Annotated in this window: 38 protein-coding genes, 3 tRNA genes and 1 riboswitch; of the genes, 19 read left to right on the forward strand and 22 right to left on the reverse strand. The window is 68.1% G+C overall.

All coding sequences use genetic code 11. The features are described from left to right. Window positions 1-166: 166 nt before the first annotated feature. Complete coding sequence (locus ACYVJ3_RS15780) at window positions 167-1,768, reverse strand: copper resistance CopC/CopD family protein (RefSeq protein WP_460854031.1); 1,602 nt, start codon at window positions 1,766-1,768, stop codon at window positions 167-169. A gap of 101 nt (window positions 1,769-1,869) precedes the next feature. Here ACYVJ3_RS15780 and ACYVJ3_RS15785 point away from each other — a divergent pair, with 101 nt between their 5' ends. After that, window positions 1,870-2,535, forward strand: coding sequence for a YcnI family copper-binding membrane protein (locus ACYVJ3_RS15785; RefSeq protein ID WP_460854032.1), 666 nt, complete (start codon window positions 1,870-1,872; stop codon window positions 2,533-2,535). 10 nt (window positions 2,536-2,545) lie between these two features. Here the strand turns inward: ACYVJ3_RS15785 and ACYVJ3_RS15790 are convergent, their stop codons facing one another. The 5 genes from ACYVJ3_RS15790 to ACYVJ3_RS15810 all read right to left on the reverse strand — a co-directional run bounded on the left by ACYVJ3_RS15790 (window position 2,546) and on the right by ACYVJ3_RS15810 (window position 9,908). Continuing rightward, window positions 2,546-3,511: a hypothetical protein gene (locus tag ACYVJ3_RS15790; RefSeq protein ID WP_460854033.1), complete on the reverse strand. Its 966-nt coding sequence runs from the start codon at window positions 3,509-3,511 to the stop codon at window positions 2,546-2,548. 94 nt (window positions 3,512-3,605) lie between these two features. Continuing rightward, window positions 3,606-4,754 carry a zinc-binding dehydrogenase gene (locus ACYVJ3_RS15795; protein WP_460854034.1) on the reverse strand — a complete coding sequence of 383 codons (1,149 nt, stop codon included), beginning with the start codon at window positions 4,752-4,754 and terminating at the stop codon, window positions 3,606-3,608. A gap of 120 nt (window positions 4,755-4,874) precedes the next feature. Continuing rightward, entirely contained in the window at window positions 4,875-6,221 is a 1,347-nt protein-coding gene (locus ACYVJ3_RS15800; protein WP_460854035.1) for an MFS transporter, read from the reverse strand. An 88-nt stretch (window positions 6,222-6,309) separates the two neighbouring features. Next, window positions 6,310-8,133: a phosphoenolpyruvate carboxykinase (GTP) gene (locus ACYVJ3_RS15805; RefSeq protein ID WP_460854036.1), complete on the reverse strand. Its 1,824-nt coding sequence runs from the start codon at window positions 8,131-8,133 to the stop codon at window positions 6,310-6,312. A gap of 329 nt (window positions 8,134-8,462) precedes the next feature. Further along, window positions 8,463-9,908, reverse strand: coding sequence for a gamma-aminobutyraldehyde dehydrogenase (locus ACYVJ3_RS15810; protein WP_460854037.1), 1,446 nt, complete (start codon window positions 9,906-9,908; stop codon window positions 8,463-8,465). 72 nt (window positions 9,909-9,980) lie between these two features. Here ACYVJ3_RS15810 and ACYVJ3_RS15815 point away from each other — a divergent pair, with 72 nt between their 5' ends. Together ACYVJ3_RS15815 and ACYVJ3_RS15820 are read left to right on the forward strand one after the other, a co-directional pair. After that, window positions 9,981-11,375: an aspartate aminotransferase family protein gene (locus ACYVJ3_RS15815; protein WP_460854038.1), complete on the forward strand. Its 1,395-nt coding sequence runs from the start codon at window positions 9,981-9,983 to the stop codon at window positions 11,373-11,375. 250 nt (window positions 11,376-11,625) lie between these two features. Further along, a complete protein-coding gene (locus tag ACYVJ3_RS15820) occupies window positions 11,626-12,159 on the forward strand; it encodes a gamma carbonic anhydrase family protein (RefSeq protein WP_460854039.1) in 534 nt (177 codons plus the stop codon). Window position 12,160: 1 nt separating this feature from the next. Here the strand turns inward: ACYVJ3_RS15820 and ACYVJ3_RS15825 are convergent, their stop codons facing one another. The 4 genes from ACYVJ3_RS15825 to ACYVJ3_RS15840 all read right to left on the reverse strand — a co-directional run bounded on the left by ACYVJ3_RS15825 (window position 12,161) and on the right by ACYVJ3_RS15840 (window position 16,648). Further along, entirely contained in the window at window positions 12,161-12,352 is a 192-nt protein-coding gene (locus tag ACYVJ3_RS15825; RefSeq protein WP_460854040.1) for a hypothetical protein, read from the reverse strand. A gap of 67 nt (window positions 12,353-12,419) precedes the next feature. Beyond that, window positions 12,420-13,466 carry a type IV toxin-antitoxin system AbiEi family antitoxin domain-containing protein gene (locus ACYVJ3_RS15830; RefSeq protein ID WP_460854041.1) on the reverse strand — a complete coding sequence of 349 codons (1,047 nt, stop codon included), beginning with the start codon at window positions 13,464-13,466 and terminating at the stop codon, window positions 12,420-12,422. A 26-nt stretch (window positions 13,467-13,492) separates the two neighbouring features. Then, window positions 13,493-15,526 carry an SDR family oxidoreductase gene (locus ACYVJ3_RS15835; RefSeq protein ID WP_460854042.1) on the reverse strand — a complete coding sequence of 678 codons (2,034 nt, stop codon included), beginning with the start codon at window positions 15,524-15,526 and terminating at the stop codon, window positions 13,493-13,495. Between the two features lie 57 nt (window positions 15,527-15,583). Then, window positions 15,584-16,648, reverse strand: a complete 1,065-nt coding sequence (locus ACYVJ3_RS15840; protein ID WP_460854043.1) for an LLM class F420-dependent oxidoreductase — start codon at window positions 16,646-16,648, stop codon at window positions 15,584-15,586. 96 nt (window positions 16,649-16,744) lie between these two features. On the opposite strand from ACYVJ3_RS15840, the gene ACYVJ3_RS15845 reads away from it, so the two are divergent. The 7 genes from ACYVJ3_RS15845 to ACYVJ3_RS15875 all read left to right on the forward strand — a co-directional run bounded on the left by ACYVJ3_RS15845 (window position 16,745) and on the right by ACYVJ3_RS15875 (window position 25,556). After that, a tRNA-Arg gene (locus ACYVJ3_RS15845) sits at window positions 16,745-16,817 on the forward strand. Window positions 16,818-16,961: 144 nt separating this feature from the next. Beyond that, complete coding sequence (locus ACYVJ3_RS15850) at window positions 16,962-17,726, forward strand: DUF3800 domain-containing protein (protein WP_460854044.1); 765 nt, start codon at window positions 16,962-16,964, stop codon at window positions 17,724-17,726. Between the two features lie 258 nt (window positions 17,727-17,984). Continuing rightward, window positions 17,985-19,466 carry a class I SAM-dependent DNA methyltransferase gene (locus ACYVJ3_RS15855; protein WP_460854045.1) on the forward strand — a complete coding sequence of 494 codons (1,482 nt, stop codon included), beginning with the start codon at window positions 17,985-17,987 and terminating at the stop codon, window positions 19,464-19,466. Next, complete coding sequence (locus ACYVJ3_RS15860) at window positions 19,463-20,617, forward strand: restriction endonuclease subunit S (RefSeq protein WP_460854046.1); 1,155 nt, start codon at window positions 19,463-19,465, stop codon at window positions 20,615-20,617. The genes ACYVJ3_RS15855 and ACYVJ3_RS15860 overlap by 4 nt, the downstream gene beginning before the upstream one ends. Further along, window positions 20,617-21,438, forward strand: a complete 822-nt coding sequence (locus tag ACYVJ3_RS15865) for a hypothetical protein (protein WP_460854047.1) — start codon at window positions 20,617-20,619, stop codon at window positions 21,436-21,438. The genes ACYVJ3_RS15860 and ACYVJ3_RS15865 overlap by 1 nt, the downstream gene beginning before the upstream one ends. After that, on the forward strand, window positions 21,435-24,803 hold the full coding sequence (locus ACYVJ3_RS15870; RefSeq protein ID WP_460854048.1) for a DEAD/DEAH box helicase family protein: 3,369 nt from the start codon (window positions 21,435-21,437) through the stop codon (window positions 24,801-24,803). The genes ACYVJ3_RS15865 and ACYVJ3_RS15870 overlap by 4 nt, the downstream gene beginning before the upstream one ends. Window positions 24,804-24,871: 68 nt before the next feature. Beyond that, window positions 24,872-24,988: riboswitch (SAM riboswitch) on the forward strand. A 25-nt stretch (window positions 24,989-25,013) separates the two neighbouring features. Continuing rightward, complete coding sequence (locus tag ACYVJ3_RS15875) at window positions 25,014-25,556, forward strand: TY-Chap domain-containing protein (protein ID WP_460854049.1); 543 nt, start codon at window positions 25,014-25,016, stop codon at window positions 25,554-25,556. On the opposite strand, the gene ACYVJ3_RS15880 is transcribed toward ACYVJ3_RS15875, so the two are convergent. Then, window positions 25,465-25,707: a helix-turn-helix domain-containing protein gene (locus ACYVJ3_RS15880; protein WP_460854050.1), complete on the reverse strand. Its 243-nt coding sequence runs from the start codon at window positions 25,705-25,707 to the stop codon at window positions 25,465-25,467. The genes ACYVJ3_RS15875 and ACYVJ3_RS15880 overlap by 92 nt on opposite strands. Before the next feature lie 96 nt (window positions 25,708-25,803). Here ACYVJ3_RS15880 and ACYVJ3_RS15885 point away from each other — a divergent pair, with 96 nt between their 5' ends. Next, a complete protein-coding gene (locus tag ACYVJ3_RS15885; protein WP_460854051.1) occupies window positions 25,804-26,253 on the forward strand; it encodes an SHOCT domain-containing protein in 450 nt (149 codons plus the stop codon). A gap of 450 nt (window positions 26,254-26,703) precedes the next feature. On the opposite strand, the gene ACYVJ3_RS15890 is transcribed toward ACYVJ3_RS15885, so the two are convergent. From ACYVJ3_RS15890 to ACYVJ3_RS15910, 5 genes are all read right to left on the reverse strand, one after another. After that, a complete protein-coding gene (locus ACYVJ3_RS15890; RefSeq protein ID WP_460854052.1) occupies window positions 26,704-27,972 on the reverse strand; it encodes a DNA sulfur modification protein DndB in 1,269 nt (422 codons plus the stop codon). A 251-nt stretch (window positions 27,973-28,223) separates the two neighbouring features. Further along, on the reverse strand, window positions 28,224-29,405 hold the full coding sequence (locus ACYVJ3_RS15895; RefSeq protein WP_460854053.1) for a tyrosine-type recombinase/integrase: 1,182 nt from the start codon (window positions 29,403-29,405) through the stop codon (window positions 28,224-28,226). Window positions 29,406-30,178: 773 nt separating this feature from the next. Then, a complete protein-coding gene (locus tag ACYVJ3_RS15900; protein WP_460854054.1) occupies window positions 30,179-31,492 on the reverse strand; it encodes an AAA family ATPase in 1,314 nt (437 codons plus the stop codon). Further along, window positions 31,489-31,725, reverse strand: a complete 237-nt coding sequence (locus ACYVJ3_RS15905) for a hypothetical protein (RefSeq protein ID WP_460854055.1) — start codon at window positions 31,723-31,725, stop codon at window positions 31,489-31,491. The genes ACYVJ3_RS15900 and ACYVJ3_RS15905 overlap by 4 nt, the downstream gene beginning before the upstream one ends. Next, window positions 31,725-31,964: a helix-turn-helix domain-containing protein gene (locus ACYVJ3_RS15910; RefSeq protein WP_460854056.1), complete on the reverse strand. Its 240-nt coding sequence runs from the start codon at window positions 31,962-31,964 to the stop codon at window positions 31,725-31,727. The genes ACYVJ3_RS15905 and ACYVJ3_RS15910 overlap by 1 nt, the downstream gene beginning before the upstream one ends. A 448-nt stretch (window positions 31,965-32,412) precedes the next feature. On the opposite strand from ACYVJ3_RS15910, the gene ACYVJ3_RS15915 reads away from it, so the two are divergent. The 4 genes from ACYVJ3_RS15915 (at window position 32,413) to ACYVJ3_RS15930 (ending at window position 37,815) form a co-directional block, all read left to right on the forward strand. Continuing rightward, window positions 32,413-32,895: a DUF4365 domain-containing protein gene (locus ACYVJ3_RS15915; RefSeq protein WP_460854057.1), complete on the forward strand. Its 483-nt coding sequence runs from the start codon at window positions 32,413-32,415 to the stop codon at window positions 32,893-32,895. Beyond that, window positions 32,892-34,025, forward strand: a complete 1,134-nt coding sequence (locus ACYVJ3_RS15920) for a hypothetical protein (protein WP_460854058.1) — start codon at window positions 32,892-32,894, stop codon at window positions 34,023-34,025. The genes ACYVJ3_RS15915 and ACYVJ3_RS15920 overlap by 4 nt, the downstream gene beginning before the upstream one ends. Window positions 34,026-34,321: 296 nt before the next feature. After that, on the forward strand, window positions 34,322-36,385 hold the full coding sequence (locus ACYVJ3_RS15925; protein ID WP_460854059.1) for a hypothetical protein: 2,064 nt from the start codon (window positions 34,322-34,324) through the stop codon (window positions 36,383-36,385). Between the two features lie 431 nt (window positions 36,386-36,816). Then, window positions 36,817-37,815, forward strand: coding sequence for a LuxR family transcriptional regulator (locus ACYVJ3_RS15930; RefSeq protein WP_460854060.1), 999 nt, complete (start codon window positions 36,817-36,819; stop codon window positions 37,813-37,815). A 3-nt stretch (window positions 37,816-37,818) separates the two neighbouring features. Here the strand turns inward: ACYVJ3_RS15930 and ACYVJ3_RS15935 are convergent, their stop codons facing one another. From ACYVJ3_RS15935 to ACYVJ3_RS15950, 4 genes are all read right to left on the reverse strand, one after another. Next, window positions 37,819-37,953 (reverse strand): hypothetical protein, encoded by a 135-nt coding sequence (locus tag ACYVJ3_RS15935; RefSeq protein ID WP_460854061.1) that lies wholly within the window; start codon window positions 37,951-37,953, stop codon window positions 37,819-37,821. Window positions 37,954-38,122: 169 nt separating this feature from the next. Next, window positions 38,123-38,212 (reverse strand) — tRNA-Ser (locus tag ACYVJ3_RS15940). Between the two features lie 54 nt (window positions 38,213-38,266). After that, window positions 38,267-38,698: a hypothetical protein gene (locus ACYVJ3_RS15945; RefSeq protein WP_460854062.1), complete on the reverse strand. Its 432-nt coding sequence runs from the start codon at window positions 38,696-38,698 to the stop codon at window positions 38,267-38,269. Window positions 38,699-38,718: 20 nt separating this feature from the next. Continuing rightward, window positions 38,719-38,803 (reverse strand) — tRNA-Ser (locus ACYVJ3_RS15950). An 84-nt stretch (window positions 38,804-38,887) separates the two neighbouring features. On the opposite strand from ACYVJ3_RS15950, the gene ACYVJ3_RS15955 reads away from it, so the two are divergent. Then, the gene (locus ACYVJ3_RS15955) at window positions 38,888-40,207 is read left to right on the forward strand and encodes a lipase family protein (protein WP_460854063.1); all 1,320 of its coding nucleotides are present in this window, start codon (window positions 38,888-38,890) and stop codon (window positions 40,205-40,207) included. A gap of 16 nt (window positions 40,208-40,223) precedes the next feature. Here ACYVJ3_RS15955 and ACYVJ3_RS15960 read toward each other — a convergent pair whose 3' ends face one another. Further along, on the reverse strand, window positions 40,224-41,198 hold the full coding sequence (locus ACYVJ3_RS15960) for a hypothetical protein (RefSeq protein ID WP_460854064.1): 975 nt from the start codon (window positions 41,196-41,198) through the stop codon (window positions 40,224-40,226). A gap of 23 nt (window positions 41,199-41,221) precedes the next feature. Then, the gene (locus ACYVJ3_RS15965) at window positions 41,222-41,998 is read right to left on the reverse strand and encodes a carbon-nitrogen hydrolase family protein (RefSeq protein ID WP_460854065.1); all 777 of its coding nucleotides are present in this window, start codon (window positions 41,996-41,998) and stop codon (window positions 41,222-41,224) included. Between the two features lie 46 nt (window positions 41,999-42,044). Between ACYVJ3_RS15965 and mobA the strand changes: the two genes are divergently transcribed. From mobA to ACYVJ3_RS15980, 3 genes are read left to right on the forward strand one after another with little or no spacing between them, the layout of a single operon-like run. Next, complete coding sequence (mobA, locus tag ACYVJ3_RS15970) at window positions 42,045-42,638, forward strand: molybdenum cofactor guanylyltransferase (protein WP_460854066.1); 594 nt, start codon at window positions 42,045-42,047, stop codon at window positions 42,636-42,638. Window positions 42,639-42,678: 40 nt separating this feature from the next. After that, on the forward strand, window positions 42,679-42,993 hold the full coding sequence (locus tag ACYVJ3_RS15975; RefSeq protein ID WP_460854067.1) for a DUF6457 domain-containing protein: 315 nt from the start codon (window positions 42,679-42,681) through the stop codon (window positions 42,991-42,993). Between the two features lie 26 nt (window positions 42,994-43,019). Beyond that, entirely contained in the window at window positions 43,020-43,988 is a 969-nt protein-coding gene (locus ACYVJ3_RS15980; protein ID WP_460854068.1) for an NAD(P)H-quinone oxidoreductase, read from the forward strand. The last annotated feature ends 244 nt before the right edge of the window (window positions 43,989-44,232 follow it).

The following is a 44,232-nucleotide window of genomic DNA, read 5'->3' on the forward strand; positions in this document are numbered from 1 at the left end:
CGCCCACGCAAACGCCTTGACTACGCTGCACCCTCAGAGCTGATCAACGGACTGTTGTTGCGATGACCCTGCGAGCCCGCCCAGGGAAACCTGCACTCCCCAAGCGTTGCAACGCGTGGGAAGTGCAGGTTCGGGTGCATACCTTGGGAAACCTGCGCCCCGCCCGTCAGCGAATCGGAAGATCCGTGGTGGCGGTGTGCTCGTCGATCGCGGAGGTGCGTACGTCGACGGCAAGGGTCCACGTGCCCACGACAGGTACGGCGACGCTGCCGACCAGGTGACCCCGGGCCACGCGGTGCATCGAGACGGGCAGCGGGCCGAGGCTCCTGCCCGGCAGCGAGACGGTGACGTCGACCTCGGGTGGGTCGGTCGGTCGGCGATCGGCGTCGAGCAACCGCAGGTCGAGGTCGAGCATCCGGTCACCGGTCGGCACGGCGGAGACCTCGACGACGTCGGTCCCGGTGGTCAGCCGCGCGGTCGTCGACGGGTGGTAGGCCACGGCCGCGGGCATCGTCGTCGCGATCACCGTCGTCACGCCGATGATCGCCATGCCGAGGACCAGCTCCCGCTCGACCGCGCGCAGCGGCCCGGCGTCGCCGTGGCGTGCCCGGCGTACCCAGCGCCGTGAGAACGCCGCGGCGACCAGCGTCAGCACTACCAGCGCGAGCTTGACCAGCAGCTCGCGGCCGTACGTCGTCGCGGTCAGCGCCGCCCGCGCCCCCACCTGCTTCCAGGCCTGGTAGGTGCCGGTCACCACCAGCGCCACGACGCACGCCAGCGCGATGGTGGAGAACCGGGTGACCAGCTCGCGGGGGTCGCCCTTGCCCGGCAGGACCAGCAGTGCCAGCACCGCGAGCCCGCCGATCCAGATCGATGCGACCGCGACGTGGATCGACGTCGAGACGAACTCCAGCGGTCCGGCCACCCCGTGCCCGGTCATCGCGAACGACACCACCAGCACCAGGCCGGCCAGGGCCGCCAGCGCGACGCGCGCCCTCCCGCCGACCAGGACCAGCGCCGCGGCGAACACGAGCGCGGCGGCGATGCGCAGCAGCAGCCCGTGCCCGAACGTCGTGGACAGCACGGCCCCCACGAGCGACGGCCGCCCGATCGCGGACCAGCCGAGGCCGGCGTCGTACGCACCCTGTACGCCGAGAGCGACGACCGCGCTGCCGACCAGGCACGCCACACCCCCGCCGAGCAGCCGCCGCCGGCCGCGCGCGGTGCCGGCGGCGCCGGTGCGGGCCAGGGCGAGCAGCAGCGAGCCCCCGAGGAGCAGTGCCGAGCCGGCGTACCCGATGCCCCTGGCAACACCCAGCAGGGTGCCGAGACCGGTGTCGGAGGTGACCTGCGGGGCGCTCGGGGCCATCGACCGCCGGCCGACGGAGAAGGTGAAGGCCCCCGAGATCGGGTGCGAGTCGGCCGAGACGACGCGCCAGGAGACGAGATAGGTCCCCTTCGCGCCCGAGCCGATCGCGACGTCGATGGTGTTGCCCCTGCCGCCGGGCCGCACCAGCGCCCCGTGGTCGACCCGCTCTCCGTCGGGTCCGTAGACCCGCAGCGAGTCGGGGACCGTGGTGACGGCCTCGTCGAAGGTGATCGCGACGGAGCTCGGTGCGGTCCGAAGCAGGCTGCCGGGCGCGGGAGTGCTCGAGACGACCATCGCGTGCGCCGATGCCGGCGACGAGCCGAGGAGCACCCCGAGCACACAGGCAGCGACGACGACTGCGCCGAGGCAGGCGCGCCTGAGGACCCGAGAGCGTGACACGTGGACACATCCTTGTGAGACCGGACGAGGAACCGGAATCATCGTAGGACCGATCCGGTCGCCACTCGGGGCGACGGACGGGAGTCTCGGAAGGCCGACCCATGTCTCGCTCCCTGCTGCGCACCCTCGCCGGAACCGCGACCCTGGCCCTGGTCACCATCGGCAGCCCCGCGCTCGCCCATGTGACCGTCAACCCCGACACCGCCGAGGGCGGCGGCTACGACAAGCTCACGTTCCGCGTGCCGACCGAGTCCGCGACCGCGTCGACGACCAAGGTCCAGGTCTTCCTTCCGGCCGACCATCCGTTCGGGTCGGTGAGCGTCCAGCCGGTGGCCGGCTGGACCTACAAGGTGGCAGAGAAGAAGCTCGCGACCCCCCTCACCACCGACGACGGCCAGGTCACCCAGGCGGTCTCGCAGATCACCTGGACAGCCGCGTCGAAGGCGTCGGCCATCAAGCCCGGCCAGTTCCAGGAGTTCGGCCTCTCGCTCGGCCCGCTGCCCGACTCGGGGTCGCTGATCTTCAAGGCCCTGCAGACCTACTCCGACGGCAAGGTCGTCCGCTGGATCGAACCGCAGGTCGAGGGCGCCGCCGAGCCCGAGCACCCCGCGCCGACGCTGACGATCACCTCCGGCGCCGACGGCAGCGGTACGTCGACCGCCGACTCCGGCGGCGACAGCCGGTCGGGCTGGGCGCTCGGCCTGTCCGGCCTCGCCGTCGTCATCGCTGCCGGCGGGACCGCGCTGGGACTGCGCCGCAAGCCCTGATCGGCACCGGCTACATGCCGGAGCGCGGCCAGGTGCCGAGGTTGACCGGCGACGAGGTGGTGTCGCGGTAGCACGACTGCGCGAGGACGGTGAGTGCCCGACGCTGCAGCCGGCTCAGGCTCGCGCACATCGGCGAGTCCTGCATGCCAAGCACCTGGCGCCACCTGCCGGAGACCTTCGCCCAGATGGCCAGGTACCCGCCGCAGGAACCGACGTCGCCCATGGCGAAGCCGTGGTGGCTGTAGCGCTCGAGCGCCACCCACGGGGTGTTGTCGCAGCCGTACTTCGTCGCCGCCGCCTGCTCCTTGTTCCACACGTGATCGCCGAAGGCGCGCAGGTCGGTCGGCGCCGGTGCGAAGGCCCAGGAGCCCTGGTTCGGCCCGGTGATCGTCCCGCGGTCGGTGTCGTCGTTCGTGACGATGAGCGGTCCGGCGTACCTCCAGGTGCGGTGGCCCGCGGCGATCCCGAGCGTGCCGCGGTGGACGCTGTGCATGAAGCAGCAGCCGTCGTACCCGTCGAAGAGGAAGCGCACCTTGCCGTCGACGAACGCCAGCTTCCGGGTGGCCTCGTTCTCCTGCGCGGCGGGCACCGAGGAGAGGTCCTTCCAGACCAGCAGGTGCGCGTGAGCGCCGTACAAGAGGACGATCTGCGGCAGGCCGACACCACCGGCGTTGCAGTCCATCGGCACGGCGGTGACCCAGCCGGAGTGACCCGTGACGTGCCCGTGGATGGCGCGTCCGATCCGCAGCCTCGCGGAGCCGTTCATCCCCCAGTCCTGCTGGTAGCCGTCGAGGTGCGCGGCGGGGTGCCCGCAGGAGGCAGGGATCTCCGCGTTCCGCAGGGCCTGCTGGTACGGCGCCAGGGTCCGCTGCGCCGGCGTACGGACCGCGCCGGAGGCCGGCGCCAGCGCGAACGCCGCGAGGACGACCAGGAGGGCGAGAAGAACAGCGAGGCTGCGCGAGGCCGGCTTGAGCATGGGGAGATCATCACGGCTGCACGCCGCTGCCGCAGCGGGTCGAGCGAGCACCCCACCAAACATCGGCCGACCCGGGCGAACACCGCCGGCCGGTCTAGACCGTCGGATCCACCAGGATCTTCGCGTGCCGCTCGGGGTCGGCGAGGTCGGTGAAGGCCTGGGCGACGCCGTCCAGGCCCACGGTCCCGGTGATGAGCGGGGTGACGTCGACCTTGCCCTTGGCGATCCACTGCAGGGTCTGGTGGAACTCGCTGGGGTCGTAGGCGAACGCGAAGCGCAGCTCGACCTCCTTGTTGATCGCCATCGACGGCCGGAAGGAGTCCGCGTTCATGCACACGCCGACCACGACGATGCGCGAGAGCAGCGGCGCGTGGGTGATCGCGTGCTCGATCATGCCGGGCACGCCGACGCACTCGAAGACGACCGGCCCGCGCGGCGTCGCGCCGGCCTTCTCGGCGGCCCGCATGACGTGCGCCCACGGCAGCAGAGGTACGGCGGTCAGCTTGTCCATCGCGTCGATGCCCATCTTGGCCAGGGCGATCGGGTCGGTCAGGTAACGCTTGGAGTCGGCGAAGGAGGTCCACGGCGAGTCGACCGCGGGGTCGACGACGACATCGGCGCCGCACCGCTCGGCGAGCGCGCGACGGCCCGCGGAGAAGTCGCTCGCGATCACGTGGCGGACCCCCGTGGCCTTGAGCATGAGGATCACCGCCAGCCCGATCGGTCCGCAGCCCAGCACGACCGCCGTGTCCCTGGCACCGACCCGGCCCTTGCGCACGGCATGGAGCGCGACCGCCATCGGCTCGACCAGCGCCGCCGACTCGGTCGACACCTCGTCCGGCACGCGCATCGCCATCGACTGCGTGACGAGCACCTGCTCGGCGTACCCACCGGATGCCTTCTCCGAGAGGCCGGTGAGCTGGACGCCTCCGTCCTGCTGAAGCACCGGCAGCGCCACGAGCCGGGTCCCGACCGGCCACGTCTTGCGCGTCCGCGGCCCATGGTTGACGACCGTGCCGACGAACTCGTGGCCCATCACGACGTGCTGGTCGGAGCGCATGAAGTCGTCGTAGCCGAGCTCGGCGACGTCCTGCGCCGTCGCGTCGCCGTGGGTGCGGGCGTGCAGGTCGGAGCCGCAGATCCCGCAGCGCTGCACGTCCAGGAGCACCTGCCCCTCGCCCGGGACGAGGTCGGGGACCTCTTGGACCGACAGCTCGGACTGGTGGCAGACGACCGCGCGCATGGCTCGGAGAGTACGCCGTTGCAGGTTTCCCAAGGGATGCACCCGAACCTGCACTCCCCAAGCGCTACAACCATGGGGAGGTGCAGGTTTCCCTGCATCCCTTGGGAAACCCGCAGGACCTCAGACGCCGATCTCGCCGCCGAGCCCCAGGTGCACGACGTGCTCGCCGCCGCGCATCCGCTCGATCGCGCCGGGGTGCTCGCGACGGAGGTGGGCCACCGCGCGGCGGCGGTAGCGCAGGATCTGCACGACGCCGAGGGCCCAGAAGAGGTACTGCACGCAGAGCGCCACCCGGAAGTCGTCGAGCGTGTACGTCGACGCGCCACCCGGCGCCCGCTGGTCGAGCACCACGCCCACCAGCGCCATCGTGATCAGGCTGGCCAGGAAGCCGCCGATGTTGACCAGCCCGTTGGCGCGCCCGATCGCGGTCACCGGCGCGAAGATCCGCGCCAGGTCGAAGCCGACCATCGACGCCGGGCCGCCGGTCGCGATGACGAAGGCGAGCGCGACGATCAGCCACACCGGCGCGCGCTCGTCGTACGACAGCACGACCGACCACATCACCACGATCGCGAGCACGATGCCGACCACGACGTAGCTGCGGTAGTAGGGCCAGCGCGCCGTCACCCAGCTCAGCACCAGCCCGCTGACGATCACCCAGCCGGTCATCGCCATCAGCAGCGTCGAGGCGTCCACGGTGCTCCAGCCCTCGCCGCGCACCAGGAAGGGGAAGCCCCACAGCATCGCGAAGACCGTGGTCGAGAACTGCGAGGTGAAGTGCGTCCACATGCCCAGCCGCGTCCCCGGGTGCGCCCACACCTGCCGCAGCGAGCGGGCGAGCACCTCGAGCTTGACCCGCTCCGCCTCGCGCCGGGCGTACGGCGAGTCCCGCACCAGCGCGAGCACCGCGACGATGACCAGCGCACCGAGGCCCGAGGCGATCAGGAACGCGGGCGTCCAGCCGAGGTGGTGCAGCGCGAGCGTCAGCGGCGTGGCCGCGGCCAGCGCGCCGAGCTGGCCGAGCTGACCGGTGAGCTGGCTGACCAGCGGCGTGCGCCGGGCCAGGAACCACAGCGTCACCAGCCGGATCACGCTCACGAAGATCATGGCGTCGCCGGCGCCGACCAGTGCTCGCGCACCCAGCGCCGCCGGGAAGCTCCCCGCGAACGCGAAGGCGAGCTGCCCGGCACTCATCATCAGCACGCCCGCGAGGATCAGCCGCTTCGAGCCGAAGCGATCGAGCAGCACACCCACGGGGATCTGCAGGCCGGCGTACAGGATCAGCTGGAGCACCGTGAACAGCGACAGCTGTGTGGCGCTGATCCCGAACCTGTCCTCGGCCATCAGCCCGGCGACACCGAGCGAGGAGCGGTGGAAGATCGCCAGGACGTACGCCGCGAGCGCGGTCAGCCAGATCGCGTACGCGCGCCGTCCGCCGATGTCGTGCAGCTGATCACCCGCGGTCACCCCGCCATCTTGGCAGCGCCGGGAAACGCGGAAGGCCCGCACCCCCTGCGGGGAACGGGCCTTCCGGTTCAGCTGTGGTGCAGGGAGCTCAGCTCTCCTCGAGCGCCTTCGCCACCCGGCGGTGGGCCTCCCAGATCGCCTCGGGCAGGCCGTCGAACTGGTGGAGGTGCTTCTCGCGGTGACCCATCTCCTGGATCCAGCGCTCCTTGTCGATGGTGAGCACGGTGTCGAGGTCGGCGAGCGTCTGCTCGTCGAGCCCGTCGAGGTTGAGCTCCTCGCGGGTCGGGATGACGCCGACCGCGGTGCGGTTGCCCTCGACCTCGCCGTTGCGGTACTGCATCAGCCACAGCAGCGGGCGGAGGTTCTCGCGGTAGCCGGGCCACAGGAAGCGGCCGTCCTCGCCGCGCTGGAACCAGTTGACGTGCGCGAAGATCGGGTTGTTCGTGGCCTTGCCGACGACGTCGAGCCAGTGCTGGCCGTAGTCCGCCTCGGGGTAGGACATGAACGGGCGCATCGACATCGGGTCGTAGCGGAGCACGCCCTCGAGACCGTCGGCCGCGAAGGTCGCCTCGGCGCCGAGCGTCAGGCCGTCGTACACGCCCTCGGCCAGGTCGTCGATCGCACGGACCAGCGGCTCGCGGTCGCGGGTGCGACCGCCGAAGATGATGCCGTGGATCTCGACGCCGGCCGCGTCGTCGTAGTCAGCCGCGACGTTCGGGACGTTCGCGAGCGTCGTGGTGAAGCGGGAGTTCGGGTGCGCCCAGGCGTCGTCGGCCTGCTCGGGGGTCCGGTCGGCGATCTTCTCGCCCTTCCAGTCCAGCCAGCCGTCGAGGTCGGCGGGCTTCTCGGACTTGCCCTCCCACCAGACCTCCTGCGTCTTCTCGTTGTAGGCGACGTTGGTGTAGATGACGCCCAGGCCCGGCTTGATCGACTCGATCGCGGTCGGGTTGGTCTTCTCGTTGGTGTCCTTGGCGACGCCGAAGACACCGTTCTCCGGGTTGAAGCCACGGAGCACGCCGTTCTCGTCGACCCAGATCCAGGCGATGTCGTCGCCGTAGAACTCGACGTGGTAGCGGTCACCGAGCGCGTCGGGGGCCAGCGTCATGGCGAGGTTGGTCTTGCCGGAGGCCGACGGGAAGCCGCCGCAGATGTTGTACTTCGTGCCGGCGACCTTGTCGGTGATGCCGAGCAGCATGAACTGCTCCACGAGGAAGCCGTTCTTCCAGCCGTCGTAGGAGCCCTGGCGCAGGCCGTGGGCGATCTTGCCCAGGAGCGCGTTGCCGCCGTAGGACGAGCCGAAGTGCAGGATCGTGCGCTCGTCGGCGACGGTCACGAAGTAGCGCTGGTCGTCGGGGGTGCCCTGGCCGAGGTTCGGCAGGTCGCCGGTGACGTGCACGGCGCGGACGAAGTCGTTGCCGAGGTGGTTGATGTAGTCCACGCCGACGCGGGCCATGCGGATCATCTGCAGCACGACGCCGACGTTGTCGGTGAGCTCGACGCCCGCGGCGAACTTGTCCAGCGGACCGCCGGCCGGAGCCATCAGGTAGGGGATGACGTACATCGTCTTGCCCTGGGAGGCGCCGGTCATCAGCTCGACGAGCTTCGGCTTCATCTCCGAGGCGGGACGCCAGTTGTTGTAGGTGCCCTTGTCGGACTCGTCCGAGGTCGCGACGATGGTGCGCTCCTCGGCCCGCGCGGTGTCCTTGAAGTAGGACCGCGAGTAGTAGGAGCCGTCGCCGGCGGGGAGCAGCTCACCCGCGTCGAGCGCGACCTGGATCAGACGGGCGTCGTCGGACGCCGAGACGACCTCGACGTTGTCGGCGCCGGTGATACCGGCCCAGTGTGCGACGTACTCCCGAACCTGGGAGTTCGTGAGGCCGCCCTCGTCGAGCGCCTTCTCCACATCCACCATCTGCCTTGCCAGCCTTTCGGTCCTGTTCAGGGTGAGCCGACGCTACCCCAGGAATGGGGCTGCTGGTCGACCCGTTGCAGCACGGAGCTGCCTGATCGTTGGACGCCGTCGTCCGCATCGCCACCATCTCACCTGCTGGGACGGGTCCGCACACCAGGGTGGATCTTCGTGGCTCATTCCCGCGGCTCGGGACGCAGGCGATGGATCCGCATGGCCTGGCGCGGGAGACTTGGGTTGCCGCTCAGCATACGGGAGGTCGGGCGCCTGGCCAGCGTGTGAGACGCCACCTCCGGCGTTACCTCGACCACCAGGCGGACGCCGTACGCCGCTCAGTCGCCGGTGTAGCTCATGACGTGCTTGATCCGCGTGTAGTCCTCGAGGCCGTAGAGCGAGAGGTCCTTGCCGTAGCCGGAGTGCTTGAAGCCGCCGTGCGGCATCTCGGCGACGAGCGGGATGTGGGTGTTGATCCAGACGCAGCCGAAGTCGAGCTTGTTGCTCATCCGCAGGGCACGGCCGTGGTCGCGGGTCCAGACCGACGAGGCCAGGCCGTACGGCACGCCGTTCGCCAGCCGCAGCGCCTCGGCGTCGCCGGAGAACCGCTGGACGGTGATGACGGGCCCGAAGATCTCCTCGCGGATCACCTCGTCGTCCTGTCGTACGCCGGTCAGCACGGTGGGTTCGTAGAAGTACCCGCCATCGCCGCCGACCACGACGGCATGACGGCCGCCGGCGGCCACGGTGACGTGGCCGGGGACGCGATCGACCAGCCCGCTCACCCGCTCGAGCTGGGAGGCGTTGTTGAGGGCGCCGTAGAGGACGTCCTCGTCATCGGGCATGCCGGTCCGGGTGGCGCGCGCCTGCTCGACCAGGGCGGCGACGAGCTCGTCGTGCACCGCGTCCGCGACCAGCACCCGCGTGGCCGCCGTGCAGTCCTGCCCGGCGTTGAACCAGCCGGCGACGGCGATCCCCTCGGCCGCCCTGGCGATGTCGGCGTCCTCGAAGACCACCACCGGCGCCTTGCCGCCGAGCTCGAGGTGGACCCGCTTCACGTCCGCCGCGGCGGAGCCCGCGACCTCGCGGCCGGCTCGCACGGAGCCGGTGATCGCGACCATCTGCGGGGTCGGGTGCTCGACCAGCAGCCGGCCGGTGTCGCGATCGCCGCAGACGACGTTGAGCACGCCGGGCGGCAGGTGCTCCTGGCAGAGCTCGGCCAGCAACGTCGAGCTCGCGGGCGTGGTGTCGCTGGGCTTGAGCACGACGGTGTTGCCCGCCGCCAGCGCCGGCGCGATCTTCCAGATCATCATCATCAGCGGGTAGTTCCACGGGGTCACCTGGCCGACGACACCGACCGGCTCACGCCGGATCCAGCTGGTGTGATCGGGCATGTACTCCCCCGCCGACCGACCCTCCAGCAACCGCGCAGCACCGGCGAAGAACCGCACCTGGTCGATCGCCGGCGGCAGCTCCTCCTCCATGGTGAGCTGGAACGGCTTGCCGGTGTCCTTCACCTCGACCCCGCACAGCTCCTCGGCCCGCGCCTCGATCGAGTCCGCGATCCGCAGCAGCGCCCGCTGGCGCTCCTTCGGGGTGATCGCGGCCCAGGCGTCGAAGGCGGTCGCCGCGGCGGCGTACGCCTGGTCGACATCGGCGGCGCCCGAGAGCGGCGCCTTCGCATAGACGCTGCCCGAGGTCGGGTCGAGGACGTCGTACGTCGCCCCGTCAGCCGCCTCGCGGGGCTTGCCGTCGATGACATTGCGGAAGATCTGCTCAGCCATGCCTCGACGCTACTCCGAAAATCTCCGCCCGCGGGAGGACCGAGCCGCAGAATCTTCTGCCACGATGAGGACATGGACGATGCAGAGCTGCAACGGTCCGCGAAGGACAACCTCTGGATGCACTTCACCCAGCACGGCAGGTACGCCGCCGAGGGTGCTGCTCACGACGTACCCGTGATGGTGCGCGGCGAGGGCGCGTACCTCTACGACAGTCATGGCAAGCGCTACCTCGACGGGCTGGCGGGCCTCTTCGTCTCCCAGCTCGGCCACGGCCGGCACGAGCTCGCCGAGGCGGGCGCGGCGCAGGCCAAGGAGCTGGCGTTCATGCCGCTGTGGTCCTACGCGCACCCGAAGGCGATCGAGCTGGCCGCGCGCCTGGCGGCGCTGGCGCCCGGCGACCTGGACCGGGTGTTCTTCACCTCCGGCGGCGGCGAGGCCGTCGAGTCGGCGTGGAAGCTGGCCAAGAACTACTTCAAGCTCACCGGCAAGCCGATGAAGCACAAGGTGATCAGCCGGTCGATCGCCTACCACGGCACCACCCACGGCGCCCTCTCGATCACCGGCCTGCCCGGCCTCAAGCAGCAGTTCGAGCCGCTGGTCCCCTCGACGTTCCGTGTCCCGAACACCAACCTCTACCGCGCCTCCGAGATCACCGGCGGGCTCTTGAACGGCTCCGACCCCGAGGCGTTCGGCCGCTGGGCCGCCGACCAGATCGCGGTCGCCATCGAGGACGAGGGGCCCGACACGATCGCCGCGGTCTTCCTCGAGCCGGTGCAGAACGCGGGTGGCTGCTTCCCGCCGCCGCCAGGCTACTGGCAGCGCGTGCGGGAGATCTGCGACGAGCACGACGTGCTCCTCGTCTCCGACGAGGTGATCTGCGCCTTCGGGCGGCTCGGCACGATGTTCGGTGCCGAGAAGTTCGACTACGTCCCCGACATCATCACCTGCGCGAAGGGCCTCACCTCGGGCTACGCGCCCCTCGGCGCGATGATCGCCTCCGCCCGGCTCTTCGAGCCCTTCGCGAGCGGCGACGCGATGTTCGCGCACGGCTACACCTTCGGCGGCCACCCCGTGTCGACCGCCGTCGGCCTGCGCAACCTGGAGCTCTTCGAGTCCGAGCAGGTCCTGCAGCGGGTCGAGGAGAACGCCCCGGTCTTCCGCGCGACGCTGGAGAAGCTGCTCGACCTGCCCATCGTGGGCGACGTACGCGGTGAGGGGTTCTTCTACGGGATCGAGCTGGTCAAGGACAAGGCCACCAAGGAGTCCTTCACCCACGCCGAGTGCGAGCGCATCCTCTACGGCACCGTCTCCAAGGGCCTGTACGACGCCGGCCTGTACTGCCGCGCCGACGACCGCGGCGACCCGGTCATCCAGCTCTCGCCGCCACTGATCTGCACCGCCGAGCACTTCGACGAGATGGAGCAGATCATCCGGGGCGTCCTGGAGAAGGCCTGGACCGAGGTCTGAGGCATCCGTCGGAGCCGGCGCAAATGTCTAGCCCACCGGGCGCGCGGGCGCGACATGTCACCGGGCTCCCGCTCCGTTACATCGAGCTGAAAACTTTCTGGAAAAAACTTCCCCGGAAACGTGACACGCCGTCCCGGACTCTGGCAGCATTCACCTCGCCGCCGCAGACGACCCGAGACGTTTGCGGCGGCGCTTAGTTTTTCCGGCGCGAGCGCGTCGCCGCAGGACCGGCCTGCCCTAACCTGCCGTTGTGTTCATCTACGAGTTCGAGGGCAAGCGCCCGCAGGTCCACCCGGACGCCTTCGTCGCGCCGACGGCCACGCTGATCGGCGACGTGACGGTCGAGGCGGGCGCGAGCATCTGGTACGGCGTCGTGCTGCGAGCCGACATCTGCACGATCGTCGTGCGTGAGGGCGCGAACATCCAGGACAACTCCGTCGTCCACGGCGGGCCCGAGGCGGTCGTCGAGATCGGGCCGCACTCGACGGTCGCGCACAGCTGCGTCATGCACGGCAAGCGCCTGGGCGAGAAGTCGATCCTCGCCAACAACTCCGTCATGCTCGACGACTCCGTCGTCGGCGACGGCACGATGGTGGCCGCCGGCTCGATGGTCACGCCGGGCGGCGAGATCCCGGCCGGCGTACTCGCTGCCGGCGCGCCCGCCCAGGTCAAGAAGCCGATCGCGGGCACCCCGTCGGAGTTCTGGGTCCAGGTCAACGGCGACTACTACGCCGACCTCGCGCGCCGTCACAAGGCGAGCATCACGCCGGTCGAGCAGGCCTGAGCTACTTCCCCCGGCGTACGACGACGAAGCCGAGGGCCACACCGAGGCCGGCCAGTCCCCCGCCGATGTTCGCCCACCACTTGCTGGTGTCGCCGGACGCGCCGATCAGGCCCATCCCGCCGAGCCACAGGAAACCCCCGATGCCGAGCAGCACCAGGGCGATGACGAGGCCGACGACTCTTCCGGAGATCACGCCCTCAGCGTAGGGCGAACATCGTGTGGATCTGCGGCCACCTCATGGCCACAGATCCACACGATGTTCAGCCGCACGCCGGGCAGCGGGTCGCCGTGCCCGTCCAGCCACGGATCTGGAGCACCGCAGCGACCCGCACGGCGGTTGCGCACGCGCGCTCGGTCTGCCCCCATCCGAGTCGCAGCGTGAGCAAGCCGCCGACCGCGGCATCGAGGTCGCGATCGAGATCCCTGTCGCGATCGCCCGCACGGGTGTGGTGGAGCCGGCCGTCGAGCTCCACGACCGTCCTGAACCGTTGGTAGACCACGTCACGGTAGATCGTGCCCTTCGCCGCGGCACGCACCTGTCGGTCCGCACTCGGCAGCCCGTGGGCTCGCTCGACGCGCTGGAGGTAGCGCTGCTCGAGCACCGAGCACGCACCGTCGCGAGCATCGGCCAGCACGGCAGCGATGAACGCACGCCGGCGGCTGCGGGTCCGCCGGGCGAGGGCCGCCAGCGCCTCGTCGGGCCGCAGCCGCTGCGCGCCCACGGCGTCGGCGATGCTGGCGATCGCGTCGATCTCCCGCGGCGCCTCATCGGCGAGGTCGAGCACCCAGTCGGTCGTGTGCTGGCGCGGCGGGAGCGCGGTCATGTCGACCTGCTGGTCGAACGATCGCGATCTGCGGACGACGACGCCGGCAGGAGGCCGCAGGCTGCGGCTCGCGGGGACCATCAGCTCGATCGGGCGGCCGTCGTCGGGGCCCGTCATCAGGCGCAGGCTGGACGCCCGTTGGGCGGACTCGGCGCGCAGCGCCGCCGGCCAGCATGCGAGCACGGCCGCCCAGGCCCGCTGCTCCCAGGTCGGCGTACCGGTGTGGTTGATGAGCACGCCAGGATGGAGGGGCACGAGGTCACGGTGGCGGACCATCCGACGTACGTCGTGAGGGGCGAAGCCGAGCTCCAGCAGCTGCGCCCGGCGTACGACGCCCGACTGGCGGTTGAGCAGCGCGCCGAGCATGCCGATGCGTCGGTCCGGCAGGTCCATCGCACGAGCGTGCGTCGTCGCGGCCAGCCGCTCAAGGGCGAGCTCGCACCCTGTGGAGAACGAGACCGTGTGGATCTGTGGCCACCCCATGACCACAGATCCACACGATCACAGGCTCAGCGCCAGCTGAGGCCCTTGACCAGCCGCTTGACCATCTCGACCTGCGACTTCGGCTCGGCGTCGGCCGGAGCGGCCTCGGTGCCCTCGGCGTGGGCGCGGGCGGCGGCGGAGTCGGGGAAGGCCTGGTAGGCCAGGCTCATCACGCGGTGGGCGGTCTTGGGGGCGGCGGTGTGCAGCGCGGCACCCATCTGGCCGGACAGCGTGTTGATCGCCTCGGGCTTGTCGACCATCGCCTTGATGACGATGTCGCCGGCCTGGCCGGGCGAGATGGTCGGGAACTTCTCATACATCTTGGTCGGCGCGATCATCGGCGTGCGCACCAGCGGCATCCGGATCGCGGTGAACGAGATGCCGTCCGCGTGCAGCTCGGAGGCGACCACGTTCGACCAGGAGTCGAGGGCGGCCTTGGAGGCGGCGTACGCCGAGAACCGCGGGATCTTCGTGAGCACCGCGATGGAGGACAGGTTGACCACGTGTCCGCCGCCGGTCTCCGACATCTTCGGGATCAGGCCCATGACGAGCCGGATCGCACCGAAGTAGTTGAGCTGCATGGTGCGCTCGAAGTCGTGGAAGCGGTCGAGCGAGAGCTTGATCGAGCGGCGGATCGACCGGCCGGCGTTGTTGACGATGAAGTCGACCCGCGGCAGCTCCTCGCTGATCCGCGCGCACAGTGCGTCGATCGCCTCGAGGTCGGAGAGGTCGCACGGGAAGACGTACGCCGTACCGCCGCGCGACTCGATGGTCCGCTTGAGCACCTCGAGCTTCTCGGCGCCGCGGGCCACCAGGACCGGGATGCCACCGACCGCGGCCACCTTCTTCGCGGTCACCTCACCGATGCCGGACGAGGCGCCGGTGATGACGACGTACTTGCCCGACAGCGCCTTGCGCGCCTTCTTGTCGCGCGCGGTCGTGTCGTCGAGGTTCTCCTCCCAGTAGTTCCACAGGAGCTCGGCGTACGACGAGAGCGGCGGGACCGTGATGCCCGAGCCGGCCAGCAGCTCCTGGGCGTTCGTGGAGTCGAAGGTCGCGGTGAAGTTCACGTGGCCGAGGACCTCGGCCGGGATGCCGGTGACGCCGGACGTCGAGCCGAGCAGCAGCTGCGCGGGCTTGGAGCGCACCGCGGCGCCAAGCAGCGAGGCCGGGCGCAGGGCCTCGGGCAGCGCCTTGATCGGGCCCGCCTCGGAGATGCGGCGGTCGACCGGCGTCGCGAACTTCGGCGCCCGCGCGGCCTTGCAGAACGCGTTGATCATCTCGATCACGCCCTGCGGCTCGGGGTTGGTCAGGAAGAACGCCTCGCCGTCGTGGCCGGGCACGTGCGCGATGTGGTCCATCGCCTTGGCGATGTAGTCGACCGGCACGATGTTGGTGTCGCGCAGGTCGATGCCGATCAGCGGGATCCAGCCGGGGAGCACGTCGCGCATCCGCTTGATCATCGGGAAGAAGTAGTAGGGACCGTCGATCTTGTCCATCGCGCCGGTCTCGGAGTCGCCGACCACGATCGCGGGGCGGTAGACCCGCCACGGCACGGGCGACTCCTCCCGCACGATCTTCTCGGACTCGAACTTCGTCCGGTGGTACGCCGACGGGAGCGGCTGTCCCTCGTCGAACATGTCCTCGGTGAAGACGCCCTTGTAGTCGCCGGCGGCCGCGACGGAGGAGACCTGGTGGAACGTGCCGGCCTCGAGCGCGCCCGCGAGCTCCAGGGCGTTGCGCGTGCCGTCGATGTTCATCGCGTCGTTCATCGCCTCGCTGGCGGTCATGTCGTAGATCGCCGCGAGGTGGAAGAAGTGCGTGATGTCGCCCTTGTGCTCGGCGATCCAGTCGGCATCGACGCCGAGCGCGGGCGCGGAGAGGTCGCCGATGACCGGCTTGACCCGGTCGGATCCCCATTCCTGGATCAGCCGCTCGAGGCGGTCCAGCGACCCCGCACGGCACAGGACGTGGATGTCGCCCTCGCGGTTGGCGAGGAGCTCACGGATCAGGAAGCGCCCGATGAAGCCAGTGGCGCCGGTCACGAAGTAGGAACCCATGACCGGAAAGTTATCGCCGATCTGCGATCACGTCTCTAGCGGGACGAGATGTCTCGCTCAGCGCCTCTCCGCGAGGAGGCCCGCGAGGATCCTCATGTGCGCGACCTTGTCGTGGTCATCGGGCGCGACGGGGCTGGTCAGCAGGGTGCGCACGCCGCCGGCGTACAGGGCGTCGAGCTTCTTCCGCAGGACGTCCTCGTCGCCGAAGAGGGTGATCGCGTCGACCAGGTCGTCCGGTACGGCGGCCGCCGCCTCGGCCTTCTTGCCGTCGAGGTAGAGGTCCTGGATCTCCGTGGCCTCGGCCTCGTAGCCGTAGCGGCACGCGAGCTGGTTGTAGAAGTTCTTGCCGCGGGCGCCCATGCCCCCGATGTACAGCGCGAGCTGGTTGCGGGCCGCGGCGAGCGCCTCGGGCGCGGGCTCCCCGACGCAGAACGCGATCTGCAGCTGTACGTCGAGCTCGCCGAGGCTCGGGTCGCGCTTGGCCAGGCCCTCCTCCAGCGCGCCGCCCCACGCCTGGAACGACTTGCCGGGGTGGAAGAAGAGCGGCTGCCAGCCCTCGGCGATCTCGGCGACGAGGGCGACGTTCTGCTCGCCGAGCGCGGCGATGGAGACGGGGATGTCGCTGCGGACCGGGTGGTTGATGATCTTCAGCGGCTTGCCGAGGCCGGTGCCGCCGTCGTCCTTGGTCAGCGGCGCCTTGTAGTACTTGCCCGAGTGGTCGAGGACCTCACGGCGCCACACCTTGCGACAGATCTCGACGACCTCGCGCTGACGGGCCACCGGGGCGTCGTACTTGATGCCGTGGAAGCCCTCGACGACCTGCGGGCCCGACGCACCGATGCCGAGGGTGAAGCGGCCGTTGGAGACGTAGTCCAGGCCGGCGGCCGTCATCGCGAGCAGCGCGGGGGTGCGCGAGTAGATCTGCAGGATCGCGCTCATGATCTCGAGCCGCTCGGTCTTGGCGGCGACGTAGCCGAGCTGGCTGACCCCGTCGAAGGAGTACGCCTCCGGGATCGCGACGAGCTCGAGCCCGTTGCGCTCGTAGTCCTGGAGCAGCTCGACCGTCTCGCCGAACTCTCCGGCGTAGTTGATGATCATGCCCAGCTTCATCGGTGCGCTCATGATTCGTGAGCATAGGGCGTTCCCGCGACCTCGATTCGGCACCAGCCCGAGCCCTCCGCTATTCTCGACCGGTCGCAAGGCAACGCCGCGCGACATGCGCCTGTAGCTCAACGGATAGAGCATCTGACTACGGATCAGAAGGTTTGGGGTTCGAATCCCTACAGGCGCGCAAGACACGAACCGGCCCTGATCAGCGGAAACGCTGGCGGGGCCGTTTCGCATTTGTGTGCCGCCGGACCGCGTCTCTCACAAGGCCCTCACGGATCTGCCCGAGTCCCGCCGCGCTGTCGGGTGCGCATGCCAGGGTGGTTGGGTGCTGATCGCGTACATCGATGAGTCTGGTGACACCGGAGATCCCGCCCTGCAGGGCTCCTCCGGCTGCTTCGTGCTGGGCTGCGTGCTGATTGACTCAGCGGATTGGGCGACGGCGTTCGATCACCTGGTCGGATTCCGGCGTCAGATCAAGTCCACCTTCGGTCCGCTCATGCGCCAGGAGCTCAAGGCGAACCACCTGATCCGCAACGCAGGCGGGCTGCGGCCGCTTGGCCTTTCGCCCGGACAACGCCAGCTGATCTACGCCTACCACCTAAACCAGCTGTCCAGCATGAAGGCGCGTGCCTTCGCCGTGGTTGTCGACAAGGCGGCCACCGGAGCCGTCGGCTCGCAATGTCTCGACATGGCATGGGGGACGCTGCTGCAGCGGCTGGAACGCACCACGCACTACGAGAACACCGACATGCTCATCGTTCACGACGAGGGCGAGGACGCAACGATTCGCAAGTTCGTACGCAAGTCGCGGAGGCACATGACCTCTGGGAGCTACTTCGGCGGTACCACCTTCAACAATCCCTTCCGACGTCTGATTGAAGACCCGAGCTCGAGGGCGTCACACGAGTCGTACTTCTTGCAACTTGCCGATCTTGTGGCATATGCCGGGTGGCGAACCTATGTGCCGCCAGGGCCCGGTCCAGCCAAGGTCGTCCCGGCGACGATGTGGGCGCAGCTTGGGCCAGCTGCGCACTCAAAGGTCAATGGGCTGTCGCGGATCGGTGCGCCGGGCGTCGTCATCAGAAAGTAAGAAGCCCCCGCCGAAGCGGGGGCAGGAAGCGCCTACCCCGACCACAGGGTCGGATCAGCACTTGGCAGCAGGCTAGCGCGCAGCGCCTACAAAGCGGGGATCTTGAGCAACGGCGGGCTGGGCAAAGCAACCGGGCCCCCCGGATTGGGATGTGTCGGAAGGTTTCGAGAGCCTGCCCGGCTGCACCGGAAGGACCGGTCAGCAGGAGGTCCGCCAATGCCCAGCCAGCCATCACCCGCGCCTCATAAGGTGGGCACCGTGATCACGGGAGAGCTGAAGAGCAAGATCGACGGCGTCTGGAACGCCTTCTGGTCCGGCGGCATCGCCAACCCGCTCGAGGTCATCGAGCAGATCACCTACCTGCTCTTCCTCCGCCGTCTCGACGACCTGCAGGCGATCGCCGAGAAGAAGGCGCGCATCACCGGCGGCGTGATCGAGGACGCCAAGTTCCTGCCCGGACAGGAGCACCTGCGCTGGAGCCGGTTCAAGAATCTCGACGCCGACGTCATGTACAAGACGGTCCAGAGTGAAGTCTTCCCGTTCCTGCAGGGGTACGGCGCTCAGGTCGGCGGCGACGACGCGACGTACGTCGATCACATGAAGGACGCCCGCTTCACCATCCCAACGCCGGCGCTGCTGTCGAAGGTCGTCGACATGCTCGACACCATTCCGATGGACAACCGCGACACCAACGGCGATCTCTACGAGTACATGCTCTCCAAAATCGCCAGTGCCGGGCAGAACGGGCAGTTCCGCACACCCCGCCACATCATCCAGCTGATGGTCGACATGATGGCGCCGCAGCCCGACGACGAGATCTGTGACCCGGCGTGCGGTACGGCCGGCTTCCTGGTCGCGGCCAGTGAGTACGTCCGCACCCAGCACCCGACGGCGCTGACCGACGCCACCCAGCGGGCGCACTTCCACAAGTCGATGTTCCATGGATATGACTTCGACAACGTCATGCTGCGGATCGGCTCCATGAACATGCTGCTGCATGGCATCGAGTCGCCCGATATCCGCTACCGCGACTCGCTATCCGAGGGTGCGGCCGGCGATGCCGACAAGTACACGCTGATCCTCGCTAACCCGCCGTTCGCCGGATCGCTGGACTACGAGTCGACCGCGAAGAGCCTTCTGCAGGTCGCGAAGACCAAGAAGACCGAGCTGCTTTTCATGGCGCTCTTTCTCAAGCTGCTCAAGCCCGGGGGTCGAGCGGCGGTCATTGTGCCCGATGGCGTGCTCTTCGGCTCCTCGACGGCCCACAAGGCGCTCAGGAAGACGATCGTCGAGGACCAGAAGCTCGACGCTGTCGTGAAGCTGCCGAGTGGTGTCTTCAAGCCGTACGCCGGTGTCTCCACCGCCATCCTGTTCTTCACGCGCACTGACTCCGGCGGCACCGACGACGTGTGGTTCTACGACGTCCGCGCCGACGGGTTCTCCCTGGACGACAAGCGCAACCCGGTAGAGGCCAACGACCTCCCCGACGTGCTCCGAAGGTGGTCGAGCCTGTCGAGACCCGACTCGGACGAGAGGGACCGGGCCCGCACCGAGCAGTCGTTCCTCGTCCCCAAGGCCGACATCGTCGCCCAGGGCTACGACCTGTCGCTGAACCGCTACAAGGAGATCGAGTACGACGAGGTCGAGCACCGTGCCCCGCTCGACATCATCGCCGACATCGAGGCGCTCGACGAGGAGATCGCGAAGGGCCTGGCCGAGCTGAAGGCGATGCTCTCGTGAAGACGGTCCCTCTTGGCGAGCTCACGGCCGCGGCAGGCAAGCGAGCCGGCGCCGACAACGAACTCCCGGTGTATTCCGTTACCAAGCACTCGGGTTTCGTGCCGAGCCTGGAGTACTTCAAGAAGCAGGTCTTTAGCCGAGATGTTGCCGGCTACAAGCTTGTCGAACCGGGCGACTTCGCCTACGCCACCATCCACCTGGACGAGGGGTCCATTGGGATCGCGCCTGAGAGGTCCCTCATCAGTCCGATGTACACAGTCTTTCGAGCGGACGAGTCGCGGGTCGAGCCTCGCTATCTCATCCGGTTCCTGAAGAGTCCCCGTGCACTCGCCAGCTACGAACAACTCGGACGCGGGGCGATCCATCGACGAAAGGCGATCTCCCTCGCGACCCTCGGGACCCTCGCCGTGCCACTCCCGCGCCTGTCCGAGCAGCGCCGCATCGCCGCGATCCTCGACCAGGCCGACGCCCTCCGCGCCAAGCGCCGCCAGGTCCTCGCCCACCTCGACTCTCTGCCGCAGTCGATCTTCCACGAAATGTTCGGCGATCCCGTCACGAATCCCCATCAGTGGCGGTCGTCCACGTTAGGGGACGCGGCAGCCTGGATGCAGTACGGTCCGCGCTTTCATAACGAGTCCTATTCTGCAGGCGGAATCAGGATCGTCAGGATCACTGACCTCGACCAACAAGGGCGACTCGACTTCGGCACCATGCCGCGGATGGCCGTTACCACCGAGGATCGCGAGAAGTACGGGCTGGCCGCCGGTGACCTCGTGTTCGCGCGCACAGGGGCGACGGTCGGCAAACTCGCGGTCATCAGGGACGCCGACCCGCCCTGCATTGCCGGTGCGTACTTCATCCGCATCAGGCTCGCCGAAGGAGTGCTTCCCGACTACGCGGCAACAGCGATTCGGACGAAAGGTCTGCAATCCATCATCTGGACTAAGTCCCATCAATCCGCACAGCAGAACTTCAGTGGCCCGGGCCTTCGGGCACTGCCTTTGCCCGTCCCACCCGTTGACCTCCAGCGCGACTTCGCCGCCCGTGTCGCGCAGATCGACGTTCAGCGCGCGGTCATACAGCGCGGTCTGGCCGGTAACGACGGGCTCTTTGCGGCGCTTCAATCCCAGGCCTTCCGAGGGGAGCTCTGATGGAAGCCCACGCGCTCGATGGCCTCGACCACACTGAAGCGTTCGGTGCCACTGCAGTCGCTCGAGCGCTGGGTGCCCGAGCTGTAGCCCACGACGACGGTTCACGCCCGCGCATGCACGACGTCTGGCTCGCTTACGAGGATGGGCGCCGAGCCGCTCTGGAGATCACCAGCCACAGCGGTCCGGGTATTCGCCAACGCGACGCCCTCATCGCGGCTGACAACCATCAGTGGCAAGCACCGGGGAACGGGACGTGGACGATCAATGTGCCGACACCTGGGGTGATTCCAGAACTACGTGCGAAGTTTCAGAGCATCATCCGCTGGTGCGAGGAGCACGGGCTCACCAGCACCGCCTACCTCGACGAGTTCTCGGTGCAGCTACCCGTGGACGTGCGATGGGCGGTTCGCTCGGGATGCCACTTCTGGGGCTACTTCCTACCGGAGGCGGGCGACCACGAAGCGATCGTCTACGTGTTGCCCGCAGCCACGGGCGGCGCGGTTGATGAGAGGCTCGAGGGACTCAGCGAGGCGTTGTCGGCAGTGCTTGCAGAGTCGAACCAGAGGGACCACATCGCAAAGGTGATCGATTCCGGTGCAGCCGAGACCCACCTGTTCATCGCGTTCGGGGAAGGTGGCCTCCCGTTCGAGCAAGCCGCGGGACTGCACGGCCGGGTTGAGGCGATCGACTGCGAGCCGCCCCTCCTGCCCGCGGGTCTGGCTGGTCTCTGGTTCGTGGGGTCCTTCTCGCACACGCTCGTCGGCGTGGTCGATGCCCGGTGGCAGCTTCACCAGCTGAGGGACGGCGAGGACGCAGCATGAGCAACTTCGCGTTCGCTCGAGCGTCGCTGCCGGCGGCGCATGCCGATTGTGTGAAGGCGGAGTCGTACCTGTCGAACGACCCAGCGGCAGCCTGCTTCTACAGCCGGCGCGCGATCGAGCAGCTGGTCGGGCACCTGTACGACGTGATGGGGCTGCCGGAGCCGTACCAGAGCGACTTGGCAGCACGGATCAACTCCGCCGCCTTCAAGGCCAAGGTCGGCGTTGGGATCGCGCAGAAGCTCAACGTGATCCGGCGGGTCGGCAACACTGCAGCTCACGAGGGCAAGCCGATCCAGCCGCAGACTGCGTTGAACGTCCTGCGCGAGCTCTTCCACGTCGTGGTGTTCGCGGCGTACCGGTACTCGGCGGACCCGCAGAGCGTTCCAACGAAGGCGCAGTTCGATCCGGCCTTGGCCGCGAAGCTGGCCCCGCTGGCGCGTCAGGACCTGGTGAAGCTCGCCGCGAAGTTCAAGGCGCAGGACGACGCCCACCAGAAGGAGCTCGCCGAGCGCGACGACCTGGCAGCCGCGAAGGACGCCGAGATCGCGGCGCTCAAGGCTCAGATCGCCGCAGCGCAGGCGACGAACAACAAGCCCGACGATCACGACTACTCTGAGGCAGAGACCAGGCAGCTGATCATCGACGTGCTGCTGGCGGAGTCGGGCTGGCAGCTCGATCAGAAGCGTGACCGCGAGTACCCCGTCACTGGCATGCCCAACAGCGAGGGCAGCGGCTTCGTTGACTACGTCCTCTGGGGCGCAGACGGGCTGCCCCTCGCGGTCATCGAGGCCAAGCGGACGGCCAAGAGCCCGCAGGTGGGCCAGCAACAGTCCAAGCTCTATGCTGACTGCCTCCAGGCCGAATTCGGGCGCCGGCCGGTCGTCTTCTATAGCAACGGCTACCAGCACTGGATCTGGGATGACGCGGCTTTCGGTGACTCGGGCTACGCGCCGCGAGACGTGCAGGGCTTCTACAACCGCGACGAGCTCGAGCTGATGATCCAGCGTCGGGAGACCCGGCTCTCGCTCGCCGGCGCCACCGTCGACGCCACGATCGTTGAGCGCTACTACCAGACCCGTGCGATCAAGGCAGTCGGCGCAGCCTTCGACAAGCGCGAGCGCGAGGCACTGCTGGTCATGGCCACCGGCTCCGGCAAGACGCGCACGGTCATCGCTCTGGTTGATCAGCTGATGAAGGCCAACTGGGTCAAGCGTGTGCTCTTCCTGGCCGACCGCACCGCGCTCGTCAACCAGGCAGTCAACGCCTTCAAGACCCACCTTCCCGGCGTCACGACCGTCAACCTGGTGACCGAGAAGGCGATCGACGGGCGGGTGTACGCGTCGACGTACCCGAAGATCATGAACCTGATCAACGACGTCGATGAGGGCAACCGCCGGTTCGGGCCTGGCTATTTCGACCTCATCGTGATCGACGAGGCACACCGCTCCGTCTACCAGAAGTACGGCGCCATCTTCGAGTGGTTCGACGCGCACCTCGTCGGCCTGACGGCGACCCCCAAGGACGAGGTCGACCACAACACCTACCGGCTGTTCCACCTCGAAGACGGAGTCCCCACCGACGCCTACGGTCTCGACGAGGCCGTCGGCGACGGCTTCCTCGTGCCGCCGTTCGGCGTCTCCGTCGGCACCAAGTTCCTGCGCCAAGGCATCCGGTACGACGAGCTCTCCGACGAGGATAAGGACGAGTGGGACGCGCTCGACTGGGGCGAAGACGGTCCACCGGATTCGATCGACTCCGAGGAGCTCAACCGCTTCCTGTTCAACGAGGACACCGTCGACAAGGTGCTCGCGACGCTGATGTCTGAGGGCTACAAGGTCGCCGGCGGCGACCGCCTCGGCAAGACGATCGTGTTCGCCAAGAACCAGGCGCACGCTGAGTTCATCGAGCAGAGGTTCAATGTCGCCTACCCCGAGTACGGCGGCGAGTTCGCGCGGGTCATCACCCACCACACGACGTACGCCCAGAGCCTGATCGACAACTTCTCTCAGCCCGACAAGGCGCCCCATATCGCGATCAGCGTCGACATGCTGGACACCGGTATCGACGTGCCCGAGGTCGTGAACCTCGTGTTCTTCAAGATGGTCCGGTCGAAGTCGAAGTTCTGGCAGATGATCGGCCGCGGTACGCGGTTGCGACCCGATCTCTTCGGCCCCGGCGAGGACAAGAAGGACTTCTTCGTGTTCGACTTCTGCGGGAACCTCGAGTACTTCAGCCAGGACCTCCCGGGCTCGGAGGGCTCGCTCCAGAAGTCGCTGACCCAGCGGCTCTTCGAGTCTCGGCTCGGTTTGGTCCTTGCGCTCGACGGCGCCGGAACCGAGACGAAGCTCCGCGACACCACCGCCGACTGGCTGCACGAGATCGTCGCCGGCATGAACGTCGACAACTTCCTCGTGCGAGCACACCGCCAGGATGTCGAGGCCTGGTCCGACCGCGGTCGGTGGTCGAGCCTGACCAAGGACGACGCGGGCGACATCCTGCACAACCTCGCCGGCTTGCCCTCGACCGTCCGTGACCCCGACGAGGACGCCAAGCGCTTCGACCTCCTCGTGCTCCGCCGCCAACTGGCTCAGCTCGATGGCGATGCCGTCGCCGCCGAGCGCATCCGGGAGACGGTCCAGGCGATCGCTGCAGCGTTGCTGCCGAAGAAGACGATCCCATCGGTCGCAGAACAGCTCCCGTTGCTGGACGAGGTAGCCAGCGACGAATGGTGGGTCGACGTCACCCTGCCGATGCTCGAGGTGATGCGATTACGGCTCCGCGGCCTGGTCCGCTTCGTGGAGAAGACTCGCCAGAGCCCCGTCTACACCGACTTCGAGGACACGCTCGAGGAATCGACACTGGTCGATCTGCCCCAGGTGACGTCAGGAATGAACTGGGAACGGTTCCGCGCCAAGGCGCAGACGTACCTCAGGGAGCACGAGGAGCACCTCGCGCTCCAGCGGTTGCGGCGCAACAAGCAACTGACTGCGGAGGACCTCGAATCACTCGCCGAGATGCTGGTCGCGTCGGGTGGAGACCAGCAGGTCGACCTGGCCTGGGTCACCGAGCGTGCCGGCGCTCTTGGCCCGTTCATCCGTTCCTTGGTCGGTCTCGACCGTGCCGCCGCGGTGGAGGCCTTCGGCGGCTTTCTCGACGAGTCGAGGTTCTCCGTCGAGCAGGTTCGCTTCGTGTCGCTGATCGTCGACGAGCTCACTGCCAATGGCCTTATGGAGCCGGCCCGGCTCTACGAGTCGCCGTACGTCGACCACGGCCACGTGGACGTGATCTTCCCCAACGACTTCGAAGTCATCGTGGACATCCTTCGTGACGTGAACGCCCACGCGGTGCCCAGCGACGTCGCGTAGTCGAGCTGCTGCACCTCCGCGTGTGAACGGCTCGATTGCATCGGAGATCGGACGTACCCTCACCTCAAGGTCCCGAGTTCAGCCAGATGCCCTTGGACATGGCTGGCGGCAACCGCGCCCCCGGCACGGTGCCCTCCAAGGAAGACCCGGGCTGATCGTCAGGAGGCGGCAGCCAAGCCGGGCGCACGCCCATGTGAAGAAGGGGCCGAGATGGCCGCTACTGGTCTAACGCACGAGCACGGTTGGGCTGGCCTCGAGAGCTATGTCGCCCGAATCCTCTCGGGGTTCGCCGACCTAGCCCAGCAGGACAAGCTGATCCTCGAAGTTGCCGACGGTCCGTACGTCCAAGTCTGCGGTTTCGACGGCGACCAGCTCCATGCCGAGGTCGTAGAGCCCTCAGTGGTGAGCCCCGGCTGCTGGGTCCGACCGGGCGCGCAGCAATGGCTCGATGCCGAAGGATGGACACCGGCGAGCGAGGCCCACGGACCGAACCCGTGGAAGGAGGTGCCAGTCTCGGACGCCGTCGAGATAGCTGCCGACGCGATTCACGCGCTCCGCGAGCTGTACGGCGTGACGGACCCGTCGCTGGTCGTCCTTGAGGCCTGGGGCCCCCATTGGACGAGGTCGGTCACTTCCGTGGATCCGTCCTGCGAGCCTCGCGTCAGACGAACAGGTCGGCGGGGGTCGTGCCTAACGCCTCGGCGAGGGGCCAGACCTTGGCCACCCCGATCTCGCGCTCGCCGCGCTCGATGAACCCGACGATCGTTCGGTGAAGCCCTGCCTCGTGCGCGAGTTCTTCTTGGGTGACTCCTTTGGCCACTCGCAGCTCGCGAACGCGTGCACCGAACGCCATGAGGTGAACAGCGGCTTCGCGCTTTCTCCTCAGGGCGTCGGCTTCGGTCACTTTCTGGACGCTACGAATCCGCAGCACGTAGATCGACTGCGGATCCGCAGCATTCCGACGTATGCTCGAGCTCGCGGATCGGTCAGCATCTCGCCAATGACGTGGAAGGGACTGGGGTCGATGGGTTTCATGCGTAAGAACGCGATCTTCTGGACGGGCGGCGCCGCTCGGCTGGTCATCAACCCCAACTCGAAGAAGGCGCGGACCGCGAAGGCGACGGAACAGATGCTCAAGCTTCAGAAGGCTGAAGCGAAGCGGGCGCGGTCAGCGCCACCAGCGGCCCGTGTCGAACTGGGCACCGGCCAGGTCTGCGACATGTGTGGCAAGCCCGGCCATGGCCCGAACTATCACGCGCCGGAGACTCATCGACCGCCCCAGACGGCGGCGCTGGCAGCTGCCCGGCCTACGGCGTCTCCGACTCGTGAGGCTGATCCGGCGCTGGCCGCGATCGACCAGTTGACGCAGCTGGGCAAGCTGCGCGAGGCGGGCGTGCTGACCGATGAGGAGTTCGCCGTGAAGAAGGCCCAGATCCTTGATCGGATCTGACCCGATGAGCTGAGCTCCCGCGATGACACATCACTACCTACTTCTCGCTCTTGCGACCCTTTCGGCCAACGTCGCCGCCTTCATCGCCAAGCGCTGTCGCTGGACGCCCTTCGGGCGGTCTCCGTGGGACTCGCGATCGGCATCTACTTCGGAGAGATCATCCGAAGCTGACGCCGAGTCGCGGCCGGATCGCCCCTTCTTCGAACGAACGGTGGCAAGCGCATTCCTCGGTGCCGCACCGGCCGCAAGCGCGCCTCGCTGCGTGAGGACGAGGTAGACGGCGAGGTGGACAGCCAGCGTGTGCCCGAGGAAGGCAGCCGCGTCTGCCGGCGAGATAGCGGTGGCTCGCCACAAGGTGGCGCGTTACGCTGAAGGCGCACGAATGCCCTGGTAGATGGCCGGTTAACCGCTACCAGGGCATTCGTTGAGCGGGCGCAAGCCCGCCGTTGGCTAGCCGCGCGCCTCCTCCGCCCGGAACCACTCGTACTCGTCGTCGCAGGCCTCGACGATGAAGTCGGTGAGGGTCTTGAAGTCCTGCGCGCGGGACGTCGGGTAGGTCGTACCGGACTCGTTCGAGGGGAAGACGCCGGTGGAGAACCAGGAGTCCTTGGCGTCGGGGAAGACCGGGCCCATGTGCGGCGCGAAGGATGCGAAAGCTTCGGTGATCTCGGCGGGGGTCCAGTCGTCCTGGCGGAGCGTGTACCAGGCGGCCGCGAACGCGCGCAGCATGACGTTCGAGCCGATGAGGCTCTCCTCGCGCAGCTCCGCGGGCGTGAGGTCGCCGTTGTCGAGATCGGCGAGCGGCGGGAAGGCCTCCACCATCGCCTCGATGAAGTCGTCGAACTCCTTCGCCACCGCGACGTCATCGAGCTCGTCCTCGAGCCGCTTGGTGACGCGACCGTGGCCGACCGTGATGGCCCGCAGGATGTCGGCGACGTGCTTGGCGCCCAGGAGGTACTCCGAGTTGCCGGTGACGCGGTCCATCTGGAGGTCGACCTTCGAGTCGAGGAACGTGTTGTTCTCGAGCACGCGGTTCAGAGCACGGGAGATGACCTTGCGATCGTCGAAGCGGGTCTTTACCGCGCCGGTGATGCCCTTGGCGTTGTCGTTGATGTCCACGAAGATGCGGCGCGCCTCGTTGGGCTGCTCCACGACGAGAATCTGGACCGAGACGCGCTCGGACGCGAGCGTGTCGCGCCGGTCGATCAGGTCGGCCAGCTTGGTCTCGAACTCGTTGATGAGCGCCGGCTCCTGGCTCTGCTTGGCGGTCGCCAGGTTGGCGCGCGCCTTCTGAATCTCGTCGTTGAGCTGCTCCCACGCAAGGTGGAAGCCGAGGGTGCGGTGCTGACCGTCGACGATCTGAATCTCGGTCCTCGAGTCCTTCGGGATGCCGAGCTGGCCGAACTGCGTGGTGCCGGTGTCGACGTCGAGATTGAGCTTCTCGAACTTGAAGATGTTCGGGCCGCGCAGCAGGAGCGACGGGGAGACCCACTCGATCTCGTTGCGGATGTAGACCCCGAACTCCTTGGCGTGGGCCGGGTAGATGCGGCGCTGCGTCGACGACGTGTCGAGCGGCTTCGACGGGTCCGGCTTCGGGAGGAAGGTGATGATCTCTCGCACCGAGAAGTCGATGGAGTAGACCGTGCGGCGCCCCTGCTTGTAGCGGGAGGCGAAGAACCACTCGTACGGGTCGTAGCCCGTGGCCTTGATTGCGCTCATTTTAGATGTTCCTTCAGTTGCGTAGGGCTTGTTGCGGCAAGTAGTACACTACAGGAGACAAGTAGATCTTACAAGACCATACTAAAATATTAATGCTCTGAATAAGCTGAAGTGAGAGATGGTAGCGTCTTGTTGTCCGACACAGTGCTGTCGCTGGACGCCCTTCGCGGCGGTCTCGGTAGGGCCTGCGCTCGGCATCTAGTCCGGAGAGGTCATCCGAAGCCGACCCGAGTCGCATCCGGATCGCCCTTCTACGCGCGAACGGTGGCAAGCGCGTCGCCCAGTGCCGCACCGGCCGCAAGCGCGCCGCGCTGCGTCAGCACCACATACACGGCGAGGTGGACCGCCAACGTGTGCCCGAGGAACGCAGCGGCATCCGCCGGCGAGACGCCAGCCTCGTGCATGATCCGCGCGACCGTGTGCCGAACGGTATGGATGCCGATGGTTCGGATGCCCGCTGCTTTGCACAGCGCCGTGAACTGGGCGCTGTACACGTCGGGGTGCAACGGCTGGCCCACGAGGTTGACGACGACGAGGCGCTCGTCGTTCGCGTAACCCGGGCCTACCGCGAGGCGATCAGCCGCCTGCTTGGCCTTCAACGAGCGCAGCAGGCTGATGGTGCCGGGGTGGACGTCGTCCGGCCGAATGGTCCGATCGCCGGCAGCGCTCTTGGTGTCGTCACGCTCGGTCTGGCCATCCCCCACGGCAACGCGCGACCAGCCGATGTGGACGGTGCCGGCATCGAGGTCGATGTCGTCCCAGGACAGGCCGAGCACTTCTGAGCGGCGGAGCCCGCACAAGGTCAGGCGCCACGCGCCGGCCAGGGCATCCTGGTCGGCCCTCTCACGAAAGGCGAGAAGCTCGGCGGGCTCCCACGGCACGACAGTCCGTCGATCACCCTTGCGTCGCCGAGGAGCCTTCACGTCGGTCGCGACGTTGGTGGACAGTACAGCGGTAGAGACGCCGTACGCCAAGACCTGCTTCAAGGTGCCCAACGTGTACACGATCGTGCGGTGGCTGTAGCCGCTTCCGTCGCGTCCGCCGTTCGCGGCCAACCGCTCGACCAGGGCATCGACGTCGCGCCTGGTGATGCTCTGCGCAGTTCGGTCGCCGAGTCGATCCATGACGGGCCGCAGCACGTCCGCGTAGCCACGTATGGACTTCGCTCGAATGTCTCGCCGGGACTGGAGCCAATCCTCGGCGAGCGCGCGGAGGGTGATCTTGGACGGTGTCGTGAAGGTGCCCTTGGCCAAGCCGTCACGGGTTTCGGTCACGAACCGCCGGGCCTCGGGCAGCGTCGCGAACGTCTTGGTGCATTGCTTGCGCTTGGCGCCGGGCGGAGCGATGTCAATAACGACCCGATAGCGGGGCCCGGACTGGGTCTCGATCAGCCGGATCGGCTCATGCTGTTTCGGAGTGAGTACGCGCGGCATCAGAGGTCTCCCTCGGGAGGACTGGAGCCATTGGTCTTGAACAGGTCCACGTTCGAATCCTTTCGATGGTCCGAGGAGCTTGTCTTGTCGTCTGGTCAACGCCGGGCATGCGGCCAAAATTTCAGCCAACTGATGAGTCGTCAGAGGACGGGCGTCCATCGCCGCAGGTCAGCGCCTGTTCAGTCACCCGATCTCACGGCGGGCCGCTGGAATCTCTCACGGACCGTTTCCGTTTTGCGCGCGCCATCGAGCGCCGCCGCCTGCTCGCGAAGGCGCCGAGCCATCGAGTTCATCTCGCGCGCGATGCGCCGGAGGTCGGAGGGCCGCACCAGTGCGACCGGGGTATTGAGGGCCGGCTCGTCCTGCCACGGAGCCATGGCAGCTCGCTGGGCCCGCTGATCGAGCTCCCATGCCGCGAGCGCCTTACCTACCGCCGCCTCGCGAAGGCGACGCTGACCGGCCTCGCGCGCAGCCCGGGTCGCGCCGCCGTGAACGAAGCAGGTCGTACCGCCCGGCACGGGCGCGCGCCCGCACCGCCGGCCAGTGCTCTTTGCCTTGGCAGTACACGTGATGCGCGGATGGCCTCTCAACGACGCACCTCCTTCCATGAGGTGCCGAAATCCGATCTTCTTCCTTGGGGTGACGTATGGCTCTTGCTAGGAGGAAGCGGATCGCGTCGAGCGACTGTGACTGTGTGGCGCTCATAAGACGCGCCACACTTCTGTGCACCGTGATCTCGGGTGACTTCACACTGCTCACAGTCGCCGAGGAAGTCAGTACGCCGAGTCATCGGCAGCCTCCCGACCCTCCGGCGTGATCTTGTAGATCTTCGCGTTCCGCGGCCCCTTCTCGATCGTGACGAGTCCTGCCGTCTCTAGCCCGGCGAGACGGGTACCGGTGGCGCCGCCGTGGCGCCAACCGACGGCTGACTCGATCTTGTTCTGCGTGAGCCCGCTGGGCTTCGCGGCCAGCGCGGCGAGAATCGTGAGGGTGTCGGCGTTGGTAAGGCTCGGGACCAGAACCTGAACACCGTCGTCGAACACGAGGCGATTCGTCCCCGGGTCGAGACGGAGCCCGCGCTCGCGAACATCGACGCGGCGCCGTCCGTACGCCTTGAAGAATCGGGCGCTCGACGGCTCGTTCGGGTTATCGAGACGGAGCGACCAGTTCTGGTCGCCCCATCCGAGGATCCGGGACGCCCCGCGAGCCCGGCTACCGTCGTGCCCGGTGTGGTGGATAAGCACCGCCTCTCCAATGCCGGCCTCGGCGAGGAGCTCGTCGAACCGTGCCAAATACTTGCCCATCGCGGTGTTGTCGTTCTCGTCGATGCCCAGAGCCGACGCGGCAGGGGCGAGACAGTCAAGGATGACGACGTCGACGCCCTGCAGCGTGGACACCCACAGCGCCCTGATGTCCTCGTCCAAAATGTTGAACGAGCTTGCGCGACCGCGCAGCGCGTAGATGTCGACGCGATCGTCGTTGGCGACGCCGAGCTTGGAGTACTCGTCGGCGAGATCGTCCGCGTCCATCTCGAAGTCGAGGACCGCGACCCGGCTGACTGGCGTGACTGCGAACTCGTCGAGGAAGTCTGTGCCGTCTACGAGGGACTTCACGAGGTTGATCGCAGTCGTCGTCTTGCCCGCCTTGTGCTGCGCGGCGAAGACGACCCGCCCGCCGGCGGACCAGAGCCGCTCAACGCGATAGCGAGCCGGGTCGCGCGGCCGCGCCATCAGCGCCGCGAGGCTCATGGCCGTCGGCATCGGCGAGCGCTCCCGCTCCTCCTCAGCGATCTGACGGTACGCCTCGGCCCGAGCCTGGCGAGCCAGCTTCTCGTCAGCGACCTTCTCGGCAAAGCGGATCGCGGCCTTCTCATCGACAACCGACTCTGCGACAGCCCTGGCCGCGGCGGCGCGCATCTCGCGCGCCGCCTTGGCCTCCCGCGCACGCCGGCGCTCGGGCGCCTTGTCGCGCCATTCGACGATGGCCGCCGGGTCGGTGACCTCGTTTCCATCGGCATCGAGGTACCTAGGACGGTCCGGACCGTTGACGGGGTCGCCGCCGACCCACATCTCCTGGACGACGGTCACGTGTTACCACCGCCGTACAGCGTCTCGGCGACCTCGTCGATCGGCGCGGCCACCCAGAACCCAGCCGCGGGCTCGTTGAGAGGATGCGCCTTGCGGGACCGGAGCACCACGAGCGTCTCGCCGTCGGGCGTCTCGCGCAGGAGCGAAACGTCATCGGGGTTCACCCACATGCGCTCGACGCGCAGACCGGGGGTGGCCGACCAGCGCCCAATGAGCTTCACCAGCGCAGCCATCACAGGCTCCGCTCGTCGGAGCGGGCCGCGGGCCGCGCGAGCCAGAGCTCGAGCGCCGAGCGCGGGATCTTGACGTGCCCGTTGCGCCGCGGCTGGAACGCTATGAGCTCCCCGCTGCGGTACGCGTCACGGATCGTCTCGATCGAGAAGCCACTCTCGACCGCAGCCTCGGCCGGAGTAAGGAGGACATCGCTGCCGCCAATGCGGACAGCGTCATTGATCAAAGGAAAGTCGTACATAGCCCACCCTCAGGGTGTCGAAGGAAGCCGGAGTCCCCCCGGCCTTCGATTGGCTATGACTAACGAGTGCCTCTACCTCGACGCGTCCGCCGGCGTTTAGAGCATCGTTCCGTGCTGGCACGGTAATCACTTCTCATACGCCGGTATCGCGTAGCCCCATAGTAGGGCATCGATCAACCCTGAATCCGGGCCAGGAGCACGTCTGCGTACCGGCCGCCATTGGGCGCTGGACGTGCCTACCGAAGCACGCGTGTCTTGTACGTGACGCTTGCCCAGGACACGTCCAGCACTTGCTGCCGGGCTCGGCGTTCCACCGGCTGCGCTGTTCGCGTAGAGGCCGTCGTCGCGGGCCGCCCGATTCGTCTGCGCTGACGTCTTCCCCCGCATAACATCCGTCCTGGGGATCTGAGTCTGAAAGGCGCGGAAGCATATGTCGAACAGGTACCCCGTGCTGCCGACCAACAAGGCGATCAGTCGCCTCGGCGTCGCGTATGTGCGGAAGGTCTGCGCACATGCCCACGTGGGTTTCACGGAAGAGTCGGCGGACGAGGACCACTTGGCTGTCGACGGAGCCATTCGCACTAGAGGCGCTTCGACGCCGGTCCAGATCAAGGCGACGACCACCAAGAGCATCAAGAAGGTAGCCGGCACCTTCAAGGTCGACGTCGATCCCGACTGGGTCGAGAAGTGGCGTCAGAACATCAACCCGACGTACCTGATCCTCGTGCTCCTCGCGAAGAAGTCGTCGTCATGGGTTGTGTATGACCCGACTGCTACAACGGTGCCAGGATTCGCGATCTGGGAGCGGGTGGACACGTTGGCGGAAGGTACGACCAGCCTGACGATGGACCGAGCTCAACGCTTCACTCCTCTGACGATCAATGACTGGACCGAGATTCTCCAGGCCGGATACGGACCTGTCTCCGCATGACTGTGGGCGCTGGGGTTGGCCGTCCTGATCCGGAGACTTTTCGGATCTGGCTCCTGCTGGCCGGCTGGGAAGACGTAAGCCGAGGTCCTCGCGGCGCGATGCTGCGATGGGGTGACGAACTGGTTGCGATCCCAGATCGTCTCGCGGAGGATCACCGGGCCGCGTGGGATGTCGCCGAGCGGGTCGCGGAAACCATGGGTGAGAGCCGGGACTTTGTCTGGAAGCGGCTCTCCTCTCCGCGTTCCGACCGTGTGCAGTTCAGACTCGTTGGGGAGAACCTACCGAGCGGGCGCCTCCCACTGGGCGCCGCCTCGGACGCGTTGAAGAACGCGCGGAAGCTTCTGTCCGCGAGCGGCACGAGTGTGAAGTCTCCGACGCGTTACATCGGGCGTCGGTATCTGCCCGAGGCTCAATTGGTCGCGCGTGAAGCGGAGCTGGCTCACACCGAGGATGGGTCGTTTATCTTCCCGCTCTACGTATCACTCGGAACGACAGAGGAGCCGCTCCGGTATGACGGTGATGTCGTGTTCGAGCCTTACGAGCGACAGGTCACCCGAGCTCTGTCGAACGCCCTCGCTCGATCGGTCGCGATGCTTGATGGTGACGTTGACCGGATTCCGGAATCAGATCTCGATGCCGCCAGCGCGGTGGGCGTCTCGCGGGAACTCTGCGTAGCTGTCGACGATCTCCTGCGGCATGAGTTGATCGAGAAGGTAGAGGTCAGCTTCGACTGGTCGGCCGCGTACGGTGCGGCGACGGGGCTGACGCGGTCAGTGACCATCCCGCGTGAGTCCCGTTCGCAGTACCGGCGCCTCGCGAACCGTCTTGGCAAGCCGGCCGTGCAGCAGACATCGGTGTTTTCGGGCTCGTTGCTGCAGATCGGCCACTCGTCGGACGAGGCTGAGCCGGCGTTCTTCTGCGTGCTGGACACGTACGACGAATCGATTCGGACCGAGCTGCGCATCAGCCTGACGCCGGACGAGCATCAACGGGCGATCCGCTGGTACGACGCGCGCGCCACAGTTGTTGTCCAGGGGCAGCCAGTTCGCTCAGTCTCGGGTCTCTCGATGCCGAAGCACGATCGCATCGAGGCTTGGGTGACCGAGCCACTTCCGCCCGGCGGCAACTGACCCTTTCGGTTTCAAGAATCGGTCGGATTCGACTCGTCTTTATGCGATCCCGCACGACTGATTTCTCCGCAGCATCCCTCGTGAACCTCGAGGAGCTGGCCCGACCAGCTCTGCATCGGCCGTCGGCGCTTGGCAAGGCTCGTCCGCGATGCAGGCACGATTCTGCGAGTTTTGTCATGCTACTTCCGCGGGTGCTGTTGGCTGTGTTGTCGCACGACTTATCCGTGCGCGGGCACGTGCTTGATGGAGGAGCGGTGGGAAAGACTAGGCGGCGCAGGGCTGCCCTGCGTTCCGGAATGGTGGAGCCCACTGAGAAGGAGCTCCTCCGGCGCGTCCGCAAAATTGACCTTCGCGGACGCCGAGTGCCGCCGACGATCGACGGATTCGAGAGGGTTGCCGAGCTGGGCACCGACCGCCTCGCCCAGGCGCTCATCGCGAGGCACACGCTCCGAATGGAACGGATTGCCTCGGCGCCCGCCCGGCAAAGGTTGTATGTGATGTCCGCACTGTCACCGTCGGCGACGCTCTGTCTGGGATTGGTTGCGGTTGGAGCCGATCCGGCGCGGCCTCCGGCCATTCCTCAAGGTAGTTGGCAAGACCACTTGCTCTGGGGAGTCGACAGCGCTATCGCAGCTTCCCGCCTTCTGCTCAGCGGGCAACTTGTAGGGGCGGCGATGATCGTCCGACATCAGCTGGAGCGCTGGGTTCTGCATCGGGCGCACAACGCCGGTTTGGAGCAAGACGCTGGTGAATCAGTCGCAGCATTCGTCGCGCGCGTGTGGAGTATCGAAGAGCCCTTCCATGCACGGTGGTTCACGGAGTTGCCTCTGAACCCGGCATTCGCCGATGAGGAGGAGCGCGAAGAGCTCGACGAGGCCATTGACCACGAGCATGTGTTGACCAGCGACGGTCGCGTGCTGTGCCCTGGGTGGACGTACTGCGGTTTGAGCGAGTTGCTTCATGGGCGTCTCCTGCCCGGCGCTCTGCAGTGGGATGCCGGTGATCTCCTCGACGGCAGACCTTGGGGCCGTGATGCTGCTGAAGCCGTCGACCTGATCACGGCCGGCATCACGCTTGCACTGCGCCAGATCCGGACGGCTCTTGCTTACATGGCAGCCACGAATGGCGACGTCGCCCTTGCAACGACGCTTCGTGCCACGCTTGATTCATTCTCAGTCGACCGTCCCGCAGTGGCTGGTGATGCCGTTCGGTCCACTGCTTCGCGTGGGGTAGATGCCGAGAACGCTCCGTCGGATGGGGAGGAGTCCGAAATTCCTCGGGCGCCACACTTCCAGACCATTTCTGACGTCTACGCGCGTCGCGGCGTGTCTCCGCCGCTGATGTCGCTGGCTCCGCTTCTGCCTGGGGAGGGGTTGAGCGAGGAGGTATGTCGCGAGATTGCAATTGCTGCCGGGGACTTTGAGGCAATTACACGAGGCGAACGACCTGCTGGCCGGCTCTTCACCGACGACGAACTCGCGACGCTTGCCTTCCTGTGGCAACGTCACCGGGCGATTCAGTGTGCCCAGCACGCCATCGCACACGAACGCGACATGCTGGGCGAGGCGTTCGAGCTCGACGGGCTGACGGGTCGCGCTCAAGCCTGGATCATATTGACCGAGGCGGCCTCGTTGTTTGGGCGCTGGGCGCCGTCTGATGAGCGCGCGAACGCCGCGGCGCTGGTTGGTTCAGGCCTTCGCTCTGCGTACTGGCTCTGGCTCGAGGACGACAACCGCGCAATGGCAGTGCTCCGAGCGATTCTTGAGCAGACGGCGCGGATGCGCGTTTGGCGTCTTAAGCCGGGGAAGGCGACCGAGCTGGAGGCGCGGCCGAATACGACGCCGCGCGACTGGCTTGAAAATGCTGGCTGGCGGCGGCTGGGTCCGCTCAACCGTGCGTTGGGCGAGATGGCACACACGAAGCCTGGGTCGCGTTGGTCTGGGGCTCACAAGCTGCTTGCCCAACTTCAACGAGGCGCCGATGAAGGACAAGCGATCTATACGGCTCGCGGTGCGGCCATTGACTTCGTGGCGTCGCTGGTTGCGGCCGAGGTGCTTGCCAGTCTGGAAGAGGTGTCACCCACGCTCGCTTCCGCGTTCGAGGGCCTCTTCGGCGAGGTCGGAATTCGAGTCGCTGACGCGGGCAGCCGAGACGTTCAGGCTGACTTCGATCACATTTGGAGTCAGCGGATTGCTGAGCTTGGTGCACCGGACTTCGCACGATTCGACTCGGCCGTGATCCGGTACGAGCGGTCACCGTTGGCGAAGCGCAGGACGAATGACCCTCGGCGGTCGGACATCGCGTCTGATGTTGCCAACCCGTTCATCCGTCCCGATCGACCGGCGCGACTGCGAATCTGACGCGCGTGGTGCACTCAGCCAGCCATCCCTTAGAAGATTCCGGGTGGCCGACTCTTCGGCTCACCCCATCGCCCGCCTACCCACAAGACGGAACTCGGCTGGGCGTCTACAGCTGCAGTGGCTGCGACGGCTGACGCCCGGCCAGGTAAGCGAATCGGGGGCTCGTCGTCACGCCCTCAGCCCGACAGGCCGGGTCACTGTCACGAGAACTCTCACCGAACGGCCTGCCACACGTTCCCAGCCGTGTGGCGGAGGCCAGCGCGGGCCGGGCTCGCTGAGTCTGAATTGCCCGCAAGTTTGCGCAGGGGGCCACTCCGCGGCACGACTACGGATCAGAAGGTTTGGGGTTCGAATCCCTACAGGCGCGCAGAGTAAGAACCCCGGTAGCCACCGGGGTTCTTCTGCATTTCCGCTGTGACAACATGGCGCGCATGCCCGGGACCTTCTCCGACGACCGCGAGATCTTCGAAGGCGCGGCCCTGGAGCTGTACGACGCAGCGGTGGCCGAGGGTGGCCTGAAGGCCGATGACCCGCGGGTGGACGGCGAGCGCGGCAGCGGGTTCGAGGTCCTGATCCGGATGGGGCTGCTGCAGCAGGACCCGGAGTCGGGCGAGTGGCACGCGGTCGAGCCGAGCGTCGCGCAGGCGACCGTGGTCGCGCCGCTGGCGACCGAGGGCACCCGGATGCTCGAGGAGTCGGCGCACTGGACGCGGCTGTTCCAGCAGCTCGCCACCAGCTTCCGCTCGGGACCGCTGCCGGCGAGCAGCGACGCGTTCGCCTACCTCCACGGCGACGCGATCGAGCCCTACCTCTCCGGCCTGGTCGCCGAGGCGACCTCTGAGATCCTCACCGCCCAGCCGCAGGCCGGGCGGAGCGCGGCGATCGTCGCGAGCGCCGTACGCCGCGACTCCGAGGCCCTCGAGCGTGGCGTGAGCATGCGGATCCTCTACCAGCACAGCGCGCGGCGGCACGCGTCCACGCACCGGTACGTCGCCGCCGTCAGCGACCGGGGCGCCGAGGTGCGCACGCTCGACGAGTTCTTCAACCGGATGATCATCATCGACCGCCGGGTGGCGGCGATCCCGGGACCGGACGGCCCGACGACGGCGGTGTTCGTGCGCGAGCCGGCCGTGGTCGCCTTCCTGCTCGACATCTTCGAGCGCAGCTGGGCGCGCGCGTGGGGCTTCGCCGAGCGCGAGGCGACGATCGCCAAGACGATCGCCAAGGAGCAGCGCCGGATGACGATCCGGATGCTCATCGAGGGTCACTCCGACGCCGTCGCCGCGCGGCGTCTCGGCGTCAGCCAGCGGACGTACGCCGACTACGTGGCCGACCTGCGTCGCGAGCACGAGGCCGCGACGCGGTTCCAGCTCGGCTACACGATGGGACGCGAAGGGATCTCCGGCGACGACGAGTCCGCGGAGGGCTGACCGCTAGCGGGTCAGAAAGACGTGGATGACGTAGCCCCAGCCGGTGTCGGCGTGGGCGACCGCCGGAGCGGCCGCGATGCTGATCGCGGCGAACACGATGGTGGCGCCGATTGCGACCCTGCGCAGGACCGTCTTCATCTCATCTCCCGTTGAGTTGAACTTCCCCCGGCGGTCACTCTACGACGTCGGGTCCCGGGGCGCACCCCCTGCACGCAGTGAGCAGCGATCCGGAGCCGCGCGGGCCGGAGGTGGAAGATCCGGACCCACACTCGTGGATCCGGATCCTCCGATGTCCTGCGACATCACATGGCGGAGACGGGGGGATTTGAACCCCCGATGGGTTGCCCCATACCTCATTAGCAGTGAGGCGCACTCGACCGGACTATGCGACGTCTCCTCGGCCAAGCAAAGGCTACAAGGCGTGGCAGGAGCCAGCGAATCCGGTCCGGCCTCAGGACCGGGCCGCGTCGAGGTGGCGGCGCACGTCGTGGGCGAAGTCGTCCTTGTCGGCGGCGAGCATCTGCATCGGGATGGTGGTGGTCCGACCATCCGTGAGCCGTACGACGACGCAGTCCATCTTCTGCTGGGAGGCGGCCACGACGTCCTCGACGTCGGTCCAGCGAGCCTCGGTCACGCCGGCTCCGCGGACCAGGTTGACGCGGTAGCCGGTCGGGCTGAGCCGCACGACGATCTGCCGGCGAACCCACCAGGCCACGCCGAGCACGACCAGGACGCCGACGCCGAGCACCACCACCAGGACGTCGAAGCTGACGTCCGTGGTGCCGATGACGACCGTCAGGACGAGGGTGACCAGCGCCAGCAGGACGACGTACGAGCCGACGATGCGGAACAGCACCGGCTTCGCGATCCGGTAGTCAGTCATGGTTCTCCGTTCAGGATCTGCAGAGAGGGAGGGATTCGAACCCCCGGTAGGTCTCCCTACGACCGCTTTCAAGGCGGTTCCGATAGGCCACTCCGGCACCTCTCCTTCGTCGGCGAGCCGACGGCCGCCAGTCTAGGAGTAGCCACGGACCACGCCGCCCGCGGGACCGATCCGGCCTAGCATGCGGCCATGAGGATCCGCGCCGTACTGCTCTCCATCGCCTCGCTGACCCTGGCGGCGAGCGCCGGTACGGCGGTCTCCGCGCCCGGCGCCGCGCACGCGGCCGGGCCCGCGACGGATCCGTTCTACAGCTACTCGGGGTCCACGCCGCTGCGCGACCTCAAGCCCGGCACCGTCCTGCGGACCCGCACCGTCCCGTACAGCATCCAAGGACTCGCGCTGCCCCTGAAGGCCACGCAGATCCTCTACCGCACCCGCAACCAGGTCGGCCACGCCGTCGTCAACGTGACCACGGTCGTCCGGCCGGTGACGCCCGTCGGGGCGCCGAAGGTGCTGTCCTACCAGTCGTTCTACGACTCGTTGAACCCCGCCGACGAGCCGTCCGCCGCCATCGCCGGCGGCAGCGGCGTGGGCAGCGGCAACGTGAACGTGGAGACCCTGCTGATCGCGCCCGCGCTGCTCGCCGGCTACACCATCAACATCCCCGACACCGAGGGCCAGAAGGCCGACTTCGCGGCCGGACCCGAGTACGGCTGGACCACCCTCGACTCACTGCGCGCGATCTCCCGCTCGTCCGCGACCGGCGTCGGCTCCACCTCCAAGATCGCCCTGCTCGGCTACTCCGGCGGCGCGATCGCGAGCGAGTGGGCCGCCGAGCAGGCGCCGACGTACGCCGCCAAGGTCGCCCGCCGCATCGTCGGTACGGCGATCGGCGGCGTGCTGGTGCAGCCGGGCCACAACGTCCACTACATCGGCGGTTCGACGGTCTGGGCGGGCGTGGCCCCGATGGCGCTCGTCGGCCTCGCTCGGGCCTTCCACCTCGACCTCAGCCCCTACGCCAGCGACTACGGCAAGACCGTGATGCGGAAGATGCAGAACGCCACGATCAGCCAGGTGCTCGGCATGTATCCGGGGCTGACCTGGAAGAAGATCGCCAAGCCGCGCTACGCCATCCCGGAGAGCGTCCCGGCGTTCGTGCACACCGCCAACAAGCTGATCATGGGGCGCTTCGGCACCCCGTCCGCACCGATGTTCATCGGGCAGGGCACCGGTGGCTTCCTCGAGGGGACCCAGCCGAGCAAGACCTACGGTGCCGGCGACGGCGTGATGATCGCCGGCGACGTCCGCAGCCTGGCGCGGCGCTACTGCTCGCGCGGCGTACGCGTGAAGTACGAGCAGTACGCGCTCTCGCACTTCACCTCGGTGACGCAGTGGCTTCCGTCGGCGTACTCCTGGGTGCAGGGGCGGATGGCCGGCAAGCCCGCGCCCAGCAGCTGCGGGAGCATCAAGCCGGGCAACTCGCTGGCGCCCCAGCGCGTCGTGGGCTGACGGCGCTCGGAGCGCCTCAGAGCAGCGGCAGCCAGCGCTGCGGCTCGGGACGTACCGCGGCGGTGTTGGTCACGGCGCGACGCCGGCGCTTGCCGGCCTTGCCGGTGAACGCGGTGTCGAGACGGATGATCAGCCAGCCGATGAGCACGCCGACGACCAGGCCGTAGACCACCGACAGTACGGCCTCGTGGATGGTGATCGCGGGGTTGGCGAGCGCGGTCGCCGTCGGCGCGGTGGCGGCGACGCCGAACGCGCAGACCCACCAGCCCTGCCGGCGGCGAGCCCGCATGTGGCAGCCGTACACGAGCGCCGGTACGCCGAGGACGGTCTCGATCGGGCGCGGGAAGGCACCGATGTGGTGACGGCAGTCCCGGACGAGCTGGAGCAGCTGGTCGACCAGTCCGCTGGAGCCGTAGCGACGCAGCAGCTCGGCGTACAGCAGCGTCAGCGCGAGCAGGACGGTGCCGACCGCGACCACGAGCAGGCCGCGACGTCCCAGGCCGTGCAGGCCCGCGCCGAGGCGGTAGACGACGGCGAACGCGCCGAGGAGGGCCAGCCCGAGCACGCCGTACTCGAAACGCTCGATGTGCAGCGCCGGCTGGAAGCCGATCGCGGCCAGCCCGCCGACGGCGGCGACGAGCACGCCGAGGGCGGTCTCGCGGGCCGAGGCGAGGTAGCCCTTGGTCGGCACGGTGACCATCACGCCGAACACCGAGGCGGTGGCCGCGACCATGACGGCCGCACCGGTGCGGAGCAGGTCGTAGTCGGTGAGCACCGTGAGCAGGCCGAGCGCCAGCGCGAGCCCGCCGAAGATGAGCGGACGACCGCCGTCGCGGACGGCCAGCCCGGCGGCGTACGCACCGGCGATGGCCACCGCTCCCGCCGAGCTCAGCCACTGCGGGCCGGCCGGGACGATCGCGGTGAGCAGCAGGCCGGTGCCGACCGCGACCAGCGCGAACCAGCCGAGCAGGAGTCCGCGGGAGGTCGACACGGTCGCCCACCCTAGGCGATCGGTCACATCCGGCGGTTGGCGAGGGACGGGTTCGTACGCCGCGCCGCGGCGACCGCGTCGGGGTCCAGCACGGCGCGCACCAGGGTCTCCTCGTCGGACCCGGCCTCGGCGACGACGCGGCCGAGCGGGTCGATCACCATGCTGGTTCCGCAGTAGCGCGGGGCGGTCTGGCCGGCGGCCACGACGTACGCCGTGTTCTCGATCGCACGTGCCGTGAGGAGCGTCCGCCAGTGGTCGATCTTGCCCTCGCCCGCGACCCACGCGGCCGGGACGACGAGCACCTCGGCGCCCTGGTCGACGAGCGTGCGGGCGAGCTCGGGGAAGCGCAGGTCGTAGCAGGTCATCAGGCCGAGCCTCCAGCCGTCGACGTCGACGACGGTGGGCTCGGGCGCGCCCGCGGTGAGGCGGTCGGACTCGCGGTAGCCGAAGGAGTCGTAGAGGTGGATCTTGCGATAGCTCGCATCAGCGTTGCCGCGGACGACGAGGGTGTTGAACGGCTTGGCCGGGTCCTCGCTGGTCTCGAACATGCCGGCCACGACCGTGCTGTGGTGGTCCCGGGCGGCCCGGGCGAGCTCGGTGGCGAACGGGCCGTCGAGCGGCTCGGCGTACGCACTGAGGTCCTCGTCGGGCGCGCCGAAGTCGCGGGCCCAGGCCTCGGGGAAGACGACGAGGTCGGCCTCCGGCGGGAAGCACTCGGAGGCCGTACGCCGGTTGGCGGCCGGGTCGAGCGAGGAGGCCGCCTGGACGAGCGCGACGCGCAGCGGCTTGCGTCCGGTCATGGACCCAGCCTGCCAGGGACGATGTGGTTTGTGCGACGCTCGGAGGGTGCTTCCGGGGGATCTGACCAGCTTCACCGCCATCGTGCTCGCCGGCGGGCAGGCCGTCCGCATGGGCGGTCTCGACAAGGCCTCGATCGAGCTCGACGGCCGCACCCTGCTCGACCACGCGCTCGACGCCGTGATCGATGCGGCGGAGGTCGTGGTGGTCGGGGACGACGTACCGACCGAGCGGCCGGTGACCTTCGTCCGTGAGGATCCGCGCCACGGCGGGCCCGTGGCCGCCCTGATGGCCGCGCGTGACGTGATGCTGCGGGAGGTGCCGGCGGTCGCCGTGCTCGCGGTCGACATGCCACGGGTCACGACCTCGACCTTCCGCCGCCTGGCGGCCGCTGCCGCCGGCCACGACGGGGCGATCCTGGTGGATCCCGACGTACGCCGGCAGCTGTGCTTCCTCGTCTCCGTCTCGGCACTGGACGCGGTGGCGCCCGCCCTGGAGGAGCGTCACGGGGCGCCGCTGCACCGGTTGCTGGACGGGCTCGACCTGGTGTCGGTTCCGTCGCTCGGCGTCGAGCACCGCGATGTCGACTCGTGGGGCGACCTGCGGGACCTGGCCGGCGAGTCCGAGGAAAACCCCTCCTGACCTCTTGTCAGGAATGCCTGTTCGGTTTCACTGTGGACAGGTGAACCTGCACGACTGGATCGATGAGCTGTGCGACCTGCTCGACATCGATGCTGAAGCAGACGAAGGCCTGCTCGGCGATCTCGCGTCGGCCGCGCACGACAACGTTCACCCTGCAGCGGGGCCGGTCACGGCGTACCTGCTGGGTCATGCCGCGGCCAGCCGCGACCTGAGTCCTGATGCCGTCGAGCGACTGGCCGGGGAGGCCCAGGCCCTCGCCGAGGGCTGGGACCGCCCGTCGGCCGTCGCCGACGACGACGGGATCGACGACGTCGAGGTCGAGGTCGAGCTGGACGAGGAGTACGAGCCGGCCTAGCTTCTGCGCCTCGCTAGCGTGGGGCCATGCGTGCCGTCGTCGCCTCTGCTCCTGGTGGTCCCGAAGCCCTCGGTGTGGTGGACCTGCCCGACCTCTCGCCTGGTCCCGGCGAGGTGCTGGTGTCCGTGGCCGCGACCGCGGTCAACCGCGCCGACCTGCTGCAGCGGATCGGTGTCTACCCGCCGCCGCCCGGCGCCTCGGACATCATCGGGCTGGAGTGCTCGGGTGTCGTGGCCGGTCTCGGGCCCGGGGTCTCGGCGTGGTCGGTCGGCGACGAGGTGTGTGCGCTGCTGGCCGGTGGCGGCTACGCCTCGCAGGTCGTGGTGCCGGCCGGGCAGCTGATGCCGGTGCCGGCCGGGGTGTCCCTCGTCGAGGCCGCGGCGCTGCCGGAGGTCGCCTGCACGGTCTGGTCGAACGTCTTCATGACCGCCTCCTTGAAGGAGGGCGAGACGTTCCTCGTCCACGGCGGTGGCGGCGGCATCGGCACGTTCGCGATCCAGCTCGCCTCCGCGCTCGGTGCGCGGGTCGTGACGACCGTCGGATCCGCGTCCAAGGGCGCCCGCTGCCGGGAGCTCGGTGCGGACCAGGTGATCAGCTATCGCGACGAGGACTTCGTCGCGCTGCTGAAGGAGCACGGCGGGGCCGACGTCATCCTCGACAACATGGGCGCCAAGTACCTCGGCCGCAACGTCACCGCACTGGCCGACTCGGGGCGGCTCGTGATCATCGGCATGCAGGGCGGCATCAAGGCCGAGCTGAACATCGCCGAGCTGCTCGCCAAGCGCGGCTCGGTCACCGCCACCGCGCTGCGCTCCCGACCCGTGGAGAGCAAGGCCGAGATCTGCGCCTCCGTCGTGGCCAACGTCTGGCCGCTCGTGGCCTCGGGCGCGGTCAAGCCGATCATCGGCTCGGTGCTGCCGCTGGAGGACGCCGCCGAGGCCCATCGCCTGATCGACGCCGGCGAGGTCGTCGGCAAGGTCGTCCTGACCCTCTGAGCATCCATCCGTTGGTTGAGCAGCCGCCTCCTCGTTGGTTGAGTAGCCCGAGGCGCTAGCCGAGGGCGTATCGAAACCAACGACGTGGCCGGTCATCCCTGGTCAGTCTTTGCGTCATCGACTGGCGGCCGCGCTTATCCGACCGTCCCCCGCCGACGCTCCTATGGTCTGTCAAGTGGTGATCGGGCCGTGTTCGAGTAGTCGGTAGAGGTCGCGGGCGATGTAGCGCTTCAGGCAGCGCTTG

It is taken from the genome of Nocardioides montaniterrae (assembly GCF_054782655.1).

Excerpts from the sequence above, each read along its gene's own strand:
- ACYVJ3_RS15810 (WP_460854037.1), bottom strand. The coding sequence starts at position 9,908 with ATGGCTGAGCAGATCTTCCGCAATGTCATCGACGGCAAGCCCCGCGAG.
- ACYVJ3_RS15980 (WP_460854068.1), top strand. The coding sequence starts at position 43,020 with ATGCGTGCCGTCGTCGCCTCTGCTCCTGGTGGTCCCGAAGCCCTCGGT.
- ACYVJ3_RS15875 (WP_460854049.1), top strand. The coding sequence starts at position 25,014 with ATGGCCGCTACTGGTCTAACGCACGAGCACGGTTGGGCTGGCCTCGAG.
- ACYVJ3_RS15830 (WP_460854041.1), bottom strand. The coding sequence starts at position 13,466 with ATGGGGTGGCCACAGATCCACACGGTCTCGTTCTCCACAGGGTGCGAG.
- ACYVJ3_RS15865 (WP_460854047.1), top strand. The coding sequence starts at position 20,617 with ATGGAAGCCCACGCGCTCGATGGCCTCGACCACACTGAAGCGTTCGGT.
- ACYVJ3_RS15905 (WP_460854055.1), bottom strand. The coding sequence starts at position 31,725 with ATGGCTGCGCTGGTGAAGCTCATTGGGCGCTGGTCGGCCACCCCCGGT.
- ACYVJ3_RS15840 (WP_460854043.1), bottom strand. The coding sequence starts at position 16,648 with ATGAGCGCACCGATGAAGCTGGGCATGATCATCAACTACGCCGGAGAG.
- ACYVJ3_RS15965 (WP_460854065.1), bottom strand. The coding sequence starts at position 41,998 with ATGACCGGACGCAAGCCGCTGCGCGTCGCGCTCGTCCAGGCGGCCTCC.
- ACYVJ3_RS15870 (WP_460854048.1), top strand. The coding sequence starts at position 21,435 with ATGAGCAACTTCGCGTTCGCTCGAGCGTCGCTGCCGGCGGCGCATGCC.
- ACYVJ3_RS15910 (WP_460854056.1), bottom strand. The coding sequence starts at position 31,964 with ATGTACGACTTTCCTTTGATCAATGACGCTGTCCGCATTGGCGGCAGC.
- ACYVJ3_RS15935 (WP_460854061.1), bottom strand. The coding sequence starts at position 37,953 with ATGAAGACGGTCCTGCGCAGGGTCGCAATCGGCGCCACCATCGTGTTC.
- ACYVJ3_RS15895 (WP_460854053.1), bottom strand. The coding sequence starts at position 29,405 with ATGCCGCGCGTACTCACTCCGAAACAGCATGAGCCGATCCGGCTGATC.
- ACYVJ3_RS15815 (WP_460854038.1), top strand. The coding sequence starts at position 9,981 with ATGGACGATGCAGAGCTGCAACGGTCCGCGAAGGACAACCTCTGGATG.
- ACYVJ3_RS15785 (WP_460854032.1), top strand. The coding sequence starts at position 1,870 with ATGTCTCGCTCCCTGCTGCGCACCCTCGCCGGAACCGCGACCCTGGCC.
- ACYVJ3_RS15795 (WP_460854034.1), bottom strand. The coding sequence starts at position 4,754 with ATGCGCGCGGTCGTCTGCCACCAGTCCGAGCTGTCGGTCCAAGAGGTC.
- ACYVJ3_RS15920 (WP_460854058.1), top strand. The coding sequence starts at position 32,892 with ATGACTGTGGGCGCTGGGGTTGGCCGTCCTGATCCGGAGACTTTTCGG.
- ACYVJ3_RS15805 (WP_460854036.1), bottom strand. The coding sequence starts at position 8,133 with ATGGTGGATGTGGAGAAGGCGCTCGACGAGGGCGGCCTCACGAACTCC.
- ACYVJ3_RS15930 (WP_460854060.1), top strand. The coding sequence starts at position 36,817 with ATGCCCGGGACCTTCTCCGACGACCGCGAGATCTTCGAAGGCGCGGCC.
- ACYVJ3_RS15885 (WP_460854051.1), top strand. The coding sequence starts at position 25,804 with ATGACGTGGAAGGGACTGGGGTCGATGGGTTTCATGCGTAAGAACGCG.
- ACYVJ3_RS15890 (WP_460854052.1), bottom strand. The coding sequence starts at position 27,972 with ATGAGCGCAATCAAGGCCACGGGCTACGACCCGTACGAGTGGTTCTTC.
- ACYVJ3_RS15955 (WP_460854063.1), top strand. The coding sequence starts at position 38,888 with ATGAGGATCCGCGCCGTACTGCTCTCCATCGCCTCGCTGACCCTGGCG.
- ACYVJ3_RS15945 (WP_460854062.1), bottom strand. The coding sequence starts at position 38,698 with ATGACTGACTACCGGATCGCGAAGCCGGTGCTGTTCCGCATCGTCGGC.
- ACYVJ3_RS15835 (WP_460854042.1), bottom strand. The coding sequence starts at position 15,526 with ATGGGTTCCTACTTCGTGACCGGCGCCACTGGCTTCATCGGGCGCTTC.
- ACYVJ3_RS15925 (WP_460854059.1), top strand. The coding sequence starts at position 34,322 with ATGGTGGAGCCCACTGAGAAGGAGCTCCTCCGGCGCGTCCGCAAAATT.
- ACYVJ3_RS15790 (WP_460854033.1), bottom strand. The coding sequence starts at position 3,511 with ATGCTCAAGCCGGCCTCGCGCAGCCTCGCTGTTCTTCTCGCCCTCCTG.